Genomic DNA, 57,671 nt, shown 5'->3' with positions numbered 1-57,671 from the left:
GATACCGTTAATGCCATAACGCCAATTCTTCTTAGAAGTGTTCTTATCATAAGAATTACCAACCCTTTCTTCCCCTTCTTAAATCATACGTTATCAGGTGACTCTGATGTATTAAAAAAGCCTAAATATTTGGTAAATACCGCCATTCTAAAGCCTCTTCTTGAGATAAGCTATGATCTCGAGGACATTTAAATATTGGTGTGTATAGCTGCGGGCTGCTCTATTTAAGGGCTGCCCGTTTCTTATTGCTATTATGCGGCTCATCCCGAAAAAGAGCGAAGGAAAAACGGAAAGTAGGGAGTATAAAATATTTCATTTGCCTATAATTATATAGCATACTATATAATAACTTCACGTTTTTTGTATAAAATGTCTTTATAGGAGACATTTTGGATGAAAGACGCTAGTACACAAATTGGAAAAAAGCTTAAGGAGCTTCGCAAAGCCCACGGCTATACACAGACTTACATAGCATCAAACATTGATGTCAAGCAGCCTACTTATCAGCAATATGAAAGTGGCAAGCGCATTCCCAGCACTCCAATAGTCTACAAGTTAGCCAATTTCTATGGGCTTACTACAGACGAGCTGTTGAAGCTGTGTATTCCTTTGGATAATGATATCTATTATGATGCGCCCGAAAAGACTGAGCGAACTCTCGAAGAAGCAGAGCTTTCTTCCTATGGCTCATCAAAGAAGTTCGATAAGTTCAGCTCCGATGAGATTCAGATGCTCTTCTATTTTTCCAAGCTAAGTAAAGAAGCCCGCAGAGAGATTATCGACTTTGCAAAGTTCAAGGCTTCACAGGAACGCAAATAGAAATATTGCATTATACTATTCTTATATAGGCATTTGTTATATTTATATATTATTAACGCCCTTTTAGATTATTTTCTAATATAGAGAAGACGTTGCTGAGTAGTTTATTACTTCCATCAGCAGCGTCTTTTCCTTTTTATTGCGATATAGGCAGTTGCAACTTCTGTCTGTTTACATAATTCCTTGCAAAGGCCACATTTTTCCCCTTGGGAAAAGTTCCAAGACGCCGGCAGATACGGTTTTTATCAAGGTATTCGCCAATAAATACGCACTGGTTGGAATCCATGGGTGAATCCGCGATGGTGTAAAGCCCGTCTGCCAGGTCAAAGCGAAGCATCTCATTGCCAACAGGTATCGTTCCCTTGGCGCGGACCACATGTCCGAATTCTCCTCTAAGGCAGTCCTCTAAAAGGGATATGAGCTGTGCGGGATTCTCCATCACTGCACTATCTATCGTGATCTGAGAAAACCTGCTCGTATCATCCCCTGTCTCTGTTACTTCGATGCCCTCTGATGAAAGCGACATAAGCCCCTTCCACCACTCATCACTTTGCAGGGTGTAATGGCCATCTAAGATATCTGCCTCCGGGTTTATCTTCTTTATCGCAGCTTTTGTCTCCTCCAGAACTTCGGGTGACTCGCTTTCGCATTTTGAAAATACCACCGTTTTGGCATTTGCTATCTGATCCTTGTACAGAGTTTCAAACTCGCTCATGTTCTGCCTGTAGCTCCTTGGAGCAATGACCACGATAGGGTCAAGCAGTGTTACGTTCCCAACAAGTATAGGCTTTAAGTTATTTATGATGTTGCCAAGTTTCCCGACTCCGGTGGGCTCAATGACCAGGTACTCGGGAGATAGTCCTGAAAAAACCGTTAGAACAGAGTTAACAAAGCTGTCCTTCATGGTGCAGCATACGCATCCTTCCATGAATTCCAGAACCTCCAGCTTCTTCTCCCCTGTATCTGTGCTCCTTAATTCACCTGCATCTATGCTGTTATCGCCATATTCATTTTCAAGGATAACAGGATTCGTGCCTGTACGGCGGATGAGTTCTTTTATAAAAGTAGTTTTGCCGGCACCTAAAAAACCGGACACTATAAGAATATTCATATAACCTCAACAGAAGGAGCGGCACAGGGCCGCTCCCACCTTAATTTTTTATGGCTGATTATCAAGAATAACAACCGGCTTAATAAGATCAGCAGGCTTATCCTTCATGAGCTGCAGAGCCTCCGGAATGTGCTCCCAGCCGTGGAATACGTGAGTTGAAAGCTTGCTTACATCAAGTTTTCCTGATGAAACAAGTGCACCGAGCTTCTCCATACGGAGACGTCCGCCGGGCATCAGACCACCGTTGATCTGCTTGTGCCCCATACCAACACCCCACTCAACACGAGGAATAGTAACAAAGTCACCGCTTCCAAGGTAGTTAACGTTACCGATCTTTCCGCCGGGCTTAAGAGACTTGATAGCAGACTCAAAGGTCTTAACAGTACCGCCTGCAACAACAACGCGGTCAACACCCTTGCCGTCTGTGAGCTCCATAACCTGATCCTCGATGCTGCCGTTCTTGTAGCTGATGAAATCATCTGCACCATAGTACTTAGCGATCTCTACGCACTTAGGACGTGTACCAACTGCCAGGATACGGGATGCACCGCGCATGTGAACACCTGCAACTGACATAAGACCAACAGGTCCGATACCGATAACGAGAACAGTATCACCGAACTGAACGTCAGCAAGCTCTACGCCGTGGAATCCTGTGGGAACCATATCGGACAGCATACAAGCATCCTCAAGGCTCATTCCCTCAGGCATGTGTGCCAGATTACCATCTGCATCGTTTACATGGAAAAATTCAGAATCAAGACCATCCTTGAAGTTAGAGAACTTCCAGCCGGCGAGCATGCCGTTTGAATGCATGGAGTAACCACCCTGAGCTTCAAGTGAGTTCCAGTCAGGAGTAATAGCCGGAACAAGTACCTTGTCACCGGGCTTGAAGTCCTTAACCATTGAACCAACTTCAACAACCTCTGCACATCCCTCATGTCCCAGAATCATGTTGTGGCGATCCCCTACAGCGCCTTCCCATACTGTATGAACATCTGATGTACAGATAGCGATTGCCAGTGGCTTACAGATAGCGTCCATAGGTCCGCAGACCGGGCGCTCTTTCTCAATCCAACCGACTTCGCCGATTTTCAGCATCGCAAAACCTTTCATACCTTCTTCTCCTATTGTTTTATTTACATACCCATACGGGTTTGTATTCAGCAATATGATCCCCTAAAACATGTATCTATCATAACATACGAAGCACTATTGCGCCCAGCAAAATATGGAAAGCGGCCAGGACCGTATCGTCCTGACCGCTTGAAATCATACATGTTTAAATATTTAGTTTTCAGGCAAGGTGTGAACCTTTTTGCCATAGACTCTCTTAAAGAAGAAGCCTGACAGGATGAAAGATGCGATCTCCGCAATAGGGAAGGCCCACCATACCATATTTACATTACCTGTCTGTGCAAGAAGCCATGCTGCAGGAATAAGAACTACTAGCTGACGTCCAACGGAAACAACCAGTGAGTAAATACTCTCTGAAAATGCCTGGAACACTGATCCCATCGCAATACATATACCTGCAATCGGGAAGCTGAGGCTTATGATCCTGAGCGCAGGCTTACCGACGTTTATCATTTCAAGGGATGCGTTGAACAACCCAAGGAGTCTGTCAGGAATAAGCTGGAATGTAATTGTTCCGATGATCATTATTGTTGCAGCAAGTGCCATTGAGAATCTGAGCGCTTCGCGGATCCTCTTTTTCTTTTTAGCTCCAAAGTTGTAAGCAAGAACGGGAATAAGTCCGTTGTTCAGTCCGAATACCGGCATGAAGAAAAAGCTCTGAAGCTTGAAGTAAACACCAAATACAGCAGTTGCTGTGGTTGAGAAGGTGATAAGTATAATGTTCATTGCGTAGGTCATAAGTGAACCTATGGACATCATAAGAATTGAAGGAACACCTACATAGTAGATTTCTTTTACAATATCTGCTCTTGGCTTGAATATCAGTGAAGTCCTGAGGTGAATATCAGGGTTAAGACTCTTGTTGCAGTAAAGACCTATCAGTGAACCAACCACCTGTCCGAAAACAGTAGCAAGGGCTGCACCTGCAACTCCGAGCCTGGGAAGTCCAAACATACCAAAGATAAGAATGGGGTCCATTACGATGTTGATGATGGCTCCTGACATCTGGGAATACATACTGTACAGTGTTCTTCCCGTAGACTGGAGCATTCTCTCAAAGGTCATCTGGCAGAACAGTCCGATTGAGCAGCAGCAGATGATTGAAACGTATGACATACCGTATTCAAGTATCTTGGCATCATCTGTCTGAGACATCAAAAAGGGCTTTGCCACAAAGATTCCTATAAAGAGGAATATAATATAATTGATCAGGGTCAGCATCAGTGTTGTGTTAGCTGCTCTGTCCGCTCTGTCAAAATTCTTCTCACCAAGGGATCTTGAAAGCAGCGCGTTCATTCCGACGCCGGTACCTGAACCAAGAGCAATCATAAGGTTCTGAAGCGGAAACGCAAGGGTAACTGCAGTAAGTGCGCTCTCATCTATCTGCGCAACGAAAATACTATCAACTACATTGTAAAGAGCCTGTACCAGCATCGATGCCATCATGGGAAGTGACATTGATACGATCAGTTGCTTTACGGGCATTACACCCATCTTGTTTTCAGTGTATTTGGACATATATAACCTCGTAAATACTTATATTTTCAAGTGAAGCAAATGGGTTCTCATGAAAAAAGAATGCCCAAAGACATTCTTTTTTATCTGCTTCATCGCATACCAAGTAATACTACTATAAACAAGCCAAATTAACAACCGCTTAATTCTGCGTAGTCGTAGTCGCATCGTCCGAATTAAGATTGTTCGGATCATAGGTACTCTTTATGCCGGCAGCCTTATTGAAAATAGTTGCAAGTGTTCTTCCATCATTTATATGAAGCTCATGGCGATACCAGCCACCTGAAACCTTCACAAACAGGAATCCGTCGCATCTTACACTTGTTCTCTTGGTGCGTCTTACTGATTTATCAAGGAAATTAGCAAGCTCGCTGCCATTATAAATATAAGCCGCAGGGATGTACCAGCCGTTATACTTTCTGATGAATGTATACTTACCGTAGGTAACCGTGGTGTTACCTTCTTCATCCTGTCCGACCGTTATATTCATCTGGTCTTCCTTAATGCCTGTATTGGTCTTTGCAGCCGCTGCAGGTATGGAAACCAGCGATATAACCAGCGCAAAAACAATTAACGCTGCACTCAGTTTTTTAAGTACTCTCCTCATAACACTTACCCCACATAGCATTTCGTGACATTCTGTTACCCTCTTACAATTACTCCCGCAGCATTTTTTCCAATAAGCTGTAAAAGCTTCTCCCTGGCTTCATCTCTGTTTTCAGCCTCAACTTCAACTCCGAAAGCAAACTTCTTGACCTGTGCCATTCGGTCATCGTGCTCCTGAAACTGCTGCTGCATTGCTGCCAGCGAATAGTGCTGTCTCAGCTCCACTATGTCCTTTGCAACGAAGTCGGTGTATTCGGCTTTTTCGTCCTCACTCTGCGAATATTTAGCGATTATCCGCATCGTGGCACCAAGATTGAGATAGTCAGTGGCTATATAATCCTCAAGACTTTTCCAGTGAAGACCTTCCTTGTCCGGCAGTTGTGACAATCTGCTATCGATGTAGTCATCAAAGGAAATATCCTGACTTTCAAGCCAGTCCATGGCGTACATTTTCCAAATGCTCTCACGTTTATCAAATACGGCCTGATCGTGCAGGATCTGCATCTTCTTAAAAAGATCCTCAACTACAGGAACAATGTCTTCCTCGCTGGATCTTTTAATATTAAATGCACGTCCCGAAAACTGCGAGCCATCTTTCACATTCTCAAGTGAAAGAGCAAAGGAATTCTCGTCAATAAGTGACATGTTTACCGCGAGATCACCTAATCTGGCAACACAAATATTGCGGTCTTTAAGTATTGTGTCCCGCTGCTTGCAAAAAGCATGTATCATAAATTCAGGCTTAATATAGGTAAACATGGTCTACATCTTCTTCCACCTTTCACATACACTCACTCATCCTGATTATAGCCTTTTTTCTTCCACAAAAAAGGGATTTTATAAAAAGTTTATTAACTTATCAGAACGAGTTAATATTAGGTCTCTCATTTAATTGTTATATAATGGCAGATTTTCAAATTCTTCAAAAACAACCGGTCTTGAGTAGTAATATCCCTGATAAAGGTCAACCGGATATTTGAAAAGTCTGTGCTCTGTATCGGCGCTCTCTACTCCCGTCGCACAGATGCTCATATTCATGTTGGCCGCAAAGCCTGTTATTGCCTCTGCCATGTACCTGCTAAGAGGGTTCTTTCCTATATTCTCAGTTATCTCGGGTCCCAGCTTTATTATATTGATCGGAAGCCTTGTGGCGAGATCCAGTGTGGTAAAGTCCACAACATCAAGGGCTATCCTTATTCCGCAGGACTTAAGGAATATTACCTGGCTCTTAAGGTAGTCAAAGTTTATATCCCTTGATACGTTGGAAAGCTCGATACAAAGCGCTGTTCCTGGGAACCTGTTTATCCTTAGGAGCTCAAGTATCGTAGTTCTGAACTCACTTCGTTCAAGCTGCACATAGGCAAGGTTGATACTCAGGTAAAAGTTCGGATGCTTTTTTAGTATCTTAAGGCCATCCTTCATGGCTTTATCAAGAATCCAGTTTCCAAGTCGGTAGAAGGTGCTGTCCTGCTCGAGCCAGGGCACAAACTCGCTGGGTGAGACATCGCCATAAGGGTCCATTTTCCAGCGAAGGAGCACCTCTGCTCCGCAGAGCTTACCGTCGTTTTTAGATATTATGGGCTGGTAGTTTAAATAAAAGCCTCTGTAATGGTTAATAACGCTCTCTCTTACAGCTCCCACCAGCTCAATGGTACTCTTGTTAAACTCAAGCTCGTTATTATGGAAAATGATAAGATTTCCGTGCTTCTCCGTCTTGGAGTGGGCCAGCGCATATTTTGCACTGGTGTAGACCGCATGAACGTCGATACCCACTTCATCAACTACAATCACGCCGCCTCCAAGCTCCGCAGATACCCTGTTGGGGCCTATCTGCATATTCTGGCGGACGAACTTTCTCATCTGCTGATAGAGGGCTGTCACCTCATCCAGGTCCATCTGCACGGTACAAAGACCTAAAATAGTGCCCTCTCCGCGATATACATGTCCCTTTTCACCGCCCTCGTTCTGGAGCCATTCAGCCATCAGCTTCAGCATCCTGTTTCCGAACATGTAGCCATAGAGCCTGTTTATATCACCAAAATCGATGACGTTAACAAGGAGAAGAATGTACTTTTCCCTCTCACTCTCCAGCTTGTGCATGTAGTTGAACATCTCGTAGTGGTTGGCCAGGCCTGTTATGGGATCCGTGTTGTCCACGATACCCTTATTGATAAGGGAACAGGCATAAAAAGCAGCTTTTCCAGAGTAATCCTTAATGACAACGCCCCTGCAGGAGCAGGCCACATATTCGCCGTTCTTATTCTTGGCGCGGTACTCGAAGGTGGGATTAACGCGTTTTCCCTCAAACGCGGTCTTAAGATGCTCTCTGTAGGTCGCTCTGTCCTCTGGATGAACGTGAACCTCCCAGACCTTATCCGCTCTGTAGACGTATTCTCCCGGAAGGCCAAAGTAGGATACGGCGTTATCCGACCACTTGGCCATATCATTTTCAATATCGTATACATAGACATATCTGCTCTTCGATGTTACGGCAAACGTGTCATAGATTTTCGCAATATTATCGTATGCCCCCTGATTCTTTACCATAGCTCCTCCAAACTCTATATAGTTAACCTGACTTCTAATCGTCCCCCAAAAAACTATATTATGATACAATGGTACTAATATTATTGTATCACAATGAATATAATGTGCGAGTGCACATAGAAAAATGGGGTAAATTACTAATGGCAAAAATCGCAAATCCTACACAGAACGAAGCTTCTCTTACAGCAAAGGGTACTCTTCAGTACAAGGAATACGGAAGACTCCTGTTATTCGGTATCCCGTGGCCCTTCAAGCGCTACGAGATCTATGAAAATGAGATGACAATCATCTCAGGATTCCTGAGTGTCAAAGAGGATGACTGCTTCATGTATAAGATATCTGACGTTGAGCTCTCACGCTCACTTTTACAGAGAATGGCAGGTCTTTCAACAATCACTCTCTTCACCTCAGATGTAACTGATAAGACAATCGTCATGAAAAACATCAAGCACGGAAGAGAAATAAAGGATTTCATCAATCAGGAATCTGAGCGAGCACGTCTTCGCCGCAGAACCGTGAATATGCAGAACATCGGATTTAACGATGATCTGGAAGACGACGGAAATCTTGAGTAAAACAATCCCCGGGATATATGTATTTGGTGATTACCTCCAAATATACATATTCCGGGGATATTTTTTAATTCAGGTATGTTTTATAAATATCAACCTGGTCGTATATGCAGCGCCATGAGCTCCATGCGTTTGCAGATACGCAGATATAATGTCCACCACTGTTTGAGATGGAATAGCTTGCTGCACAGCATCCGGACTGATTAACGAATCCGGTCTTGGCACACAGTACTGTTCCATTTGTCTCCTTATCCTCTATTCTTCTGAGGAACCAGTTGGAGATTGTTATTCCTTCGGGATGCTCGGCAGTAGCACTTGTGGTGTACTTGTGCGCTGAAAGCACCTCTCTTGCAAGGTCATTCTCAACTGCTGCCTTCAGGATCATAGCCATGTCAGTAAGTGTGCAGTAATGATCCTCATCATAGATTCCCACACAGTTTGTGAAATGAGCTGTATCGGAAAGGCCAAGCTCCTCGAGCTTCTGATTCATGAGGTCCACGAACGCTTCGTGTGAGCCTGCAACGTAGGTTGCAAGGGCTATTCCTGCATCTGCACCTGAGGGAAGGATTGTTCCGTACATGAGGTCCCTAACGGTTACTGTCTCACCAACCTCAAAGCCTACAATACTGCATTCATTTGAAAATGAATAATCTGTTATGTCTCTTGTTATGGTGAAGGTGTCATCAAGATTCTCAACATGCTCTGCAGCAACAAGAACTGTAAGGATCTTGGTCATTGATGCAGGTGAGATTCTCACATCTGCAGCCTTTTTCGCAACTACCTCAGCCTTATCCACATCAATGAGTATTGCATTTTCACTTATAACATCTTCACTTACGATCTCTGCAGTAGAGCTTGTGCTCTCTACAGTGTATCCCATGGCGAAGCTCTGAACCTCGGGAGAACGGGTATCTACCTCAACCTCCGGCTCGGGCTCCGGTTCCGGCTCAGGCTCTTGTACCTGTACTTCTTCTACAGGTGCTACCTCCTCAGTGGTCGATGCTTCAGCCACGCTGCTTTCTGTATCATTCTTTTTATGCAAGATCAAAAATATCACTGCAATAACAGTTACCAATACAAGCGCTGCGCAAACACCAATGATGATTGGCAGCCTGGACCTTCTCCTTCTTGGTCTGCTGTGCTTTATATAGTAACTGCTATCAAGTTTTCTGTAACGATTATTACCCAATACCTCTTACCTTGTAGAAAGGAATATCTCTTCCCTTTCCGCATCCGCATCATCCGGATACGCCTTCCTGTATTTTTCCATTAAAGTTTTAGCCTGAGCAAAATTGCCTGCGTGCTCGTAGGCAGTTATCTCATTTAAGAGAAGTGCTCTGCTGTAGTCACTGTTTCCAAGGGCAAGTCCTGCCTCGAAGGAATTAACAGCGCCGTCATAGTCCCCCATATTTAACTGACACAGACCAAGCTGATTGTAAATATCCGGATGGTCTGCATCCTCTGCCAGGAATGTCTTGTAAACACTAATGGCATAATTGTAATCTCCCTGCTTTTCTCCGGTCTGTCCTAAGAGCAGAACAACAGGGGCTTTCTCAGCATCTCTGTCATTTCTTGCAAGCTCAAGATAGCTCTGTGCGTCCGCATTATTGCCAAGATAATATGATATCTGCCCCTTTTCATAATTGGTCATGTTAGGATCAGTGTTATTGAGGCAGGCCTCAAGAATCTCTTTTCCCTCGTCCTCAAATCCACAGGCTGATAATGCCTTGTAGATCATTATTCTCAGGTCATAATCCCTTGCTGAAAGAGCCATTGCCTTATTAAAATCGGCTGTGGCTCCATCATGATCAGAGCCATAGAGCTTGGTCAGACCACGCATATAATAAGCGTCCTTGTCCTTTTTTCTAAGGGCAAGAATCGCATCGTATACTTCCTCAGCCTCATCATATTTTTCAAGCTTCATATATGTGTCAGCCAGATAGTAGTTGGTGTCAAAATCCATGTCTCCGGGAATTCCGCTAGTCGCAGCCAGAGACTTAAGGAAATCATCCACAGCCTCGTCGTACTGACCGAGATTCCTGTTGAGGATTCCCCTTGCTCTGTAGAGGAGTCTGTCGCTCTCTCCTGCCTTTTCGGCAGCTTCGAAGCAGGTCTGTGCCTCCTCATATTCATGACTATCAATATGTGCAAGTCCCAGGTCAACGTTTTTATGACCGGACATACTTCCACAACCACTACCTACCAGCAGTGTTCCCAACATCACTATCAAAGCGGCTGATTTTTTCCTATATACCGCCATTTTTCATCCCTCAATCAGATATTTTTATTTTAAATATGCTATAATCTCAACTTCGCAAAGAACGTCCTTGGGAAGCTTCTTTACTGCCACGCAGCTGCGAGCAGGCTTGCTTGTGAAGTACTTCTCATATACACCATTGAATTCTGCGAAATCTGACATCTCAGCAAGGAAGCATGTAGTCTTAACTACGTGATCAAAATCTGTCTCTGCAGCCTTGAGAATCTCGCCTATATTGCGGCAAACCAGGTCTGCCTGTTCCTTGATATCGCTACCCTCGATGTTACCTGTTGCGGGATTGATCGGGATCTGTCCTGAAGCATAAAGAAAATCCCCTGCTTTGATTGCCTGTGAGTAAGGTCCTATTGCTGCAGGAGCCTTGTCTGTTGATACATACTGCATTTTTTCATTCCTCCTTAATATTTATTGCTTATCAGAATCGAACGCGGCTGTAACATAGAATCCGCGGTCGTTTTCTTCAACCTTGAGTACCACACCCTTGCGCTCGCTCATCCTCTCTCTGAAGGGAAAGTTCGCTGACATCGCAAGTGACGGATCTATCGTATAGTACACGTTACTGGGAAGCTCACCCTCAGTAACTGTGATCTCATCGCCCTCCTTAAGAAGTCCCGGGCGCTCCATTTTAAAAACCATTTCTCTGACCATAATCAACCCTTCCTTACTCCGGATTCTCCGGATTTTCAGCAGCTCTGCTGTCAATTTCCTGCTGCAAAAGCTGTTGTGTCTGCTCAAGATCCTTCTCCTTTACAAAGGCATGGTTCTTCAAATAATCATACCATAAGGAGTAGGACTTCGCCTTCAAATGAACATTATCAAATGATAAATCATGTCCCAGAGCTCCGTTCTCATCATCTGTTGCTTCATTCATATCAACATAGAAGACATGCTCTCCGTCTGCCAGAGTCTGAAGCATCGCATTTCTGTCATTTATCGTGGAGTTCTTGAACACTCTGTCATTGCTGCTCTTGGAATGCGTAACATGCATAATTCCCTGAATTATAATGATAGCATCCGGCTGAAGCTCTCTGATACGGTTTACAACCTCACCGTAGCTGTTAGTAAAGCTCTCTGCCGTACCGCTTCCAAGCTCGTTAAGTCCAAGCATTATATAAATCTTGGCAAACTGCTTTCTTGTAAGGGCTTCCTCGATTGTAACCTTCTCCTTCGGAAGCTGATCCTCAGGAACCTCTACGCCCTCCTCAGTCCTTATCGGAACAACCACGAATTCCTTCTTGTTAAATCCATAAATTGTCAAGGACACCTTTGCATAGAAGGTCGCATGCCCCTTAAGCTCCTCACAGTACTCTGATAATCCCACGGTTCTGGAATCACCTATGAAAAGAGCATCATCAAAGTATGTATCCGGAACGGCTGTCATAACATAGTTATCATTTTCAGGCTCAGGTTCAGCTGCAACGCCGTCACTTACTGCTTCTTCGAAGGTCTCTGCAGAATCTCCTCCGGACACCTCAGCGTTACCATCGGATACTTCTCCAAAGGCATCACCTGAAGATACCTCGTCGGAATTGCCATCAGATACTTCCTCATTTGGCTGAGTAGCATCAGGCTGCTCTACATTTTCAGGTTCTCCTGCAGGCTCATTTTCAGGTGTTATTACTTCATTTTCACCCTCGGAAATATCCGTAGCTTCTTCTCCGGCTCCGAATATATTTTTGCGCAAAAGTTCTATAAGATAAGGCTGCCCACCCTCCATTACATGGCGGAGAGTCAGCGACATAATCGGTGCATCCAAAGAGTCATATTCAATTTCTTCATACGCGCTCTTTTGCCCAAGTGCGGAATCCACAGTAAGAAGCAGCGCTACTACAAGAATACCCATGGACAAAATATGCTGAAAAAATGTTTTCATACTCTGCCTTTATAAAAGATTAAAAGTTAACATACATAAACGGATTTCCAGCCTTGGTTGATACTATGGCTGCACATATCCAGAACAGTATGAGCATCAGTACTCTTACCGGCCAGTCCTTTCTGTGTCTTGCAAAATAGGAATATACTCCGGGTAAAAGGAGTATCAGTCCGGCTAAAAGAAATCCCCAATAGGTTGATAACAGTTTGCCAAAGTCTCCGGGATTAACCGCGATTCCGGCTCCTGCCACGGGGAAAAGTCTTCCCATATAGTTAAACAGATCCTCTCTGCCGGGAAGTGCAAAAATAACCCATGTGACAGGTATACATACAAGGACATGGATTCTTCCAATGATACTAAGAAGCTTGGGATTGGATGACCACACAAACTTCTCCATGATTATCATAAAGAGCAAAACACCGGCCCACACGATGAAATTCAGAGTCACACCGTGCCATAAGCCTGTAAGTGCCCATACGATACAAAGATTTCTGATGGTCTTCCCTTTTCCTTCACGACTTCCTCCCATGGGGAAATAAACATAGTCGCGGAACCATGAGCCAAGGGTCATGTGCCATCTACGATAGAATTCTCCAACTGTCTTGGATGAATAGGGATGATCGAAGTTCTTCACAAAAGGAAATCCCAGCATCACGCCTACTCCGGCTGCCATAAGTGAATATCCCCAGAAATCAAAATAAAGGTTAAGGGAATAACAAATAACTCCTGCCCATGCAAGAGGTGTTGAGATACTCTCATAGCCGATTGTTCCGATCTCATTCCACATAGCCGCAAGGTAATCAGCAATAAGGGCCTTCATGGCAAAGCCCAGAGTGAAGAACACAAGTCCCTCCTCAAGTCTGTTGAGGTAAATCTGTAATCTGTCCTTAAAAATAAGAAATCTGTCTTCTATTCCGGAGAGGATTTTGTTCTTTTCAAAATCCGAATAACGCATTATAGGGCCTGACATTAACTGCGGAAACATTGAAAAATAAGCTGCCACGGCAACTACTCCCGGGCATTTTGCAATTTTTCCTTTGTAGAGGTCAGCCTGATAGCTCACCATTTTAAATGTAAAGAAGCTGATTCCAAGCGGAAGGCCCGGGACTTTCCCATAGCCTGAAAGGAACTTGAAGGATAGAAGCAGAGCCACATCAGCTAATACGATAAAAATGAGAGCCGGTTTACTGTGTGCCTGACATCTATATGAAAGAACGAGATTAACCACAACTGCAACTACAAAAATGCCCATGCTTTTCGGGTCCCCGAAAGCATAAAATGCAAGGCTGCCCGCAAAAAGGATCAAAGGGCGCAGCCTTGATGGCAATACATAATATGCAATAAGGAATATCGGAAGAAATCTAAATATAAAAGATAAATCCGAAAAATTTGTCATATTTGGGTTAATTTGAGGCATTATTAATCTCTGCTAATTTTGTCTCGGCTGAGCTTGCGCTAATAGTATCCGAGAAATTATTCACAACCTGGTCGTAAATAACCTTGGCGTTGTCAGTGTCACCGCTTTCGTAGTAGGCATTCCCTAAATTATAGAGTGCGTCAACATTGGTGTTATCATACTGAAATGCCTTGGACAATGCTCTTATCGCAACATCATATTCCTGGCTGCGATAAGCATCAAATCCGGTTGCGTAGCTTCTCTTGGAGAGCTCGCTACCTACAAGCGTCATAAATGAATTGTAAAGCTCTGTAAACTGTGCGGATGCCTCTCCCTCCATGTTATTGAGGTCGATGGGATCCATTTTTTCCTGCACTGCATCTATATCTTCAGAATTATTAAGATAGATTGAAACAGCGGCCATAAGATCATTGGCTGCTGAGCCTGAGCTGTCACTCTCCTGGTATGAACTCATCTCTTCTCTGAGAGTCTCAAGTTCTGTATTGAGTGAAGCTATCTGCTGCTCATATTCACCCATCTTGGCAGATTTGGAGTCTGACTCCTCGCTTATGGAAGCAATCTGCTCTCTGAAACTTGCATTCATTGACTGAATTCTGGCAGGTAATATCAGATAATAAGCGGCGGCAATTCCGAGGGCAACTCCAAGAACTATGCCCCATATTGAGCCGCTTCTTGTAAACATATTTGTTCTCACAGGCTGAATGATTGTCTCATTTCCGCTTGTGTATCTAACTACATCGTTCTGCTTCTTAACCTTCTCATCGCTGGACTTAACATCCTGGGGAAGCATCATTGCTTCAGCTTCCTTAAGATATCTCTGAGCCATTACATTACCCGTGTCAAGCTTAAGGCTCTTCTGGGCTTCTGTCTTAGCCTTGGCATAATTACCATTATTAAGGTATAAAAGCGCAAGCAAAAGATGAGCTCTGATAAATCCGGGGTTCATTGATAAAACCTTCTTAAGCTGAATCACAGCCATATCAAGTCTGTCCTGATGGCAGTGATTAAGTGCGATGTTGAACTTTTTGATTGTCTGATTGAAGGTCTCAAGACGTGAAGGATCGTTTCTGACTAAGTCCATATAGTCATCTGCTGCATTCTCCTCAGGCTTAAGGTTCTTACTGATAACCCATTCACTCAGTGCAGCAACTACTTCTCCACATTCATAATAGACCAGTCCTAAAAGGTTTCTGGCCTGAATATTGCTTTTATTAAGTTTCAAACTCTGGTGCAGTGATTCTATAGCTCCCGAAAGGTCTCTGACCTCAGCGCGCTCCAACCCTTCATTGTAATAACGGTTGGAAAGCGAAATGATTCGTTTATATACCTTAACCGCAGCACCACAATTCGGACAGTATTCGCGCTCAGTGAGCTCTGCCCCACATTGATAACATTTCATAATTTGAAGTTCGCCCTCTCTATTTTACCTAATCGGTTTGGAATTTTGGACTATCACTAATTTACTGGCGTGGACGAGTCTGGCGGCCCATCTCCTCAGCCTTAGCATCCTTGAACAAGCCAACGAGTACATCAGCCATATCATCCAGATCCTGATTGTAGATAATTTCCTCAGCGTCCTCTATCTCGAGGCTGGGACGAAACTTCTTAAGTTCATTTTCAAAATTGATCATTGTAAAGCTCCAAAAAACTCATAAGAAACTACGATTTATCAGTTACCGGGCATTATCCCCAGTGATTCTCTAACCTGCCCAACCAGGTACAGCGAACCGGCTGCAAATACTACATCTCCGGCTCCTCTGTCAGTGATGATATCCATAAGTGCATCTCTGACGCTTGTGTAATATGAGAATCTGATATCAGGTTTATCCTTAAAATGTCTCATTTCTGTCTCAAAGGCTGCACGCAGCTGAGACTCTGATACTGATCTTCCTGTCTCAAGGACAGAAACACAAATTCTGTTGAACAGTCTGCTCTCGAGAATCTGTCTGATCATAAGATGATACTGCTTATCCGCAACTGCTCCGAACAGAAGGATTCTGTTCTTATCACAGGGAACATTCCCGGCACAGTCAAGAAAGGCTTCCATACCATCCACATTATGCGCACCGTCAACATAAATTCCCGGAAGAATAAGCTCCATTCTTCCGCCCCATTTAGCCTTTCTAAGGCCAAAGCTTATGTCGTCGTCGGTTATATTGACTCCCATATCTCTGAGAGCCCTTGCGCACATTATCGCAATAGCGGCATTTTCTGTCTGAAATTTTGCGACAGACTGCAAACGCAGACCGCAGTATTTATCATACTGAGATTCATAGGAAAAATCAATGCAAATATTCCCTGCATCGTCCGGAGCAGTATTTATCTCAGTGACAAATTCAGGTTCAACTCTGTATACCTTCGCTGAAAGCTCTTCAGCTCTTTTTTCTATGACATCCGTACTAATGCCACGCCTGTTGTAAACAACAACAGGTGTGTTTTCACGGATGATTCCAGCCTTTTCACCTGCAATCTCGGAAATCGTATTCCCTAAATACTGCATGTGATCAAGGCCAATCTCTGTTATTACATCAAGTACCGGCTCATGAACGCTGTTAGTGGCGTCAAGTCTTCCACCGAGGCCAGTCTCGAGGACAAGGTAATCCACAGGATACTTTCCATAGAGAAGCATAGCCATAAAAAACAGGAATTCAAAATATGTAGGGAAATAATTATCTACTTCATAATCCCTGATTTTTCTTATAAGGTCCCCAAAACTCTCGCAGAACATGGAATCATCGATTGGAATTCCATTAATGCAGAATCTTTCAGTCACCTTCACCAGATGCGGTGAGGTGAACATTCCAACCTTGAAGCCTGCCTGTCTCAATATCTCGGAGAGGTAATTACATACCGATCCCTTGCCGTTTGTTCCGGCCACATGAATAATATGCATCTTTCTGTCAGGGCTTCCAAGATATTCAAGGAATTTGCGTGTATCCTCGACGGAATGCTTCTCTGTAAAAGCAGGAATCTGATCTACAAAGCGATCACATTCATAGAAGCCAAGTCTCTCACCTCTGTCCAGACGCTCAAGCATGTCGGATGCATATTTTGTAAAATCTTCACTCATAGCTCTATCGTCACTTTTTCAGCTGCGCAAGTCTTTCTGCAACCTGTGCATAGGTCTGCTCGTACTTCTTCTGCTTCTCTTTTTCTTCCTCAATCTTCTCAGCCGGAGCCTTTGAAAGGAAACGCTCATTTGAAAGCATGCTCTGTGATCTCTTGAGCTCGCCCTCGAGACGCTTCTTCTCCTTTTCAAGTCTCTCAATCTCAGCTGAAATATCAACGAGATCTGAGAAAGGAATATATATAGTAGCTTCTGCAAGAACTACAGATACTGCATCGTCTGCAATGCCGGACTTATCATTCTGGCAAACAGACTCAGAAGCACTGGCAAGTGTCTCAAAGAACAGCTTACCTGTGCGGAAAATATCAAGTACTTCTTCCTTATCTGAAACGACATAAACAAGAGCCTTGCGGGAAGGAGCAACGTTCATCTGTGTACGGATGTTACGGATTCCTCTTACTCCTTCCTTGATGGTCTCGATTGCCTTCTCATCAGCGGCATAATTCCACTCATCCTTGTACTCAGGCCATGTGGAGATCATGATGGACTCCTCTTCGTCCTGAAGTGTGCAGAATATTTCCTCTGTAACAAAAGGCATGTACGGATGAAGGAGCTTAAGTGCATTAATAAGTACAGTCTGAAGTGTCCAAAGAACTGCCTTATGAGAGGTCTCGTCGTCTGAGTTATAAAGACGGGGCTTAACCATCTCGATGTACCAGTCACAGAACTCATCCCAGATGAAGTCATAAACCTTCTGAACTGCGATACCGAGCTCGTATTTATCCATGTTCTCGGTTACTTCACGTATAGTGTTATTAAGTCTTGAAAGAATCCACTTATCAACAGGCTCAAGTCCTGCAGGAGCAGGCTGGTTGATTGCGCTCTTCTCGTTTTCACCCATGTTCATCATGATGAAACGTGAAGCATTCCATACCTTATTGGCAAAGTTACGGCTGTTCTCTACTCTCTCGTTGTAGAAACGCATATCATTTCCAGGTGCGTTACCTGTGATAAGAGTAAGTCTGAGTGCATCTGCACCATAATTCTCAATGATATCAAGAGGATCAATACCGTTTCCAAGAGATTTACTCATCTTTCTTCCCTGAGAATCTCTTACCAGTCCATGGAAAAGAACTGTGTGGAAAGGATATGTTCCCATCTGCTCATAGCTTGAGAAGATCATTCTGATTACCCAGAAGAAGATAATGTCATATCCGGTTACAAGTACGTCTGTAGGGAAGAAGTACTTGAGCTCCCTGGTGTCATGAGGCCATCCAAGTGTCTCGAAGGGCCAGAGTGCTGATGAGAACCAAGTATCCAGTGTATCAGGATCCTGTGTGAAGTGAGTCTCACCACACTTAGGACATACTGTAGGAGCTTCCTTGGAAACAACTACCTCTCCGCACTTATCACAGTAATAAGCAGGAATTCTGTGTCCCCACCAAAGCTGTCTGGAAATACACCAGTCACGGATATTATCTGTCCAGTTAAAGTAGGTCTTCTCCATTCTCGGAGGAATCAGCTTGATCTCGCCTTCCTTTACTGCCTTAACAGCAGGCTTGATAAGCTCATCCATTTTTACAAACCACTGAGCCTTGATCATAGGCTCAACTGTTGTATGGCAACGGTCATGAGTACCTACATTATGAGAATAATCTTCTATCTCAACAAGAAGACCCATCTCATCAAGCTCTTTAACGATGGCTTCTCTTGCTTCGTAGCGATCCATACCTTCGAACTTGCCACCGTTGGCATTGATGGTAGCGTCGTCGTTAAGGATGTTGATTTCTTCAAGATTGTGTCTCTTACCAACCTCAAAGTCATTCGGGTCATGGCCGGGAGTGATCTTAACTACACCGGTACCGAATTCCATATCCACATAATTGTCTTCAACGATAGGAAGCTCTCTATTTACTATAGGAAGAAGAACCTTCTTACCCTTGAAGCTCTTATATCTGTCATCATCGGGATTAACTGCAACAGCTGTATCACCAAGCATTGTCTCAGGACGTGTTGTAGCAAACTCAATGAATTCTGTCTTACTTACTGTTCCGTCTTCATCGATCAGAGGATATTTAATATGCCAAAGATGACCAGCCTGCTCCTCGTACTCAACCTCTGCATCAGAAATAGAAGTCTTACATACAGGACACCAGTTTACAATTCTGTTTCCTTTATATATGTAGCCTTTTTCGTGCATCTTACAGAAGACCTCTGTAACTGCTTCGTTACAGCCGTCATCCATTGTGAAGCGCTCTCTGTCCCAATCACATGAAGATCCCATCTTTTTAAGCTGGGAAATGATTGTTCCACCGTATTCCTTTTTCCACTCCCAGGCACGCTCTAAGAATTTCTCTCTTCCGAGATCTCTCTTATCTATACCCTCTGCCTTAAGAGTGTCGATGATCTTAACCTCAGTAGCGATTGAAGCATGGTCTGTACCGGGCTGCCAAAGTGCATTGTAGCCCTGCATTCTCTTGTAACGGATAAGAATATCCTGCATTGTGTTATCAAGAGCATGTCCCATGTGAAGCTTACCGGTAATATTCGGAGGGGGAATTACAATAGTGAATGGTTTCTTTGTCTCATCCACTTCAGCATGAAAATACTTATTATCTTCCCATTTCTTATAAAGTCGATCCTCAATTCCTTTGGGATCATATGTCTTTGCTAATTCTTTTCTCATAAACAATATCCTCATTTATAATTACATATATTAACCTATGATATTTCAAACCCTGTGTTCTTGTCAATCTAATGAGCCTTTTAATGAAGGTTTTGCAGACAGTTACTGGAATAAAAATAATTGTCTGACACACGTGTCATATATCCGTGTAGTTAACATAGTTTTATTGACCGTGATAGTATCGTTTTGAAATTTCGATTATCTGTGGATTAATATCGTAAACCTTCAGATATTGCCTTTTTATGCGCATTTCGAAAGTACCGTTTTCGGAATATCCCCAATTTCCACAGAGTTATCCACATGTACACATGTGTCATTTTCCTTGTTAGACCACCTTGAATTGTCTAGATATCGCTATTATTTTTCCAATAATTCGAATTGTTTAAAAAAGTGTTAGGTTAACATAATGTATAGTATGTGTATTATTATGTTAACTATATCCGATTTTCATGTGTAAAACACCGTTTTTATTATGATAGTTTTCACTTATCCACAATCATCAATCCGCTTCCAGAGCGCGTTTACGTCATTTTTGACTCTACCGGTCGATGTTCTTATAATTCCCTTCCATTCTCGTGGAAAGAGTTCGTAATATGATTTCTGAAGGAAGCGTTCATCCAATAGTGCAACTATTCCAAAATCTTTCTCACTTCTTATAACACGACCTGCTGCCTGCAGGACTTTATTCATTCCCGGATACCTGTAGGCGTAGTCAAAGCCATCCTCTCCGTTCAGTTCGAAGAAATCCTTTATTATTTCCCTTTCATTGCACACAAGAGGGATACCTGTTCCTACTATAATGACTCCAATAAGACTGTCATTCTTTAAGTCGATACCCTCGCTGAATATTCCGCCCATCACACAAAAGCCAAGAACACTTTTAGAGGGTTCGATATCAATATCCATGTTGATGACACTTGCAAGGTCTATATCATTACCTGCAGTAAATCTGCCAAGGAACTCCTCTCTCTCGTCCTCGGACATGGACTCATTCTGAACAAGTATCTCTGTGGTGCTCTCATCATAGAATTCCTGCTCATATATATAACCGACTTCATCCATGAAGGCCCTGGAGGGGAAGAAAATAAGATAATTTCCGCTCCTTGCTCTCACAATAGCGTCTATATATGTGGCGATCCGGCGGTATTCGTCCTCTCCGCGTCTTGTGTACTTACTGGTAACATCCGAAGCAACCAGTCTTCCACATCTTTTGCTGTCAAATACAGAATGAGCGTATATCTCATAGTCCTCAGCTTTACCGCCAAGAAGTCTCTTGTAGTACTGAATAGGTAGTAATGTGGCTGAAAACAGGATTGTTGACTTGGCCCTCTCCATACAATTGGCAAGATTATCAGAAGGATCTGCACAGAGAAGCTTTATTCTAAAGCCATTCTCCGCATCATTTTCTGCAAATATCACATATTTATCGTTAATAAGTTCATATATATTCGAAAATCTAGTTATCTCAAAGTAAAAATCCAGAATATCGTCGCGGTACATTCCCTCAGCGTGCTCCTCAAGCCACTTGGAAATAACCGACTGAAGCAGGTTCAGCCTCTGCATTATAGGGCTGATATCATCAAGAACCTCTGCTTCACCCTCTTCTCCCATGAGCTTTTCCATCTCATCTGCAAGACTTCTCACTATCCCTGCAATTCTGGGATGGGCACTGGATATGATCGACTCAAAGCCAAGAAGCATCTCCAGTACCAGCTCTGCGCTGTACATATCGCGTCCTCTGTCTAAGAGGTTATGCGCCTCATCTATAAGGAATATATTGTCTCCGGTGCTTCCGCCTGCAAAGAATCTTTTCAGATATATAAAGGGATCAAAAACATAGTTATAATCACAGATTACAGCATCTGCAAAAAGACTCATATCAAGAGACAGCTCAAAGGGGCATACTCTGTGCTTCTCCGCATAGCTTATGATCGCATCCCTGTCAAAGCTGTCCGAATTCATAAGAAGGTCGTACATGCAGTCGTTTATCCTGTCCATGTGCCCTTCCGCATAAGGGCAGGCCACGGGATTGCAGTCAGCCTTATCAAGAAAACAGATTTTGTCTTTAGCGGTCAATGTAACTGTTTTGAACTTAAGACCCTGCTCTTTTCTCAGGATTTCAAAAGTATCCTCTGCCACGGTTCTGGTTATGGTCTTGGCAGTAAGATAAAAAATCCTTTCCGCCTTTTCTTCACCGATTGCCTTTATAGCAGGAAAAATCGTACTTATAGTCTTACCTGTGCCGGTGGGAGCCTCCATAAAAAGCTTCTTTCCATGATAAATAGTCCTATAGACGCCTGCTGCCAGCTCCTTTTGACCCTCACGGTACGGAAATGGAAAGTTCATGGCATGGATGGAGCTCATACGAATGTCATCCCAGGTGGCAAGGTACTCCGCCCAGCGATGATACATTCCCAAAAGATCATCAAACCACTTGCATATCTCCTCCCTGGTAAAGTCCTCCTCAAAGGTCTTTATCTCCTCAGAATCGATATTGCAGTAGGTTATCCTGACGCTTACCTTTTCAAGATCCTTCTGCCTTGTGATTATGGCAGCATAACACCTGGCCTGGGCCAGATGAACCTGGTCAGCCTCCTTGATGTTCTTGAGCTCACGATATGTACCCTTGATCTCATCTATAAGAAGAGGCTTGTCCTTCCTCTCCATAACACCATCAGCTCTACCGTCTATGGTCAATATGTAGTTTTCAGATGTATATGTGAAACTAAGCGGGACCTCCGCCTGATATTCTGCCCCCATCCTCTTCTGGATCTTGCGGTGTATTCTGCCGCCCTCCAGCATAGCGGTATCCGGAGCATGATGTATTCTGTTATCTATATTGCCTGATCTGAGTAAAAACTCAACCAGAGTTCTGACTGAAATTTTAATATTCTTCATAAATATCCCAAATATGTCATCATACTAAGGAAGTTCTGTGCTCGCTTTGCTCGCCAGAACTAGCATACTCACTAGATTCAACTTCGTTTCATCAAGTGATTATGCTAAAAAAATACTCCCCAAGATAGTATATCATGGGGAGCCCGTATATCAGATAATTATTATTTTAATTATTAGCAAGCAACTGCATGTTCACTGAGATATGTTTCGAAGTCCTGGTTGAAGCCACGATATCTTACTGTAAGCGGGCAATCGAAGTTAAGTCCAAACACACCAAGAATTGACTTAGCATCAACAGTGAAACGATTGTAAGACACATCTACATCAAAATCACATTTAGTTGCAGCGTTAACAAAATCCTTTACCTGATTCGGTGTTAATTTGATAATTTTCTTAATTTCCATAGCTTTTAAATCTCCTTACCTGACTGATTATATCCCAAAATCCTGAAAAAATATTGTAGGTTTTCTTATGAATTTCTTAAGATTTTCTTAAAACGATTAAGTCCGCATGATTTCGGGCTTCGAAATGAAAATTAATTCCAAATTAACTATGAAAAAATTAATATTTTTTTTTCAATGTTTCTACAATAAATGTGATTAATATCATTTTTTTCTTGCATGATGGATGAAAACGCGCTTTAATACTTTACATAAATGAATTGTTCAGAGAGGAGCATGGTAATGGAAAATCTAATTATTCCTAAGGATTATACGTCAGCATTAAACCTCCACGACACACAGGTCGGCATCAAAACAGTTAAAGACTTTTTTCAGAATACACTTTCTGAGAATTTAAATCTTCTTCGTGTTACTGCCCCTTTATTTGTGGCACCCGAGTCAGGTCTTAATGACAATCTTAATGGTGTTGAGCGTCCCGTTGCCTTTGATATCAGGGAAGAGGACGAGCGAGAGGCAGAAATTGTACACTCTCTTGCTAAGTGGAAACGTTACGCTCTTAAAAAATATGGTTTCAAGGTTGGAGAAGGTCTCTACACAGATATGAACGCCATAAGAAGGGATGAGATTCCGGATAATATCCACTCCGTGTTCGTAGATCAATGGGACTGGGAGAAAGCTATCAGCAAGGAAGACCGCAATTTCGACTTCCTTAAGGAAACAGTCCGCACTATATATAAGGTTCTTAGAAAAACCGAGAAATATATGTCAATCCAGTACGATTATATTGAGGAAATTCTTCCCCACGACATATTCTTCATCACCTCTCAGGAGCTTGAGGATATGTATCCCGGAAAAGACGCCAAGGAGCGTGAATACCTCATCACTAAGGAAAAGGGTGCAGTTTTCATCATGCAGATCGGTGATCTTCTGGCATCAGGCGAGAAGCATGACGGAAGAGCTCCGGACTACGATGACTGGGCACTCAACGGTGATATCCTTGTTTACTACCCTGTTCTTGATATAGCTCTCGAGCTTTCATCAATGGGTATCCGTGTAGATGAGAATTCCTTAAAGACACAGCTTGAGAAAGCAGGATGTACTGAGCGTGCTAAGCTTCCTTTCCAGAAGGCAATCCTTGAAAAGAAGCTTCCCTATACAATAGGTGGCGGTATCGGTCAGTCAAGACTTTGCCTTTTCTTCCTTAGAAAGGCTCACATCGGTGAAGTACAGTGTTCTCTTTGGGCTGAGGATTACACCGATTATGCAAGAGAGCATGGAATTCCGCTTCTATAATATAGTAAGCTTTAGTGATTGATTCTGAGTATTTGTGAGCATTTAAGATTGTATGAAATCTTATTGACAAACTTGGAAAAATATCATTAAATGAAGTCGTCTAAGAAAAATAAATATTTTTATAATAATTTGCTAGGGGAGCTTTGCTGAGATGATGGATTTCCATCGACCCTCATTACTTGAACCGGTTAATACCGGCGTAAGGAAGCATTTATCTATTATCGTAATACGATTTTTGATGAATACCAGACCTCCTCGTAGCAAAAATGCGAGGAGGTTTTGTTATGTCATTTTTTTTAACTCAGGTAGAAGATACTTATGAGCTGACTTCCGGGGGATATGGTCTGCTGGTTGTTCTTCTTATTCTCTCACTGGTTGCAGCATGCTTTTTCACAGGAAAAGATCAGAAAAACCATTTTTCAGTAAAGATGCTCGTGTTTGCTTCAATGGGCGTCACTCTGGCGATGGTTACTTCTATGATAAAGATATTTAAAATGCCTATGGGTGGTTCCATAACCCTTTTTTCAATGTTCTTCATTACATTTGTCGGATACCTGTATGGCACAAGAGCCGGCCTGACCTCAGCACTTGCTTATGGTCTTTTGCAGCTCATAATAGAGCCTTATATAATCAGTATTCCTCAGCTTGTATGTGACTATTTCCTGGCCTTCGGAGCGCTTGGCCTCTCCGGACTTTTCCACAATAAAAAGTACGGAATGATAAGCGGCTATGTTGTAGGTATCTTAGGACGCCTTTTCTTCTCAGTGCTTTCAGGCGTTATCTTCTTCGGTCAGTATGCTGCTGATTATGGAATGCAGCCCTTCACATACTCACTTGCTTATAACGGCCTTTATATTGGCTCAGAGGGTATCCTTACAATCGCACTTTTAAGTGTACCTGCTGTAAGACATGCCCTTAAGAGAATTAAGCACATGGCAAATGAGAGTGATGTAAGAGACCGCTTCTCAAAGGCAGCTTAAAGTTTATATAATATAAGAAACCGGATAGCGTTAAATCAGCGCTATCCGGTTTCTTATTTAAAGAGATATTGTTTCACCCAGGGTGAAGGAGTAGATGATTCTCTCCTTTACCGTTTTATGTGTTATGGACTCAAGAGCTTTTTGATAGTAATCAAGCTGAACCGAATATCTGTCCACCAGTTCTCTTCCCTCTCTTACCTTATCAGTCTTGTAATCCAGAAGGACAAGTCCGTCATCCTCTTCAAACCAGACGTCGATGATACCCTGAATAAGAACTCTCTCAGACTCAGGGAATTCTGCGTCAATCTTATTTGCTTCTATTCCAAGCATGAATGGAGATTCTCTGTGAAGCTTTCCTGCATCGTGGGCAGCCTTCATGCGCTTTCCCGTATCACTGTTATAAAAGGCAAGGATATCGGCATTATTAACGCTCTCAGATGATCCTGAGGGCATTTTCCCTATATCCTCCATCACCTTCATCCAGGAATCAAGATCAGAAGCCCTATCATCAGGAGTATTTGCATAAGCTCCTTTTGCTTTTATTCCATCAGACATATCATCATCATACAAAAGCTCCATCACTCTGTGGTAAATAGTACCTCTGGCTGCACCCTCTGCCTTTTTCTCCTTATCATCTATGAATGAGGGAATTATCTCCTCTACCTCATACATATGGGCGGAAGGCTCCTCCTTCTGTTCAAGTCTTGCTCTCTTAAGCTCTGTAACAGTGGTCTTAACGAAAAGTCTGTCCAAAGACGGATGTGAGTATTTATCATCAAAGCGTTTTGAAAACAGCTCTGTATACTCCTTCTCATCATCTGTGATATTTGCCGTGAGATGATCAAGGCGGACTCTTGCTGTGACTTCCTTGCCAATCTCCTCTGCTTCAAGCTCATTCTCTGTCATTATCCTGAAATCAAAGGCTACGTCTCCTGCCTCAACCTTCTGAGCTCCAACTCCTACTAAAGAGCAGAGCTTTTCAAAATCAGGATGTCTTGCAAGTGCCATAAGAACAAGGTCCTGATAGGATTTAGCAGCGCTTCTAAGAAAATACGGTAAAAGATATGGCTGTTCACCCTCTTCTGCAGCTCTGTCTCTGTAAAACAGATAATTTTGCAAGGTTCCTGCAAATGGACTCTCAGAAGGATTACCGACCATGTCTATATTGGCCTGACCTGTCATTATGAGCTTATCCTTTGCTCTGGTCATGGCAACGTAGAGAATACGCATCTCCTCGCCAAGGACATCCATCTTCAATTTATCAGCCATAACACGCTTTCTAAGAGTGCTATACTTTACGCGATTTTCAAGGTCAATGGCATTAGCTCCAATACCCATGTCAACATCTAGGACTACAGCCTCATTTGCATCCATAGTATTAAAGGATTTGGACATTCCTGACAGGAAAACCACAGGGAACTCCAGTCCTTTACTCTTATGAATACTCATAATGCGCACTACATCTGCGTTTTCATCAAGAGTATTCGCTTCTCCATAGTCCACCTCGAACTTCTCAAGCTCCTCAATATACTTAACAAAGTGGAATACTCCGCTGAAGCTGGTCTGCTCATAGGCTGTTGCCTTCTGAGACAGGATATTGAGATTCGCAAGGCGCTTTGCTCCGCCGGGAAGTGCTGCGCAGTACTCGCCATAATGAGTCTCGCTAAGTATATCTCGGATAAGCTCATTAACAGGCATATACTCAGCCTTTGTCCTGTATTCATCTATAAGAGCTATGAATTTCTCAATCTTCTCTATATCAGGTGTGACTTTTGTTCTATTACCTTTGTGTCCAGACTGCGCTTCTTCACTTGTGGCAGCATTATCTTCATTATCAGAATCTGCTTCACAGGGCGTGATACATCTAAGGAGAATATCGTAAAAGCTGTCACTGTCAAACTTACTCTTCTCTATATCCCTGTCATAGGCCTTAATAAGCGCAAGATCCTCGTCGGTAAATCCTCCGATAACAGAATGCATCACACTTACAAGGGGCACATCCTGCCTGGGGTTATTAAGGATTCGCAAAAAATTCAGTACAGTAACAACCTCTGTGGCGGAGAAATATCCGGTTCTCGACTCAACATAGGCAGGAATACCTCTGCTTTCCAGAGTCTTCTTAAAGATGTCATCCCAGCCCTTATTGGTCCTAAGAAGAATAACAATGTCGCCATATCTGGCCTTGCGAAGACTTCCATCCTCTCCCGTAACGATTCCGTTCTCCATGATCTCATGGATTCTGGCAGCCACCATCTTAGCCTCTGTCTTACGGGCATCCTCAGATGATGCCTTACCAACATCAGCAAACATATACTCAGTTGAAAAAGCTCTCTCATCCTCAGCAGGTGTAAACTCTCGAATAGTCCTGAGTCTGGCATCCTCGTTATAGCTTACTCCGCCAAGTTCATCACCCATTATCTGGTCAAAAATGTAATTAACACTATCAAGCACATCACTTCTACTTCGGAAGTTGTTATGAAGTGATATCTTTCTTGCAGGTGTTCCCTCTTCCCAGGCGTAGTCCCTCATTTTCTCCATGAAAATCTCGGGCCTTGCGAGACGGAATTTATAAATACTCTGCTTAACATCCCCCACCATGAATCGGTTATATCTGCCTACAGATTCCCCCGAAATTGCTGATAACAGCTCCTCCTGAATTCCGTTGGAATCCTGGTACTCATCTATCATTACCTCTTCATAATAGTCACGATACTGCTCTGCGCCGCCGTTCTTTATAATCTTAAGTGCAAGGTGCTCCATGTCAGGGAAATCAATGATTCCCTTTTCTCTCTTCTTGGCATCAAACTTCTCCTTGAAGCTGATTACCAGCTCAGAGAGCGTCTGCACAGGCTTCCTTGCAAGCTCCATGCGCTTGCAGATAGTTGCCTTGTCTTCGGAGAAGTATTTCTTATTAAGCTCTTCAATAACGCCTTTCGCCTTTTTCCTGTAATTTTGTGCACGTGTTTTCTTATCAGCATTTACTGATGAATCCTTTACAGGTGGTAATCTCTTTTCGAAGCAATATCCTAAAGTAGCCGCTCTTACATCATCATAACAAGAGAAGCTTGTGTTAATGATTTTCTCCAACCGATCAATTTCTAAATCTATTACCTTTGCATAATCATATGGTCCATCTGGTTGCTCAGATATTATTTTCGCCATATTAAGGTATGTCGCAGCCTCTCCAAGATCACTTTTAAATATTTTTATTGCAGCCTCTACAAACTTAGCTTTGTCGAACTCCTCTTCATCTATGACATAGTCCTCTGCCCTCTCCTTAAGCCAGTCATCAGGTGATGCCATACTGATCGCATAGCGATACAATTTGAGAATAAATTCCTCAACCTTTTTATCGGTGCTACCTGTGGCAAAGTACTCCATGCAGTTCAAAAAGTCAGGATCTCCCTCTGTATACTTCTCCTCCAGAAGTTCAGCAAGGACATCACCCTGCAGGAGCTTTATCTCACCTTCATCAGCTACTCTGTAGGAAGGGTCCAGGTCTATATCATTGAAATTATTCCTGATAATATACTGGCAAAATGAGTCAATAGTAGTAATCTGCGCTCCATGAACAAGGGTCTCCTGTCTCTGAAGATGAGCATTGGTTGGATCCTCCACCAGCTTATCCTGAATCGCTTTAAGGATTTTCTCCTTCATCTGCGCAGCTGCTGCCCTTGTGAAGGTAACCACCAGAAGCTTGTCTATGTCTATAGGATTCTCTCCTGTGATCCTCTGTATGATGCGCTCTACGAGCACTGTTGTCTTACCGGAGCCCGCTGCTGCGGAAACCAGTACGTTTGAATTTCTTGCATCTATGACTGATTGCTGTTCTTTAGTAAATCCCATTTTTACCCTCGTTTATTTTTCAGTACGGATACGCTCCATTACTTCATCATCCTTGAGATTCGGTAGTTGCCTGCAGGTATAACCAGGCATTGACTGGTCAAATCCGCAAACAGATTTAAATTTACAGAATGTGCAGGCTTCCTTACTTCCCATAGTGTAAGGATTAACCTCGATATTTCCATCAAGAATACTTTTGCCGTTCTTTTTAATAAGCTTTGTCACATACTGTGAAACCTCTTCAAAATCTTCAGCAGATATAGTATCGTTGCCCGTCTTGCTAAAGCTTCCGTCTTTGTTGAACTTAACAGGAATAACATCTGAAGCACTTCCCGCTTCGCGGTCAAGAAGATCTACAACACTTCTGTCCTCACGAATAAGCCCCTTTGCCTTAAGCTGCTTCCTCACCATGGCATTTATATCATCCCCGGTGGCTTCCTCTTTAAATTTATCTCCATCCAGCACCGGATCAGCCAGATGATAATACAAAATCGCTGCAGGAATAACCTCTTTTCCCTTACTGGTAGCCTCTGCCATTCCTCTGGCAACATTCATATACATTACAAGCTGAAGCTGCAAGCCATAGTAGAGCGAGCAAAGCTCAATATCCTTACTTCCGGATTTAAAATCGATTATCTTGATATATACATGATCTGCATCCTCATAGGTATCAATACGGTCGATTTTACCGGTAAGCTTCATCTTCTGAAGGATTCTGCCCTTCTCATCCTCAGAGAGGCTGATATTTATCGCATCGATATCTCCGACTTCATCAAAGGAGGTTTCAACACTCTTAGGTACGAAGGAGCCCTTGCTCAGCTGATACTGAAGTGTATCAACAGTCCTGTACAGGATTCGCTTGATTCTCTCCATCAGGTATTCGTTTCGCTTAGTGCTCTCAAGGATATTACCGTTGTAACCATCAACAAATTCCAGCAGGGATTCCTCCATAATCTTCTCTCCCTGCTCCTTTGAAAAGTTCTCCCAGGTAAGTCCGTTCTCATCAAGCTTCCTTGTAAAAATATCCAAAGCTCCATGGAAAACATTACCCATATCTGAATTATCAAAATCAAACTCTTCACGCTCATAGAGCCTTAATCCATACTGCAGGAAATGGGCGTAAGCGCACTGGGCATATTTCTCCAGACGGCTCACGGAATTAGAAAGGAAGTTGCCATAAAGTGCTGATGCAACCGCCTCAGACAGCGGCTTATGAATATATCCGCTTCCTGCTGCATCGATCATTCTGACAAGTCTGTCCTTGTGATCCGCCAGAGCGTGGAACAAGCCTGAAAATGCCCTCTCACCCTCTTCATCCATATATCCAAGGGCATACTCCTGCATATGAGCAGCCACATAATCTATACCGTTCTGCGGAGTCTGAATTATATCTCCGCCTGCGCTGCCGTCATATCTTTCTACAGTAACCCCGGGGAAAAGCGACCTGATCTTCCCTATGAGGTAGGCAGGCCTTACGCTCTTTCCATCAGGATCAAGATGCGCAAATGTCAGATACAGCCTGTCTGAGGGCTTTGTAAGGTTCATATAAAGATACAGTCGCTGAATGTACATCTGCTGCCTTGGTGTCGGCGCAAGCTCAATTCCATTAAGAGTATCAGCAAGATACTGCCTCTCTATATCCGAGATAATTCCTCCGCTACCTGCACCCTTGGGAATAAGATCATCATTTACCCCAAGGAAAAACAATGTCTTAACTTCCTTAAGTCTTGTTCTCTCTATATCTCCCACAACTATTCTGTCAACGCTCTGTGGAATGGTTCCGATCTCAAAGTCAGAAAAGCCCACATCAAGAATCTCCGCATATTCCTTCCACGTAATCTTCTCTGATCCCATAAGAGCAGTCACCTGGTCAAGAAGCGCTACTACCTTGCGGTATATTGTGGCATATTCCTTAGCCCTGACTTCATCACCCTGCTCATGAAAGGCCCTCTCAAAATCAGCCATCTTATTCTGAGCATCAAGCTTAATCAGAAACTCATAAAGTGCTGTAGAGTAATCAAGAACAGTCTTCCCCTCTGCATCAAAAAGTGGCGAGAGTGTGCTTACTGCCCTCTCTCTGAGTTCATTTATAACGCTAAGATACTGCTCTTTTTCTGCCTTTAAAGTCTCATCCTCAATATCCTTAGCGCTTTGTACCTTAAACTTCTTAAGGAGCTGCTTGGGCAGTCCTGTAAATTCGTTCTCCCATCCCTTCTTACCACGGATACCAAGTGCTCTTACATAATTCTCAAGCATATCCGTCTCACCGGCAGAAAACGGCGACAGACCGCACCTAAGGAAATGGAAAACAGCCTCGTAGCTATAGCTTTTAGTAACAGTAAGAAGTGCACTCCTGATAGCCTCCACAAGGGGATTGAGCTTAACATTTCCGGTCTCATCCAGATAAACAGGGATATTATACTTTTCTGCTTCCTCTGAGATCACCGCCCCATATCTGTCCATGCTTCCGCAGACTATGGCAAAATCCCTGTAACTCAATTTATCATTCTCACGAAGCAGCTTTCTTATGGTAGCCAGAGTCATCTGTACTTCCTGATTGGTAGTGTCCGCCTCAAGAATCTTTATATGCTCGCAGCGAGGCGCCTCAGCAGACTCTCCGGCTGCCACACCGTAATGCTCATTGTTATATCTGAACAGATTTTTCTCCAAAAATGACAGCTCCGGATTATTGGCATGACGTCCGTTATCGCCACTTTTCAAGAAGATATCCTCTGAATGTTCATTCCTGTACTCTGCCCATCTCTCAAAGTCAGGCACCTCTACCAGCCCTGAGTTCTTCACATTTTCATATTCAAGGCGCAAAAGGTCATGAACAGTCTTTTTTGTCAGTAAAAACAGATTCTGCTCTTCGTTTTTATCATATAAATATGGATTCTCCTTCTCTCCAATAGAAAAGGAAAAGATAACCTCTGAGGACAACCTTAAAATCTCAGAGATAACCCTGTACTGAATAGGCGTAAAGCCAGTAAATCCATCAAAGGCAATTACGCTGTCCCTTATAAGCTTAGATGAAGGAAGGGCTCTGCAAAGGACGTCAAGAAGCTCCTCCTGGGCAATATAATTCCCCTTAATATAATTTTTGAATTCCGAATATAAAAGCTGAAGATCCAACAGCTTGGACTTAAGAGCCCCCTTGTTCTCGCAGACCTTCATGATATCATCCAGCATCTGGGGCTCTATGCCATACTGCATGAACTCTGAGATTGTAGACTTAACCTCATCTATGTAGCCCATCTTATTCATACTGCCGCCAATTACAGGGAGTTTATCCTTATACTCCTCCGCAACATGGCGCAGCACCAGGCTCTTACCCATATCGTCAAGCACCTTCTCATGGCTCTCGCCCACCTCCTCAAAAATGCGGTGTGAAAGGCGCGAAAAGCTGACGACATCAATATTCATGATGCCGTGATCCGGGTGCTGTTTTACTATATCCATCTGTGTCTGCATGGTGAACTGATCAGGCACAACTATAAGGAAATTCCTCTTAGGTTCCTTAGTACTTCTCCCTATTATGTTTTTCCTTAGCTGATAGCTTTTACCAGATCCGGATGCACCAAATATAAAACGCAGCATAGCTTCTCCTTTTCATGAAATCGCGGATTTATCAGTATTTTCTTCCTTCCGCGACCTCACTTCCAAGTATACTATTTTAGGTGTCCAAAATCTAGGACACCTAATTTGATATACTCGCCTTTAGAAAAAATCACCCATACCACTTAGTGATATGGGCGAAATTTTTAATTTTGCGGAGGATAATTCATGACCGCCTTCTTTTCAAAATGATTATAAATAGCGCTTATAGCAAAGCACAGAATACCGCTTATGAGATAACTCATAGCCTTCATAAGTGTGCTGTCAAAGCTTATATCAAAGATAATGAATTTTACAACAAATAATAATGTTGTCATCAGGCCTAAAATTCTAAGCTCTTTTGTAAGCAGACTGTTTTTAAAGCCAATTACAATGCACAATACTGCAAACGCGATCATACCCATGCTGACAACAGGGCTTGGAGCTTCGAAGGTACATAATGAATAAAGAAGTAATACTCCTAGTTTTATTCCGGTATAAAGGCACCTGTTCCTACTTATCTTTTCTTTGACCGGGAAGTTGATACATGCAAGCACAAAAGTGATCACCATGTAGAAAGCTTTTAATATTTTGCTGTCTACCACTCCCATGAATCCGGCACCTGTGAGAATAAGAATAAGATTAAATACGTCCAGTACAACGTGCAGGTCTCTTCCATTATTTTTTTCATTGGTTCTGTAGAACCCTGTTAATATCATAATAAGGTTAAGAACAGCGATTACTCCGTAAGTCACAAGACGTACTATATCTTCTTTTCCTGAAAAAATCATAATGTCTGTGGCAAGATATCCCATCCTGCATATTGCTCCGATAAGGCAGCTATAGCTTACAAGCTTGAAGGCCACCGAATCATTGAATACTATGCCCTCAACGATAAGTGAAGAAAGTCCGATAATAGCGGCCACAAATGCAAAGAACAGACCTGTATTATTGCTCATTCCAATGAAAATGCAGATACCCACAAGAGCCCAGCCATGTATCTTGAAAAATGTATCCTTTTTCAGAAGTCCATAAACAATGACAAGTGAATATACAAGCATCAAAATTCCGGATTCATAAATAACATGATAATTGTCCACAAGAATGATGGCTGCTCCAAGGAAAAAGAATCCTGCGATAACAGCATTCAGAACAGACTCACTTCTCGCCAGGTTATTGCTTCTCCAGTAAATGTTGATAGCCTCAAATGCGATTGCGGGAATAAGCACCACGCCAAAGTCAATGAAGGCAGGCAAATGAAGACTTGAATTAAGCATCATGAATGAGACAAAAAACGCCAGGGAATTGACCACTGCAAAATAAAAATGGTTTTTGCGATAGCTGAACAGGTCGCAGAAGGTAAAGAACAAAAATCCCGCGAAAGCCCATACTACAGTCACCGCAGATACTATATAGCATTCAACCGTACGACTGAAGGCGTTTGTAATAAGGATCTGGAAAAGAAGAAGTGAAATAATGTTTATTACGCTCTGCACTTCTCTCTGACGCTGATTTTTCCAGTACATGATCTGATAAACCGAGCTTATGATAACCACATAGATGAGCATGGGAAGAACAAGCGCCTTGTCCTTAAGCCCGGCTGTAAACATGATTGATACAAGATAGCCCAGATTACCGATTGAGAAGAAAAGCCAGTCGTTCTTGCTTTCCTTCAGGAAGATCATGAAAATCGCCCAGATGGCAAGAAGTACATACATCACAATGGAATTAATAGCCTTAAAATGTATACCCGTCACCAGTATGGACAGATAAATACAGGCACAGCCGCAGCCAAGAAGAGCCTTGAAAAACGTGTTTGAAGGCTTCTTTTTGCTAAGTAAAAAACCTGTCCCTGTCAGCGCAGTGCTGGCAATAAACATAAGCGCAATCTTTATACCATCTGTAAGGAAAGGTAAAAGTAGCTTTGCAAAGGTAATAAGCGCAATGAAAACAAGAAGGCTCGCCAGCGCTCCCATGAGGATTTTACCTATCCATGATTCAGTACCTATGTTGCTTGCAGGTCTTTGCTGCTGACCGTACTGAGGGGCATAGTTGCCGTAGGTATTTGGCGTTGCAGTGTTCCCATAGGTGTTGTAGGTTCTATGCGTGGGAATGGGATTCACCACCGGTGCCTGCTGGTTCTTGGCAGGATTGCTATAACTGTAGGTTGCAGCAGGAATTGGCTGCACATTATTATAGGTTGGTGTGGGTGTGGGCATTGCCTGAACCGGCTGCTGATTTGCCTGAACAGTTTCCGTAGCCTGTACAGTATCAGTTTGTGACTGTGAAACCTGATTTGCAGACATGCTACTAATTCGCATCTCTGCACTTTTAAGACCATCCTCAAGATCTGCGACCCTGAGCTTTAGTTCCTCGATCTCCCTCTCTAACTCTTGTACTTTTTCCATACTTTCCATATTTCCCCAAAAGCTCCTCTAATTTGATGTAATTACTGTGCTAGCTGTAGAAGTAACACAATAGTAATTTTATCAATTTAGCGGTTCATGAACAACATTAGCATTATGAAATATTCCATAAAAAAGTGTGTATGCTCCCAAATCCAAGGAGCGCATCTTATGGCGTTCCTGAGCCTTTATCGAGCTTTACGTCCATCCTCATTAATACAGCCGAACAGGTTACCCTGCGGATAGCACGTACCGGTATGTGTTCAGTCAATTCGCGAAGAAATTATTAAACAGATTGCACTGGAGTAATGGTGTTTAAATGAGGACTACGTCTGCCCATGGATAATGCCCCAAATTGATTACCTCATGAAAAAGGGCTGTTACGTCTGAGCACGAATACTTATTATATTGACTGCACCCCTACCTTAAACCTATTCACACAGGGTAATCAGTCTTGAAGCTAATTAGTAAATAGACTCAACACCTCCTATCAAGCTAATCACTCAGGGTAATCAGTATATAAACTTGTTCGCGGATAGACTGAACACCTACCGTTACACTATCCCCGCAGGGTAACCTATAAGAATGGATTCAGTCATATTGACTGAAAATTGTGCCAGGCCAAGATCCATTTTGTAATTTACCCGGTCTGGCCACCCCAAAACTATTGCAAAATACAAAAATATTCGTATAATCTCTATATAAAGACAAAGGCGTCTACTTCGTAAGCAGGCGCCTTTTCTTTATATCAAGGGGAGGGGGATGTCATTTGAGACCAGTTATCGGTTTAATACCACTTTTTGATGATGAAAAAGACAGCTATTGGATGCTTCCCGGGTACATGAAGGTCATAGAAAAATGTATGGGACTTCCTATCATGCTGCCACTTACAACTGAAAAAGCAGAGCTTGATGAGGCTTATGCTCTGTGCGACGGAATCCTTTTCACAGGAGGACATGACGTATCACCCTCTGTTTATAACGAGGACAAAAAGAGCACCTGCGGAGCAACCTGCGAATCCAGAGACATTATGGAGGAATATCTTCTAAAAAAATGTATAGAAGACAATAAACCTCTCTTCGGAATATGTCGCGGAATCCAGTTTTTAAACGCAGCTCTTGGAGGCACGCTCTATCAGGATCTTCCTACAGAGTACGACTCACAGGTCGAGCATCACATGTCACCGCCCTACGACAGAGCAGCTCACAAGGTAGAAGTCCTGGAAAACACTGTTCTCTCAGACATTCTTGGAGCAGGAATCCATGAGGTCAATAGCTATCATCATCAGGCTGTAAAGGAGCTTTCACCAAAGGTTGAAGGGCTTGCCATCTCAGAGGATGGACTTATTGAGGCAATCGCTGTGAAGAATCACAGATTTGCAATAGGCGTGCAATGGCACCCGGAGTTTTCCTTTGAAAATAACGAGGAAAGCGTGAAGTTAGTTAAAGCATTCGTTGATGAATGTCAAAAAGGAAGGAGTAACAAGATATGAAAAAGAAAATGTTAGCAATGGTAATGAGCCTTATGATGGTCGCTGCTACAGGTTGTGGCGGAAGCGGCGCAGCAGACACAACTGCACCTGCAGATAATGCGGCATCTACAGAAGCACCTGCAGATAATGCAGCATCTACAGAAGCACCTGCAGAAGAGGCTACAGAGGAAGCTGCAGCAACCGATGCTTCAGGAAAAGTATGGAAAATTGCTACAGATACAGCATTCAAGCCCTTCGAGTACACAGATGACAGCGGCAACTTTGTAGGTATCGACATGGATATCCTCGATGCAATCGCTAAGGATCAGGGCTTCCAGTATGAGATGCAGGTTCTTGGTTGGGACGCTTCTATCGCAGCATGCCAGGCAGGTCAGGCTGACGGTATGATCGCAGGCGCATCAATCACTGAAGAGAGAAAGTCATCAGGTTGGATCTTCTCAGATGGTTACTATGATGCAAACCAGAGCATGGCTGTAGAGGCATCTTCTGATATCACAGGCTTCGATGGCCTTAGCGGCCAGTCAGTAGCTGTTAAGACAGGTTCCATGAGCGCAACCTACGCAGAGAGCCTTGCAAATCAGTACGGCTTCACAGTTACATATTTCGAGGATTCACCCACAATGTACCAGGCAGTTGTAGGCGGCCAGGTTGCAGCAGTTTTCGATGATACACCGATCATGGCTGCTAACATCAAGGATACAGGCATCTCCATGAAAATTGTTGATGGCACAGGTAATGAGCCCGCAGCATACGGCTTCGCAATTTTCAATGCTGACAATCAGGAGCTTGTAGACATGTTCAACAAGGGCCTTGCAAACATCAAGGCAAACGGCACTTACGATGAAATTCTTAAGAAGTATCTCGGAGAATAAGAATGATTAAAATTATTTCAGTATACGGTGGTATGTTACTGGTAGCGCTTGGCAGAACTCTTCTGCTGGCGCTACTTGGTCTGTTTTTTGCCTGCATCATCGGTATGATCTTCGGTATCATGGGCGTTGTTAAAAATCGCGCCTGCAACATCATATCTCAGATATTTGTAGATGTTATCCGCGGCGTTCCGATGATTGTTCTGGCATTCTTTGTATATTTTGGCGTACCCTATTTCTTCAACACTGTTATCGGCGGCTTTTCAGTCAGCCTCACCGCTCTTCAGGCAGGTACTATCTGTCTTGCCCTTAACTGCGGTGCTTACATGGCAGAGATTGTCCGCGCAGGAATCCAGTCAGTTGATAAAGGTCAGATGGAGGCAGCACGCTCTCTCGGTCTTACCTATGGAATGGCCATGAGAAAGGTTGTTTTACCCCAGGCTATCCGCACAATGATTCCTACCTTCATCAACCAGTTCATCATAACCCTTAAGGACACATCAATTCTGTCCGTTATCGGTTTCCCGGAGCTGGTAAACACAGCAAAAAATGTCCAGGCAAACACCTTTATGTCCTTCCAGACATGGGCTATAGTCGGAATCATGTATTTAATAGTAATAACTATCCTTTCACGCAGTGCTAAGAGGGTTGAAAGGAGGCTCAGCGTTGGCAGATAATAACGAAATCAAAATAAAAGTTTCAAACCTGAAAAAATCCTTTGGAAGTCTTGATGTTTTAAAGGATATTTCCACAGAGGTCACTAAGGGTGAGGTGGTTTGTGTAATCGGTCCTTCAGGTTCCGGTAAGTCCACTTTCCTCAGATGTCTTAACAAGCTTGAGACCGTAACAGGCGGCACGATCATAATCGATGGAAACGACATCACATCCAAGCAGATAAACATCAATCATGTCCGCGAAAACATCGGCATGGTTTTCCAGCATTTCAATCTCTTCAATAACCTGAACATTCTGGATAACCTTACACTGGCTCCCGTTCAGCTGAAAAAATGCTCAAAGGAAGAGGCTGTAAAAAGAGCAAAGAACATGCTTAAAAAGGTAGGCCTTGAGGATAAGGTAGAGAGCTTCCCCAGCCAGCTTTCAGGTGGTCAGAAGCAGCGTGTAGCTATCGCAAGAGCGCTCTGCATGGAGCCCGACATCATGCTCTTTGACGAGCCCACCTCCGCTCTCGATCCCGAGATGGTAGGCGAGGTTTTACAGGTAATGAAGGATCTTGCTGCGGACGGCATGACCATGGTAATTGTCACCCACGAGATGGGCTTTGCCAGAGAGGTTGCCGACAGGGTTATTTTCATGGATGGTGGCTATATCATCGAAGAAGGTACACCTACAGAGGTTCTGCTCAATCCCAAGGAAGAGCGAACCATTGATTTCCTGAATAAGGTATTATAAGGACGGGGTTATGAAAAATATAATTACAATAAGCCGACAGTTTGGTGCCGGCGGAAGCACTATCGGTCAGGCTGTTGCCGACAGACTTGGATTTTATTACTGTGATAAGGACATGATCATAAACGCTGCTCTTGAAAGCGGTTCCCTCTCTCCGGAGGAGGTTCGCTATTATGATGAGCGTGTTCCGAGAGAGTTCGGCTTTGGACAGAGTCTTTTTGACTTCTACAACAAGCCTCTGGACGAACGACTTTTCAATGCTCAGAGGGAAGCCATTAAAAAAGTTGCCGAAAAGGGCAACTGTGTAATTGTAGGCAGAAATGCCAACATTATTCTGAAGGAATTCGACAGAACACTGCATGTATTCATTTCAGCAACTGAACGTGCAAGGCTTCAGCGCATGTGTGAAAAAATGCCTGATCTGTCCGAGGAAAAGGTATTAGAGCATCTCAAATCAGTTGATAAAGCCAGAAAAAAATACTGTAAATATTATACCAATACTGAATTCGGAAATGCCGCATACTATGATTTGTGCGTAAAAAGCTCATCTCTTGGAATCGATAAGTGTGTTGACCTTATCTGCGACGCAGCTAATAACTGAAAACCAAATAATAAATCAGGGTTGTTCACTATGATGTAATCTGGTGAACAGCCCTGTCCTGTGAGATTCTATTAAAGTTACTTTTGCCCCGTAATCAAATCTTCAATCTTCTTTAAATCTATTCCCATAACTTCCACTCTACATAATTCCCCCTGGCGTCCGCCAGGGGGAGCATATCATCCTTCGCCTATAAGTACTTTTTTTCCTTCAAAGACAAAACCATATTTTAAAATATGGCCTGGTAAAATCCCTCTGTCTATCAGCACCTGATCATACTTTTTTTCTTCTATCTGTGAAAGAGCAGATGCTAATGTATCCTCTAAATTTTCCTCTTTTTCATCGTCAAAAACCTTAAACTCAATTATCACCGCTTTTCCATTTTTATCTCTTGGCTCCATCATAACATCATATCTGCCATAGCCACTCTCACGATTAGATGTCAGGACGTATCCTACAGTATATTCAGCCATAAGACCGAGCACAAAACCATGATAAAATCTCTCAGGTGCCTTTTCTGAAGGTCTTGTGCCCACATCAAATGAACTGAAAGTCATTATGGCAATCTCATTCATATAAATATTGAGCATCTTAACATCACCCGAAAGAAGTGCTTCTATAAACTGACCTTCTTTTATTGAAGTATTTGCAAACCAATCTGACATTAGTGACCTCAACATAGACTTCACCTCAAGATTGGTAAGCGTGAGTTCGTAGGTCGCATCTATAGCCAGTTCAGCCACAGCACTATTGTCATATCCAATTACCTTCAAATATCCACTGGCAAGAAGCAAACTCCAAATAGCATTATTGCCTGTATCCAGTCTGTCATACACTATCTGTTCATCTATTGAACTCTTGATGCTTCCACCATTATAGAGAGTTTCCATATCCTGTTTTAGCTTGATACTACCTTCTCTAATGAGTTTGGACACCAACGAATTGGAGCTGGAATTAGCCCAATACGCACCCACTTTTCCACTTTTGAGAAAGTTAATTATAGACCAGGGATTATATATATCCTGTTGTTTTCCAAAAATAAATCCATCATACCAGGTTATTTTGGTATGAGCGATTGCTTTATCAATAGCTTTTATTTCTTATTCTGTAACTGTTACTGTTACCTTCTTAGCAAGACCATTCTGAGCATATGCGTAAACTTCACAGGTTCCTGCCTTTACTCCGGAGATGTTTCCTTTGCTATCAACTGTTGCAATCTCCCGATTTGTCGATCTGAAGCGAACCTTAGGAGCATGACCCGTTGAAAGCTTCTTTTTGCTACTATTTGCATACTTAACCTTCGCTGTTACTTTTGTACTCTGTCCCTTAGCAACAGATACACTATTCTTGGAAAGACTAATAACTTTGGCATTTGTATAGGTCTTATTATCTTTCCCTGCAAAGTGAGCATTTACTGTTTTGCCAATCTTCTTACCATTACTGTCATATGCCACAAGATAGAGTTTGAAGTTCTTGGTAAAGTCTATCTTCTTATCCTTTAGTTTCTTAATTGTAACCTTTGTTCCTGAAGTTGACTTAACTGCTTTAGAAGGAAAATCGCTTCCACAATAAGTTGCAAATACGTCAACCTTACTTACACCTTCTGTCTTATCCCAGCTTACCTTTATTCCCTTGTCACTCTGTTTGATTTTAATTCCTGTATAAAAACCGGAAACGGTAGTTGTTTCATTGTCTTTAGATTCATCTTTTTTATCTTTTGCTACTGCATCAGGAACTGTTATGCTGGCATCGGCTGTAGGAGTCCCGGAAACTGTCACCACCGTGTCACTGGTTCTCTTTGCTGTAATTCCATTATTTGTAATATCAGCAAATTCTACAAAATGATAGCCATCCTTTGCAGTGTAGGTCACATCTTCCATAGGTCCATCCAGACCTGTTTGCTCTGTTGCTCCGCTTATGGTTGAATTGGCTCCGCCTGATAGATTAACTGAATAGCCACTGAATGTTGTTATTGTAAGCTTGACACAAGGTTTACTTGTACCTCCATATGTTTCATAAAGAACTGAGTATTTCCCTTTAGTTATACTTGTGTCTTTTGCGTAATTTCCAGAACCTCCTTCGCCTTTATTCTCTCCATCAAGAATAACCATTACAGCTCCACTTCCTCCTCCATTCCACTGAGTTCCAAAATTCAATGTAGCATTATTTTCTATCTCAATAATTGTAGTTTCGTTTACGTTAAATATATTTCTCTGCTCCAATTTATCACTTTTAATAGTCCACTTCTTATCTGCATCACTATACTCTAAATGCTCATTATTAGAGTCTTTATATACAACATCTTTTGTTAGACCAGTTGAATCTAAATCCTTTCCAAAAAATACAGGCTTCCCATTAATTGCAACATTAACAATAAAATATTTGTCTTCATAACCCGCCTGTACTGCCTGCATAGGAAGCATTCCAATCGAAATGACAAACGCCAGCATCAGTGCCATTAATCCCCGTAGACGCCCCCGAATCTTTTTTCCTACTCCTTCCCTTGGATTACTTTTCTTCATCTTTCTTCCTTTCTCCGGATGTATAGGCATCCGATTCCTCATAAGATTTACTTTTCTTTTACTATTTCAAATGCCGCACTCCATTTTCATATATAAATAATAAAAACACGGCAATAGTAACCATTAAGGCACGATAGGTAATAAAAAAATGAATATACGAATGATTGGACAATACCAGGAACCTCACAAAAGGAACCAGCGCAGTCATTCCAAGTGGCACATATTTTCCCCAGTTGATTTTTTCATGAAGAAGATACACTAACACTATCCCTGTTAATAGTATTAAAATTGTAGGTATATAGGCACTTATAGATACCATCTTCCCCATCTTAACCGGATAAAGACACGCCAGATTATGCCATATAGCACCTGACAATCTTGAAAATGGATCAACCACAGGCGCTATCGATAGGTTACTCTCCCTGACTTCACCTCCAAGCCTTAAGAATCCTTCAGCCATTGATGAAGCTACTACCTCCTTCCCCTCTACTATGAGAAGACAGATAATCTTAAGAAAGAACATTCCAAGAAAGCCGCAAACCCAGTAAATGCCTCCCTGTAATACAAGTGCGCATCCCTTTTTTATTTCTATGCCACTGCTCCCTGCTTTTCCTTTACCTATACTTTTTGTCCCGTCATATTGCTTTTCTGAACCTGCATAAAATGCAATCAGGATGATCATTGGAAGTGTGAATGCAAGAGTCTCTGTAGTTAAAAAATCAGCAAAGCATGTGATAACACCTATCATCCCGAAAGCAGGCAATACCTCTGTAAAAACAGGCGATGTATCCGCATATAAATGATCTCTGTCTTTTTTTACCTCAGACTTTGTATCAATAGTTCTCAAGCCTTTTCTAATTAGTATCAGCACCCCAAGTTCGGCTACTGATGCAACCAGAAAGGCATTGGAGTATTCAAGTGATGTGAATAGCATATGGGGCTCTATCAAAATTAGTGCCATGATGCTGCATATTGCCAGTGGTCTTTTCCCACATCTAAACAATATGAATGCCACTATTAACTGAATGAGTACACATAATGCTCCATATATGATGCGTATTGTGAGTATTGGCATAAATACCAGAAGCGGTCTGAGTAAAACCATAGAACCATGCCAGTATCTTCCATACTCTCTGTTTGCAGTAGTTTCTCCTCTTGTAACTTTAAGGTAGCCTTCGTAGGCCTCTTCATATTCTCCCTGCGCGTATGCTGCCCGTATTACTGATTTGAAGGGATGTCCATTATCAATGCAGTAAATGATGTCACAAAGCACTGTGTCAGAATAATTATCCTGAATTGAATTCACATATTCCCCAATAAGTGTCGGAAACGGATCTCGCGTGGAAAAATATAATGCACTCTCTTCAGATTGCTTCTGTATCATGCTCTGCGGTATACAGGCAGTTATCATCAGAAGCAAAACGCAGCATATCATCGTAATAATTATTAAAATCAATGCTTTTACAGTATTATTAGCATTCCCCCACAATGTCTTCATTTCATACAGTCCTCCAAAACGCAAAAACCGCCAGAGTAAAAGATTTCTCTCTTACCCTAACGGTTTATATACATCACAAATAATCCCTTTTTATAAAGAGACCAACAATTAGTTTGTGCTGTGCTGTGCTGTGCTGTGCTGTGCTGTGCTGTGCTGTGCTGTGCTGTGCTGTGCTGTGCTGTGCTGTCAGGATTATATGTTTATTTCTCATTTAAATCAACCCCTTACATAACACTTTAATTACATACATACTGAAACTTTATTTCAATGCAGTTGTGTTGCATAATCATGACTTTATTCTACACTACGCATCTTTCCTTGACACGTTTAATCGTCAATATTTAATAGATATTTTAGAATATTTATGCACGTTTTGGGGATTATTATATGTAAGAATTAATTTTCTTGTATTCTCTATTTATGCTAACTTAATAGAGCATTAATTCAGATACACCGAATGGATTTAAAGCTGATTCTTAAAAGGCTGAAACTTGGGAAGAATTCAAGACTCTTGCAGAGGGAAACCCTGCTATCGAGGAGGTGGGTAACTTGATCCTTGAACTCAATACAGACAATCAGGCAAAGGAAATCCTTGAAGGTCAGCGCCGCTACAGGGAGATGCTGGCATCACAATACGCAGCCGCCATGGGAATTCCATGGCAGTTTTCACTATCACCAATTTTCAAACCGTTCTTCTATTTATATTGTCCCCCTTTTTTCAGTTTAATCATGAAAAAACCTCTTTTTTTGAATACCCTGAAACCAAGTATTGAACGGTTCAGGATATTTTTTCTTTTATAAGAGCATGTTTAAATAACCGTTAAGTCTACAATTGTTATTTTGCACGAACAGGTTGAACTAAAGATAACCTGTACCTGAGAGTATTCAGTCTGTTTCTGAGGAATTATTTCTATAGGTTACCCTGTGGGAATATGATAAATAGTTGAGTTCAGTCTATTCGCGAACAAATATGAAATAGATTGAAGGACCATTGCAACGACCAATGCTACATTACGTCAGGATGGCACAAAACCATAATTCTGGCGTAAGGCATTATGAAACAACCATAGATTCGTTACGTCCGGATCATCCAAATATAATTATAGGTATAAAGCATCGCGAAACCATCTTGCATCCATTCAACCTATAATCTGACTTGCTCGCGAGTTGACGTAACACCCTGCTATAATGTATTCCCGCAGAGCAACCTATATAGGCAATTTCCCAAGAACAGGCTTAACACCTGATTAGAATGGACGTAAAACAGACCTAAAACAGGGACAAACAGCACAAAATTAATATTTATTCAAAAACACAATTGCATTTTTCAACATTTTAGTTTACAGTAATGGTGTCGCGCGACTGGCGGATAAGTGGGAAACCACAGGGGAGTGCGATGTTATTTTGAATTGTCGACCGCCTGGGCAGCCGTGTGACATGGTTTGTTCAGGCGGTCTTTTTATATTAATCACATAATTCGGAGGTTTTTATGGTAAATCTTGCAAAAGAGCTCAGTTCAAATGAATATCCGGGACGCGGAATCGTAATCGGCACAAGCGCTGATGGAAAGTATGCAGTAACAGCTTACTTCATCATGGGAAGAAGTGAGAACAGCAGAAACCGCGTATTCGTCGAGGAAGGTGAAGGCATCCGCACAGAAGCTTTCGATCCCGCTAAGCTTGAGGATCCCAGCCTTATCATCTACGCTCCCGTTCGCGTAAGAGGCGAATACACAATCGTTACAAACGGTGACCAGACCGATACTATCTACGAGCTTATGGAGGCAGGACAGTCCTTCGAGGAGTCTCTCAGAACAAGAGAGTTCGAGCCCGATGCTCCCAACTACACACCTCGTATTTCAGGACTTATGCACATCGATGACGGAAAATATGACATCTCAATGTCAATCCTTAAGAGCGATCACAACGATCCTTCATCATGCCTCAGATTTACCTATACATACGAGAAGCCTGCAGCAGGCAAGGGCTACTTCATCCACACATACATGGGTGACGGCAATCCCCTTCCCAGCTACGAAGGCGAGCCTACAGAGGTTGAAATTTCAGGCGACATCGATGAGTTCACCAACATGATCTGGGAGAATCTCAACGCTGATAACAAGGTATCACTTTTCACAAGATACATCGATATCGCAACCGGCAAGTACGAAACAAGAATCATCAACAAGAATAAGTAATATCAGGAGGAATCACTATGAAAGAATTAGCACTTAAATATGGCTGTAACCCTAATCAGAAACCTTCAAGAGTATTCATGGAGGATGGAAGTGATCTTCCTATCGAGGTATTAAACGGCAAGCCCGGCTACATCAACCTTCTTGATGCATTCAACGGCTGGCAGCTTGTATCAGAGCTCAAGGCAGCAACAGGAATGCCCGCAGCTACATCCTTCAAGCACGTATCACCTGCAGGTGCTGCTATCGGTCTTCCGCTCACAGAGATTGAGAAAAAGATCTACTGGGTTGATGATCTTGGTGATCTCTCTCCCATGGCTTCTGCTTATGCAAGAGCAAGAGGCGCTGACAGAATGTCATCCTTTGGTGATTTCATCTCACTTTCAGATACATGTGACGAGGATACAGCAAGACTTATAAAGAGAGAGGTTTCAGACGGAATCATCGCTCCTGACTACACAGAGAAGGCACTTGAGATCCTTAAGGCTAAGAAGAACGGCAACTACGCTGTAATCAAGATCGATCCTTCCTACAAGCCTGCTGCCCTTGAGAAGAAGCAGGTATTTGGCATCACATTTGAGCAGGGTCACAACGATATCGTGATCGATGATGCAATGCTTCAGAACATCGTTACAAACAATAAGGACCTTCCCGACGCAGCAAAGAAGGACCTTCTTATCTCACTTATTACACTTAAGTACACACAGTCAAACTCAGTCTGCTATGTAAAGGGTGGCCAGGCAATCGGTATCGGCGCAGGCCAGCAGTCAAGAATCCACTGCACAAGACTTGCAGGCTCCAAGGCTGACAACTGGTTCCTCAGACAGGCTCCCCAGGTACTTGAGCTTCCTTTCCTTGATAACATCCGTCGTGCAGACAGAGACAACGCTATCGACCTTTACATCGGCGTTGATTACATGGATGTTATCGCAGATGGCAAATGGCAGAACCTCTTCAAGGTTAAGCCCGCTGCATTCACAGATGCAGACAAGAGAGCATGGCTCGACAGAAATACAGATGTTGCCCTTGGTTCAGATGCATTCTTCCCCTTCGGCGACAACATCGAGAGAGCTGCAAAGAGCGGCGTAAAGTATGTTGCACAGCCCGGCGGATCTGTAAGAGACGACAACGTAATCCAGGCTGCCAACGACCACGATATGGTTATGGCATTCACAGGAATGAGATTCTTCCATCACTAATTTTCAACGAATAAAGACCGGCTTTCAGACGAAAGCCGGTCTTATATTTTATTTAGTCAAGTGTGCTGTAGAATGAATCAATATTTTCTTCAGGAAGAGTTACCGGATCCCATCCAAAGTCCTGATAAGCTTTGATATCAAGATTGTTGGCAGCTACATAGTTGGCAATGATCTGAGCTCTTGTCTCTTCTCTGAGCTTCTCGTCCTCGCCGTCCTTCATGAAGGCGTCGTAGTTATCACCAAATATCTTCTTTGCACTTTCAGTGAAATCCTCACCATCAGCACATACATCCATGGAGGTTACTTCATAACCTGCATCAGTGCTCTTTAAGTGAATGCATCCGGGATATGAACCGCCGGAGGTGTTCTCAAGAATATCACCTTTTAAGTCATAATTGAAAATCCAGAAGTTTCCGTATACCTTAATGTCGTCCTTATCGGATTCATCCTCTTTGATGATGATCGGACAGGGAATGCTTACCTGTGACTCAGGATAAGACTTTGAAAGCTCATCCACCATGTATTTATATAAAACGCTGTAGAAAAGCTCAGGGCCCGGATACTCATAAGCGGGAAGCGAATCTGTATTGGAAGCTGACTCAGAATCTGTCTCGGAAGCTGCTCCGCCTACAGGCTGAAATTCTATAACCTCTTCGCCCTCTGTCTCTGCAAAAAGCTCCTCAAATCTGGTCTTAGCTGTCTCAGCATCATAGTCCTCAAACTGGCTGTTGCAGGTCTTATAGAAGTAGCTTTCATTTCCGTCAGTGTCATACAATACATAGGCTTCCTCTGTCTCAACCATAGCCCCTGTATCTATGATGTACTTAGATATGAAATGGTTGCCTCCAACATAGAGATTTCCATCCTTTATTGCCAGAGGATACGCTGTTCCGCCTGCTGAAACTGTAGCAAGGTATGTAGGAACTTCATCCTTATATATGAAAATCTCAGCATCAATAGCTGCATTTTTTCCGGGCTCCCATTCGTAGGTTCCGGTGGATACCATAAGAACATCAGCATCTCCGATAGTAGCATTGGCATAGCCCTGACCATCCGCAAGCTTATCAACGATCTGTGTGAAGGTCTCACAACCCTCGATGTCTATAGTGGACTTCTGATCAGGTGCCACATAAACATCCTCAACCTTGAATTCAGCAGGATTATAAGCTCCGTCGCTTTCAGCAGGTGTATCTGCTTCTGCGGGTGCTTCTTCCTTTACCTCTTCTGTTGAAGCTTCCGCTGCAGGAGCTTCTTCAGTAGCTGCTTCCTGGGTCTGCTGCTCAGCAGGCTGAGTCTCTGTACTTTTAGCTGAATTGCCACATCCGCTAAGTGCTGTTGTCAGTGTCAGTCCTGCGAGTACCATTGCAATAAATTTCTTTTTCATAATACCTGGTTTCCTTTCTTCTTACTATATTAACTGCTCCATTTCATATTGGTAATTTGTAGTTTCTCGTAACTTTGTTTTCATTCTATAATCGCATGTCCAACAGATGTCCAACATGCTCCATAAAAAATTATCTATCCTCGTCACTGATAAGGCTCTCCAGCGTATCGAATACCACATCAGGCTCCACAGGCTTACTAAGGTGGGCATTTAACCCGGCCTGCAGACTTCGCTGTACATCCTCATCGAAGGCATTGGCGGTAAGTGCAATAATCGGAATCTTTTTAGCATCTGTTCTGTCCAGAGCTCTTATTGCAGAAGCGGCGGTAAGTCCGTCCATCTCCGGCATTCTCATATCCATCAAAATTGCATCATAGTACCACTCGGGATGGGATTCGAACATCTCCACAGCGATTTTTCCATTCTCTGCGTGATCCACCTCTATGCTCTTCATGGTCAGGACCTTCATCATGATCTTGGCATTTACCAGAATATCCTCTGCCAGAAGAATCCGCCTTCCCTCAAGGGATATCTTCTCCACCTTGGCACAGCTCTTAATACTCTTCTGACCAAGCGCGTCCTTAAATTGCTCTATCACAAGTGTTGCATTAAGAGGCTTTAATACAAAGCTGTCTACACCTGAGTTTTCAGCACCATCAAGCATTTCATCCCAATGCTGCCCTGTCAGAATGATGATTGCTGAATCATCACCGACAATCTCTCTGATTTTCCGGGTCGTCTCTATGCCGTCCATACCCGGCATTTGCCAATCTACGAGAAGAAGGTCATACCCTTCTCTTCTTGCATTCTTAACCCTTACCATCTCCACGGCTTCCTCGCCGGACTTTGCTACCTCAGCCTCTATTCCAAGCTTTTCCAGTTCAACGCGGGCATGCTCGCAGGCGATATCATCACTGTCAACTATGAGCACCGACAGTTCATGAGTATTTAATTCTCCCTCATCCTCCGTCGTATCCTTTCTGTCAGACTCCATAAGAGTGACGCTTACAGTAAACTCTGTTCCTTCCCCCTTCTTACTCTTAACATCTATCTTGCCGTTCATCATCTCTATGAGATTCTTCGTAATAGCCATTCCGAGGCCTGTACTTCCATACTTATTGGTACTGGAGGAATCCTCCTGGCTGAAGGCCTCAAAGAGCCTTGGAATGTATTCCTCGTCCATTCCTATGCCGTTATCCGTCATGGTAAAACGAAGGGTAGCCTTTCCATCAAAGCGGGCTGTGCGCTCAACAATAAGGCTGATGGTTCCACCACGCTCGGTGAATTTTACTGCGTTTCCAAGTATATTGATGATGACCTGCTTTAGCTTCATGTCATCACCTATGTAGAAATTATCTACCTCGCCCTTTATCTCGCTGTTATATACAAGGTCCTTATCGCTGCACTGACTTCCTATAATGGTATTGATCTGGCCAAGCAGCTTTTTAAATGAAAACTCCTCATGCTTAATGACCATACGTCCCGATTCGATCCTGGACATGTCGAGGATATCATTGATGATCTTTAAAAGATGGTTAGCCGAGGTTCCTATCTGCTCCAGACATTCCTTCGTTTTTTCAGAGATATCGGGATCGCTCAAGGCTATCCTGTCGAGACCGATGATGGCGTTCATGGGCGTTCTGATCTCATGGCTCATGCTGGACAAAAATGCGGTCTTCGCCTTACTTGCCTGCTCTGCAGCAGCAAGGGCATCGCTTAGTGCCTGGCTCTGATCCAGGGCCTTTCTCATCTCCACATCAACGTCAGTAAAGCCGACACCTATGGAGTGAACGATGTGATCATCTCTGTCCTCAGCCCTTCTTACGCCTGCAACCCTTAGCATCTCATAGGACTCTTTGCCATTCCTTACTACAAGATATCTATAAGCGATAATAGGCTCTGTTTCCAGACTCTTCCTTATTACATCAGGGTCGATAAAATCAAGGAAGCCCTGCCTGTACTTTTCAGCAACATATTCATGAGCATAGTTTTGGAAGGTCTCTGTGAAAACAAACTGCTCTCCCTCACTAAGACCGTCCTCTAAGTTCGAATGGGATCTGAAGCATATTCCCTCATCCCTGTCGAGGCTCACATAGTAAACGCTTCTATAATCCGATGCCAGAGCTGTTATCATGTTGTTGGCACGTCTCTGGGCATGGTCGAGGTAATCTCTTATGCTGCTGTGCACAGAGTGAATCTTCTCTCCCATCTCCTTCATATCGTACTCAATATCATCAGGATGCTCCTTTTCCTTCTCTCCGACCTTCTCCCCTGCGAGAGCGCTTTCAGCCTGGTCGAACAAGGCGCTATCCCCCTGAACCGAGGCCGCAATTTCCCTTGTGATATCATCAACGTCTTTTTCAAGATCCGTAATCTCACTGCTGATATCATGGATATGCTTTCTCACTCCGCCCATGGCAAGGGCCACCAAAACGGCACCCAGAATCACTGAGGAAATTACAAAGAACAATATGGTCCTTGCGAGCCTTGATATCTGCTCCTCATACCACTCAGCTGAGAAATCCACCGCAACTATAGTCGCAACTTCACCCTTGGAATTAAAGACAGGGCTGTAAGCGCTGTAGAACCTTCCCCACGAATCCTCATAGGGCTCCTCATCCACCGAAGGTGTGCCAAGACTTGCCTTATAAAGGGCATCCGTATAAACTATGTCATCGCCGAATATTCCCGGATCCTCCTCAGTGGGATCGATTGAAAAGGTAAATTGCTTATTGCCGGAATCATTTATGCAATATATATATTTAAGATCAATGCTGTCCTGAAAAGCCTTAAGTTTATTCTTCTCTGTCTCATAGGCCTCAGTACCCTCATCCTCAGCAGTAAGCTTATCCATAACATCTCCGTCAAGGATTGCTGCCGCGGTGTTGGCGATATCAAGCATTCTTCCGTTTATGATTGTTTTGATTGAATTTTGGGATTGTTTCATCAGAATAATTCCCATCAGCATATCGCCGATGAGAAGGATAGCGGACACGATAATGATAAGCTGTATAGTGAGAGTCATTCCCTTTTTCTTCATAAGATCATCTCCAAAACAGCACACAAGTCCAATACTACACCATCATAACTTTATGATAATTCGACTTTAGTCTATCATAATAACAATGATAATTCTATTAATAAGATATTAAAAATGGCTTAAATATGCGGTATGTGGATTTTCTTAGTGATATCTTTGGTGTTAGAATGGATTTGTAGAAGTATACAATTTTTTATGGAGTACACAATGTTTAGAATTCCGGTTATGGCTTCAATAGCCCTTATGTCAATCGTCTTTGACGCAATAATTGTCATAGCAGAGCTGATCTTCTTCCTGGTGCTGATAAGATTCCTGTTCTTCAGCGGAGACTTCAAACAGTTCAGCCTTTTCGCGAAGATAATCGAATTTATCTTCGTCATTTTTGTGCTCCTTGTTCTATTCGCTATCTTCCTGTCCGTGGGACGATTTGATTAAATGATTTCTGATGAATATAAAAATTGCAGGGGCTGTCATAGTCCCTGCAATTTTGTATATATGTAGCATCTTACTAAATATATCAGCAATAGGTGTAACGGATAGAACGCATAAAAGGCGTACTTGAATTTCTTACTGATTCTTCCCCTCTTGCCGTTATAGAAAAAGATAAGTATGAAGGCCGGAAGAGCCCAGGTCTCTGATCCCATGTTCATAAAAAACAGATATCCCGCAAGGCAGGCCATAAGCCTCATACGTCTGAAAACGAAAAAGACGGCGATCAGTGTCACGCCCCACCAGGTGTAATCCGAGCCAATCTTATAGGCAAGTAATGCTCCGCCCACAGCCGGAGCTGCATAGAGAAGTACGTAAAACGGATTATCGGCACTAAATCCAAAGGGTGATGACGGATCCTCTGAAAAAAGGTTATCCTCAACATACTTCATGACCCAGATGACAGCCAGTCCGATTAACAGAGTGAAGTACACGTTACATGACGTTAAGAGCCTCTCCTGATTCTGGGCATATAGCCAAAAGATATCTGTCGAGAAAACATCCTTTTTCACTTTTACCGCGATATCAAAAACCGGCTCAGATATAAGTCCAAAAAGCCCCAGATTTATCATGTACTTCGAAACGCTTCTGGTGTGCTCCATTCCCTCAACGATCAGGAAACAGTATATAGGAAAAGCCTGTCTTCCTATATGCCTTATCCAATGATAAAGCGCCGCAGAATGTTCAAAATCCATTCCGAAGGGATAGTATCCGTTTTGTATGAGATATAGAAGAATCCCGGCTCCGATGTGATCGATAAACATCGTGATTATCGCAAGGCATTTAAGTGTATCTGAATTTATGAATTTTAAATCTTCCAGTCTGTCCTGTATCTTTTCCAACGTATTCATGAAAAAAATTATATCACAAAAAATACTTTTAACTGAACAGAAAGTGTGCAATAATGCTATTGGAAAACGGTTTCCAAAAACAAAATTTTTTAAGACACAATGGGAGGACAGTTTTATGCCGGCATGGTTATCTGATGCAGTTTTTTATGAGATTTACCCACAATCCTTCAATGATACCAATGGGGATGGTATCGGTGATATCGAAGGTATAATTGAAAAGCTTGATTATGTAAAGGAACTTGGATGTAATGCCATTTGGCTTAATCCTATTTACGACTCTCCCTTCAAGGATGCGGGCTACGATGTTCGTGACTTCAAGAAGGTTGCAGAGAGATACGGAACAAACGACGATCTGGTGCGCCTATTTGATGAGGCTCATAAGAAGGACATCAAGATTCTTCTGGACCTTGTGCCCGGTCACACCTCAGAGGAGCATGAGTGGTTTAAGAAAAGCTGCGAAGCGGACAGAAACGAGTTTTCAGACCGCTATATCTGGACTGACAGCGCATTTTGCGGAATAGGCGGTCACCCCTATATCGGCGGAGAGGCTGAGCGTGAGGGCTGCTATATGCTGAACTTCTTCAAGTGCCAGCCTGCCCTGAACTATGGCGTTCTTAACAAGACTGAAAAATGGCAGCTAACACCTGACCACCCTTCATGTATAGAGACCAGAGAAGCTCTCAAGGATATCATGCGCTTCTGGCTTGATAAGGGCTGCGATGGCTTCCGTGTGGATATGGCTGACTCCCTTGTTAAGGAGGATGATGACGATAAAAGTGCCACCGGAGCGATCTGGACTGATATCAGAAAAATGATGGACAAGGAGTACCCTGATGCAGCGCTTATTTCAGAGTGGTGCAATCCCCAATGTGCCCTTAAGTACGGCTTCCACGCAGACTTCTATCTCGACCATCACGGAAACGGCTACAACGTGCTGGTAAGAGACTGCGAGACCGAGGGCGGTGACCACAGCTACTTTAAGAAGGATGGCGGCGATGATCCGGAGAGATTCCTTGCAGATTACCTTCCCAGATATGAGGGTTCCAGAAAATACGGCTATATCAGCTTTATTACCTGCAACCACGATACTCCCAGAGTTACCAAGGCTCTTGATATAAGCGAGATAAAGCTTGCTTACGCATTTTTCTTTACAATGCCAGGCGTACCCTTCCTCTATTACGGTGATGAGATCGGTATGAAGTACCTTGAGAATGTCAGAACCAAGGAAGGCGGCTATCAGAGAACAGGCTCCCGCTCTCCCATGCAGTGGGATAAGGATCAGAAAAACTTCGGTTTCTCAGACGCTGAAGCTGATAAGCTCTATATCCCTATGGATAGCGCTGCAGATGCTCCAAGTGTAACGGAAGCAAAAAATGATCCTGATTCAATCTATTACACAGTTAAGAGCCTTATAGACTTACGCCACACCTACGAAGACCTTCAGGCAGACGCCAGCTTTAAGAAGGTATACTCTAAAAAGGGTGAGAGAATCCTTGTATACAGACGAGGCGATCTCCTTCTTGCGGTTAATCCCGGTGCTTCTGAGGTTCATGTTAAGACCGGAGATTTTGAAGGAAATATCATGGATGTGATTGCAGGAGATATGATATACGGAATCGGAACTGCAGAGCTTACAAGTGGTGAACTTGTACTTGGAGCCCAGTCATTTGCAGTATTCAAATAAAGAACTCCTTTTCTAAGCTCATATAATGCTGTCATGTCAGGTTATGTTTTCAGGCAGACAGCAAAATCCCCGAGAATGTTGCATTTATCATGCGACAACCTCGGGGATTATCTTTTTAGAAACTCATTTATCTCTTACTCCAGGTTCTGGGTGAGAACAATATAAGCATGGGAAGAAGCTCAAGTCTTCCTGCAAGCATGTCAAACATCAGCACGAGCTTGGACAGATCTGAGTAGGCACCAAAGTTACCGGTGGGACCTACCATTCCAAGACCGGGTCCGATGTTATTGAGTGTTGCGGCAACGGCTGTGAAGTTAGTCTCATAATCAAACTCATCAATTGAGATAAGCAGGATTGAAGCGATAAAAATCACAACATACATACTAAGATATGCTGAAACCGACTTAACAACTGTCGAGTCGATGGAGTGATCATCCATGTAAACCTTCTTGACTGACTTGGGATGAACGATGTAAATCAGCTCATTTTTCATAGCCTTAAGAAGGATAAGGAGACGCGACAGCTTAAATCCACCGCCCGTGGAACCTGCGCAGGCTCCGGTGAGCATCAGGAATGCCAGCAGAGTCTTACATAGCTGCGGCCACTTGTCGAAATCCAGTGTAGCAAAACCGGTGGTGGTCATAACTGAAGCCACCGTGAAAAGTGAGTGATGGAAGGACTCAAAGGGTGTTTTTGTGATTCCATCTGCGTGGATCATCAGCGCGATCAGAGTAGCGGATGCAAACATAAGTCCCAGATATAACTTAACCTCATCATTTTTGAAGGCCTCCTTGGGTCTCATGGTTATGAGGTAGTAGTACACACTAAAGTTAATACCACACATTATCATGAAGATAGTAATGACTATCTGTGATGCTGTTGAAAAATCGTTGGCACCGTTATTGGTGATACCAAAGCCTCCTGTACCCACAGTTGCAAAGGTTGTGGTAAGCGACTCATACAGGTTAAGACCTGTGAGAAGCAGCAGAATCACCTGTGCTACTGTGATTCCGATGTAGATAAGGTAGAGGATCTTCGCAGTCTCTCTTACCTTGGGAACAAACTTACCAACTGAGGGGCCCGGGCTCTCTGCTCTCATAAGGTGCATGCTGTAGCCACCGGACATAGGCATGATCGCCAGAATGAATACCAGCACTCCCATTCCACCAATCCAGTGTGTGAAGGTGCGCCAAAACTGCACGCTGTAATACATCTCTACGCTGGAAAGGATTGTTGATCCTGTGGTAGTAAGTCCTGAGATAGTCTCAAAAAGAGCATCGATATAGTCGTCCGTAACTCCTGTCAAAACAAAGGGAAGAGCTCCCACAGCACTTATAAGTATCCATGTAAGTGCCGTCGCTACGAAGCCCTCTCTCGCATAGATTGCCACGTTTTTAGGCTTGAAGTAGGCGCCGATAGAACCGAATATCAGGCTTCCTGCTATTATCACCAAAAACATTTTGGCACAGAAAAATTCTTTATAAATGAGTGCCACTATAAGCGGCAACAGCATTAGTATTCCGGTAATCTGCAGTACTCTTGAAAGCAGAAAACGGATCATTTTATAGTTCATAACAACTCCCTGAAGAAATAAATATTTTTATGCAAGTATATCTGAGATATCAAGCAGCCCAAGATGGCTGGTGATGACAATAACTGTGTCACCGGCTTCAATAACACTCTGTCCTGTAGGAGAAATGATCTCTCCCTTGCGGTTTATAAGTGCTACCAGTATTCCCTTTTTAAGCTTAAGCTGTGACAACGGAATTCCTATAACAGACGCTTTCTCCGTGACTAAAAATTCGAGCGCCTCAACCTTTCCGTCGTTCATCTTATACAAAGCTTCAATGTTATTACTTCCCATGGAATTGCTGATGCCGCGTACATACTGAACTATACGCTGCGCGGTAATATTTTTGGGATAAATAATACTTCCTATCTGAAGTGAATCGATTATCTCACCGTAATTAACCCTGTGAACCTTGGTTATGAGCTTGGCCTTGGGGTTAACACTTTTCACATACATAGAGAGCATGATGTTCTCTTCATCCAGGTTAGTCATGGTTACGAATGACTCTGTTCCGACAATTCCCTCCTCCATAAGAGCGTCCTTGTCAGTACCATCGGCGTTTATGATAAGCGCCTGAGGCAGAAGGTCTGAGAGCATCTTGCAGCGCTCGAGATCCTTATCAAATATCTTAACATCGATTCCGAATGAGATCAGCTGCTGTGCCAGGTAATAAGATGTAGCACCGCCACCGATGATCATCGCGGAATGAACTCTTGCTGTAGGCATTCCGATTTTCCTGAAAAATTCGGCTATGCTCCTGGAAGCACCTACAATCGTAAGCTCATCGCCTGCCCTCAGAACGAAATCACCATTGGGGATGAAAACCTCATCTGCTCTGGAAACAACGGCAATAAGCACTTTACTCTTGATCTCAGACTGAATGGTCTTAAGTGACTTATCGCAGATTCTGGTGCCCTCGCCCACTGTCATGTGAACTATCTCGGCACGTCCTCTCGCAAAGGTCTCTATCTTAGTTGCTGCAGGGAATTTAAGAAGTCTTGCGGCTTCTGCTGCTGAGAGCTCCTCGGGATTAACAACAAGTGAAAGTCCAAGTTCCTCTTTGATAAAGCTAATCTCCCTCTTATAAATAGGGTTCTTAACTCTGGCAATAGTGTTACAATGACCTGCCTTTCTTGCTATAAGGCAGCACAGGAGGTTCAGCTCATCATTACCTGTAACCGCAATCATCAGATCAGCATACTCAATACCTGCGTCCTTCATTACAAGATAACTTGCTCCGTTACCAACAATTCCCATAACGTCAAAGTTGTTAACAACGCTCTGAATGACGTCACGCTTTTCCTCGATTACCGTGACATCATGTCCCTCTCCTGAAAGTTGCTCAGTAAGTGCTGCTCCAACATTTCCGCAGCCCACTATTATAATTTGCATAAATGCCTCCACAATATAATTAGTACAAAACATTATATCACTTTTCTTTATTTTTGTTGATGTTTGCATAATAAGGCATTAATGCTTTTTTAAGAGAAATTTATATGCGGGAGTTTGACAGTTAAATTATATCAGAAGTACTTACAGGCCACAGCTGGTCTGTATTTTTTTGTCAAATTTATATTCTTAATATATAGTAATATATAGCGATATGTGTTATAATAAGGGCTGGGGGATAATTATTATGAAGCTTACAATCTCAAAGTCCAAAAACTCAGAATCGTTTTATATTTCAAAATCCTATATCGATAATTCGGGCAAGAGCACAACTGCTACTGTTCGCAAACTCGGCACTCTATCAGAACTATTAAAGGATCATGGGCCTACTCGTGATGATGTTATTGCATGGTGTAAGAGTGAAGTTGCTGCTGAAACTCAAAAGT

Annotated in this window: 45 protein-coding genes, 1 pseudogene and 2 riboswitches (1 of these 48 running past the window's edge); of the genes and pseudogenes, 15 read left to right on the top strand and 31 right to left on the bottom strand. The window is 42.9% G+C overall.

Features of this window, described 5'->3' with window-relative positions; genetic code table 11:
- Positions 1-50 carry the 5' end (the start) of a hypothetical protein gene (locus tag G601_RS27090; RefSeq protein WP_255346194.1) on the bottom strand. Its footprint begins 79 nt before the window's first position, so the window shows 50 of its 129 coding nt (coding positions 1-50); the start codon lies at positions 48-50; its stop codon lies off the left edge, out of view.
- A gap of 343 nt (positions 51-393) precedes the next feature.
- On the opposite strand from G601_RS27090, the gene G601_RS0109130 reads away from it, so the two are divergent.
- Entirely contained in the window at positions 394-819 is a 426-nt protein-coding gene (locus G601_RS0109130) for a helix-turn-helix transcriptional regulator (RefSeq protein WP_026665150.1), read from the top strand.
- A gap of 136 nt (positions 820-955) precedes the next feature.
- Here the strand turns inward: G601_RS0109130 and G601_RS22655 are convergent, their stop codons facing one another.
- The 6 genes from G601_RS22655 to G601_RS0109100 all read right to left on the bottom strand — a co-directional run bounded on the left by G601_RS22655 (position 956) and on the right by G601_RS0109100 (position 7,735).
- The gene (locus G601_RS22655) at positions 956-1,930 is read right to left on the bottom strand and encodes a GTP-binding protein (protein WP_051205704.1); all 975 of its coding nucleotides are present in this window, start codon (positions 1,928-1,930) and stop codon (positions 956-958) included.
- A gap of 48 nt (positions 1,931-1,978) precedes the next feature.
- Complete coding sequence (locus G601_RS0109120) at positions 1,979-3,046, bottom strand: NAD(P)-dependent alcohol dehydrogenase (protein ID WP_026491934.1); 1,068 nt, start codon at positions 3,044-3,046, stop codon at positions 1,979-1,981.
- A gap of 174 nt (positions 3,047-3,220) precedes the next feature.
- Complete coding sequence (locus tag G601_RS0109115; RefSeq protein ID WP_026665149.1) at positions 3,221-4,585, bottom strand: MATE family efflux transporter; 1,365 nt, start codon at positions 4,583-4,585, stop codon at positions 3,221-3,223.
- A 139-nt stretch (positions 4,586-4,724) separates the two neighbouring features.
- The gene (locus G601_RS0109110; RefSeq protein ID WP_026665148.1) at positions 4,725-5,189 is read right to left on the bottom strand and encodes a hypothetical protein; all 465 of its coding nucleotides are present in this window, start codon (positions 5,187-5,189) and stop codon (positions 4,725-4,727) included.
- 35 nt (positions 5,190-5,224) lie between these two features.
- Positions 5,225-5,947, bottom strand: a complete 723-nt coding sequence (locus G601_RS0109105) for a hypothetical protein (protein ID WP_026491931.1) — start codon at positions 5,945-5,947, stop codon at positions 5,225-5,227.
- 129 nt (positions 5,948-6,076) lie between these two features.
- Entirely contained in the window at positions 6,077-7,735 is a 1,659-nt protein-coding gene (locus G601_RS0109100; RefSeq protein WP_026665147.1) for a sensor domain-containing phosphodiesterase, read from the bottom strand.
- 140 nt (positions 7,736-7,875) lie between these two features.
- Here G601_RS0109100 and G601_RS22650 point away from each other — a divergent pair, with 140 nt between their 5' ends.
- Positions 7,876-8,310: a PH domain-containing protein gene (locus G601_RS22650; RefSeq protein ID WP_035790571.1), complete on the top strand. Its 435-nt coding sequence runs from the start codon at positions 7,876-7,878 to the stop codon at positions 8,308-8,310.
- Between the two features lie 64 nt (positions 8,311-8,374).
- Here G601_RS22650 and G601_RS0109090 read toward each other — a convergent pair whose 3' ends face one another.
- The 12 genes from G601_RS0109090 to G601_RS0109035 all read right to left on the bottom strand — a co-directional run bounded on the left by G601_RS0109090 (position 8,375) and on the right by G601_RS0109035 (position 22,927).
- Complete coding sequence (locus G601_RS0109090; protein ID WP_051205703.1) at positions 8,375-9,496, bottom strand: D-alanyl-D-alanine carboxypeptidase family protein; 1,122 nt, start codon at positions 9,494-9,496, stop codon at positions 8,375-8,377.
- 6 nt (positions 9,497-9,502) lie between these two features.
- A complete protein-coding gene (locus G601_RS0109085) occupies positions 9,503-10,567 on the bottom strand; it encodes a tetratricopeptide repeat protein (RefSeq protein ID WP_026665145.1) in 1,065 nt (354 codons plus the stop codon).
- A gap of 24 nt (positions 10,568-10,591) precedes the next feature.
- On the bottom strand, positions 10,592-10,966 hold the full coding sequence (locus G601_RS0109080) for a RidA family protein (RefSeq protein ID WP_026491927.1): 375 nt from the start codon (positions 10,964-10,966) through the stop codon (positions 10,592-10,594).
- Between the two features lie 21 nt (positions 10,967-10,987).
- On the bottom strand, positions 10,988-11,230 hold the full coding sequence (locus tag G601_RS0109075; RefSeq protein ID WP_026665144.1) for a hypothetical protein: 243 nt from the start codon (positions 11,228-11,230) through the stop codon (positions 10,988-10,990).
- A 13-nt stretch (positions 11,231-11,243) separates the two neighbouring features.
- On the bottom strand, positions 11,244-12,455 hold the full coding sequence (locus tag G601_RS24940; RefSeq protein WP_051205702.1) for a GDSL-type esterase/lipase family protein: 1,212 nt from the start codon (positions 12,453-12,455) through the stop codon (positions 11,244-11,246).
- Between the two features lie 19 nt (positions 12,456-12,474).
- Positions 12,475-13,707 (bottom strand): MBOAT family O-acyltransferase, encoded by a 1,233-nt coding sequence (locus tag G601_RS0109065; RefSeq protein WP_242834399.1) that lies wholly within the window; start codon positions 13,705-13,707, stop codon positions 12,475-12,477.
- A 151-nt stretch (positions 13,708-13,858) separates the two neighbouring features.
- Positions 13,859-15,271: a tetratricopeptide repeat protein gene (locus G601_RS0109060; protein WP_026491924.1), complete on the bottom strand. Its 1,413-nt coding sequence runs from the start codon at positions 15,269-15,271 to the stop codon at positions 13,859-13,861.
- A 61-nt stretch (positions 15,272-15,332) separates the two neighbouring features.
- Positions 15,333-15,503 carry a hypothetical protein gene (locus tag G601_RS26450; RefSeq protein WP_035786222.1) on the bottom strand — a complete coding sequence of 57 codons (171 nt, stop codon included), beginning with the start codon at positions 15,501-15,503 and terminating at the stop codon, positions 15,333-15,335.
- A 38-nt stretch (positions 15,504-15,541) separates the two neighbouring features.
- Positions 15,542-16,942: a bifunctional folylpolyglutamate synthase/dihydrofolate synthase gene (locus G601_RS0109050; RefSeq protein ID WP_051205700.1), complete on the bottom strand. Its 1,401-nt coding sequence runs from the start codon at positions 16,940-16,942 to the stop codon at positions 15,542-15,544.
- 10 nt (positions 16,943-16,952) lie between these two features.
- On the bottom strand, positions 16,953-19,625 hold the full coding sequence (locus G601_RS0109045; protein WP_026665141.1) for a valine--tRNA ligase: 2,673 nt from the start codon (positions 19,623-19,625) through the stop codon (positions 16,953-16,955).
- Between the two features lie 486 nt (positions 19,626-20,111).
- Positions 20,112-22,523: an ATP-dependent DNA helicase gene (locus tag G601_RS0109040; RefSeq protein WP_026665140.1), complete on the bottom strand. Its 2,412-nt coding sequence runs from the start codon at positions 22,521-22,523 to the stop codon at positions 20,112-20,114.
- A gap of 173 nt (positions 22,524-22,696) precedes the next feature.
- Positions 22,697-22,927: an HPr family phosphocarrier protein gene (locus G601_RS0109035; protein ID WP_026491920.1), complete on the bottom strand. Its 231-nt coding sequence runs from the start codon at positions 22,925-22,927 to the stop codon at positions 22,697-22,699.
- Between the two features lie 279 nt (positions 22,928-23,206).
- Here G601_RS0109035 and asnA point away from each other — a divergent pair, with 279 nt between their 5' ends.
- Both asnA and G601_RS0109025 read left to right on the top strand, forming a co-directional pair.
- A complete protein-coding gene (gene asnA, locus G601_RS0109030; protein ID WP_026665139.1) occupies positions 23,207-24,217 on the top strand; it encodes an aspartate--ammonia ligase in 1,011 nt (336 codons plus the stop codon).
- A 124-nt stretch (positions 24,218-24,341) separates the two neighbouring features.
- Positions 24,342-24,440: riboswitch (TPP riboswitch) on the top strand.
- Positions 24,441-24,501: 61 nt separating this feature from the next.
- Complete coding sequence (locus G601_RS0109025; protein ID WP_026665138.1) at positions 24,502-25,197, top strand: energy-coupled thiamine transporter ThiT; 696 nt, start codon at positions 24,502-24,504, stop codon at positions 25,195-25,197.
- A 57-nt stretch (positions 25,198-25,254) separates the two neighbouring features.
- On the opposite strand, the gene addA is transcribed toward G601_RS0109025, so the two are convergent.
- From addA to G601_RS0109010, 3 genes are all read right to left on the bottom strand, one after another.
- Entirely contained in the window at positions 25,255-29,043 is a 3,789-nt protein-coding gene (gene addA / locus G601_RS0109020; RefSeq protein WP_026665137.1) for a helicase-exonuclease AddAB subunit AddA, read from the bottom strand.
- 12 nt (positions 29,044-29,055) lie between these two features.
- Positions 29,056-32,637: a PD-(D/E)XK nuclease family protein gene (locus G601_RS0109015; RefSeq protein ID WP_026665136.1), complete on the bottom strand. Its 3,582-nt coding sequence runs from the start codon at positions 32,635-32,637 to the stop codon at positions 29,056-29,058.
- Positions 32,638-32,801: 164 nt separating this feature from the next.
- The gene (locus tag G601_RS0109010) at positions 32,802-35,042 is read right to left on the bottom strand and encodes a hypothetical protein (RefSeq protein WP_155834495.1); all 2,241 of its coding nucleotides are present in this window, start codon (positions 35,040-35,042) and stop codon (positions 32,802-32,804) included.
- Positions 35,043-35,808: 766 nt separating this feature from the next.
- Here G601_RS0109010 and G601_RS0109005 point away from each other — a divergent pair.
- Genes G601_RS0109005 through G601_RS0108985 form a run of 5 tightly spaced genes read left to right on the top strand, consistent with a single transcriptional unit; the run spans position 35,809 to position 39,408 of the window.
- Positions 35,809-36,531: a gamma-glutamyl-gamma-aminobutyrate hydrolase family protein gene (locus G601_RS0109005; protein WP_026665134.1), complete on the top strand. Its 723-nt coding sequence runs from the start codon at positions 35,809-35,811 to the stop codon at positions 36,529-36,531.
- Positions 36,528-37,403 carry a transporter substrate-binding domain-containing protein gene (locus G601_RS0109000; RefSeq protein ID WP_026665133.1) on the top strand — a complete coding sequence of 292 codons (876 nt, stop codon included), beginning with the start codon at positions 36,528-36,530 and terminating at the stop codon, positions 37,401-37,403. The genes G601_RS0109005 and G601_RS0109000 overlap by 4 nt, the downstream gene beginning before the upstream one ends.
- 2 nt (positions 37,404-37,405) lie before the next feature.
- Complete coding sequence (locus G601_RS0108995; RefSeq protein WP_026665132.1) at positions 37,406-38,077, top strand: amino acid ABC transporter permease; 672 nt, start codon at positions 37,406-37,408, stop codon at positions 38,075-38,077.
- Positions 38,067-38,810 (top strand): amino acid ABC transporter ATP-binding protein, encoded by a 744-nt coding sequence (locus tag G601_RS0108990; RefSeq protein WP_026665131.1) that lies wholly within the window; start codon positions 38,067-38,069, stop codon positions 38,808-38,810. Before G601_RS0108995 ends, G601_RS0108990 begins: the two co-directional genes overlap by 11 nt.
- 10 nt (positions 38,811-38,820) lie before the next feature.
- Positions 38,821-39,408, top strand: a complete 588-nt coding sequence (locus tag G601_RS0108985) for an AAA family ATPase (RefSeq protein WP_026665130.1) — start codon at positions 38,821-38,823, stop codon at positions 39,406-39,408.
- A 176-nt stretch (positions 39,409-39,584) separates the two neighbouring features.
- Here the strand turns inward: G601_RS0108985 and G601_RS22635 are convergent, their stop codons facing one another.
- The 4 genes from G601_RS22635 to G601_RS26445 form a co-directional block, all read right to left on the bottom strand.
- The gene (locus tag G601_RS22635; protein WP_051205699.1) at positions 39,585-40,295 is read right to left on the bottom strand and encodes a PD-(D/E)XK nuclease domain-containing protein; all 711 of its coding nucleotides are present in this window, start codon (positions 40,293-40,295) and stop codon (positions 39,585-39,587) included.
- A 210-nt stretch (positions 40,296-40,505) separates the two neighbouring features.
- Positions 40,506-41,927, bottom strand: coding sequence for an Ig-like domain-containing protein (locus G601_RS0108975; protein WP_196808853.1), 1,422 nt, complete (start codon positions 41,925-41,927; stop codon positions 40,506-40,508).
- A 61-nt stretch (positions 41,928-41,988) separates the two neighbouring features.
- On the bottom strand, positions 41,989-43,425 hold the full coding sequence (locus G601_RS0108970) for a hypothetical protein (protein ID WP_026665128.1): 1,437 nt from the start codon (positions 43,423-43,425) through the stop codon (positions 41,989-41,991).
- A 73-nt stretch (positions 43,426-43,498) separates the two neighbouring features.
- Entirely contained in the window at positions 43,499-43,636 is a 138-nt protein-coding gene (locus G601_RS26445) for a methyltransferase (RefSeq protein WP_081673463.1), read from the bottom strand.
- 338 nt (positions 43,637-43,974) lie between these two features.
- Here G601_RS26445 and G601_RS0108960 point away from each other — a divergent pair, with 338 nt between their 5' ends.
- From G601_RS0108960 to G601_RS0108950, 3 genes are all read left to right on the top strand, one after another.
- Complete coding sequence (locus G601_RS0108960) at positions 43,975-44,226, top strand: hypothetical protein (protein WP_026665127.1); 252 nt, start codon at positions 43,975-43,977, stop codon at positions 44,224-44,226.
- Positions 44,227-44,773: 547 nt separating this feature from the next.
- Positions 44,774-44,858: riboswitch (ZMP/ZTP riboswitch) on the top strand.
- A 56-nt stretch (positions 44,859-44,914) separates the two neighbouring features.
- Positions 44,915-45,622, top strand: coding sequence for an IMP cyclohydrolase (locus G601_RS0108955; protein WP_026665126.1), 708 nt, complete (start codon positions 44,915-44,917; stop codon positions 45,620-45,622).
- 17 nt (positions 45,623-45,639) lie between these two features.
- Positions 45,640-46,818 carry a phosphoribosylaminoimidazolecarboxamide formyltransferase gene (locus G601_RS0108950; protein WP_026665125.1) on the top strand — a complete coding sequence of 393 codons (1,179 nt, stop codon included), beginning with the start codon at positions 45,640-45,642 and terminating at the stop codon, positions 46,816-46,818.
- Positions 46,819-46,870: 52 nt separating this feature from the next.
- On the opposite strand, the gene G601_RS0108945 is transcribed toward G601_RS0108950, so the two are convergent.
- Positions 46,871-48,202, bottom strand: a complete 1,332-nt coding sequence (locus G601_RS0108945) for a hypothetical protein (protein WP_026665124.1) — start codon at positions 48,200-48,202, stop codon at positions 46,871-46,873.
- Between the two features lie 130 nt (positions 48,203-48,332).
- A complete protein-coding gene (locus G601_RS22630; protein ID WP_051205698.1) occupies positions 48,333-51,242 on the bottom strand; it encodes a response regulator in 2,910 nt (969 codons plus the stop codon).
- 195 nt (positions 51,243-51,437) lie between these two features.
- On the opposite strand from G601_RS22630, the gene G601_RS0108935 reads away from it, so the two are divergent.
- Positions 51,438-51,677, top strand: coding sequence for a hypothetical protein (locus tag G601_RS0108935; RefSeq protein WP_207638037.1), 240 nt, complete (start codon positions 51,438-51,440; stop codon positions 51,675-51,677).
- 35 nt (positions 51,678-51,712) lie between these two features.
- On the opposite strand, the gene G601_RS0108930 is transcribed toward G601_RS0108935, so the two are convergent.
- The gene (locus G601_RS0108930; RefSeq protein WP_207638036.1) at positions 51,713-52,573 is read right to left on the bottom strand and encodes a TraX family protein; all 861 of its coding nucleotides are present in this window, start codon (positions 52,571-52,573) and stop codon (positions 51,713-51,715) included.
- A gap of 124 nt (positions 52,574-52,697) precedes the next feature.
- Between G601_RS0108930 and G601_RS0108925 the strand changes: the two genes are divergently transcribed.
- Positions 52,698-54,266: an alpha-amylase family glycosyl hydrolase gene (locus tag G601_RS0108925; protein WP_026665121.1), complete on the top strand. Its 1,569-nt coding sequence runs from the start codon at positions 52,698-52,700 to the stop codon at positions 54,264-54,266.
- A gap of 127 nt (positions 54,267-54,393) precedes the next feature.
- Here G601_RS0108925 and G601_RS0108920 read toward each other — a convergent pair whose 3' ends face one another.
- Positions 54,394-55,839: a TrkH family potassium uptake protein gene (locus tag G601_RS0108920; RefSeq protein WP_026665120.1), complete on the bottom strand. Its 1,446-nt coding sequence runs from the start codon at positions 55,837-55,839 to the stop codon at positions 54,394-54,396.
- 27 nt (positions 55,840-55,866) lie between these two features.
- The gene (trkA, locus tag G601_RS0108915) at positions 55,867-57,228 is read right to left on the bottom strand and encodes a Trk system potassium transporter TrkA (RefSeq protein ID WP_026493299.1); all 1,362 of its coding nucleotides are present in this window, start codon (positions 57,226-57,228) and stop codon (positions 55,867-55,869) included.
- Positions 57,229-57,472: 244 nt separating this feature from the next.
- Here trkA and G601_RS22625 point away from each other — a divergent pair.
- Positions 57,473-57,671, top strand: a pseudogene (locus G601_RS22625) (IS1634 family transposase); the annotation flags it as partial.

The sequence above is a fragment of the Butyrivibrio sp. FC2001 genome (assembly GCF_000424125.1).
In the GTDB taxonomy this organism is placed as follows: Bacteria; Bacillota; Clostridia; order Lachnospirales; family Lachnospiraceae; genus Butyrivibrio.
The sequence above is the reverse complement of the archived record's forward strand: the minus strand, read 5'-3'. Positions and strand labels throughout refer to the sequence as shown.

Coding starts and splice junctions, on each gene's coding strand:
- G601_RS0109130 (WP_026665150.1), top strand. CDS start 394: ATGAAAGACGCTAGTACACAAATTGGAAAAAAGCTTAAGGAGCTTCGC.
- G601_RS22655 (WP_051205704.1), bottom strand. CDS start 1,930: ATGAATATTCTTATAGTGTCCGGTTTTTTAGGTGCCGGCAAAACTACT.
- G601_RS0109120 (WP_026491934.1), bottom strand. CDS start 3,046: ATGAAAGGTTTTGCGATGCTGAAAATCGGCGAAGTCGGTTGGATTGAG.
- G601_RS0109115 (WP_026665149.1), bottom strand. CDS start 4,585: ATGTCCAAATACACTGAAAACAAGATGGGTGTAATGCCCGTAAAGCAA.
- G601_RS0109110 (WP_026665148.1), bottom strand. CDS start 5,189: ATGAGGAGAGTACTTAAAAAACTGAGTGCAGCGTTAATTGTTTTTGCG.
- G601_RS0109105 (WP_026491931.1), bottom strand. CDS start 5,947: ATGTTTACCTATATTAAGCCTGAATTTATGATACATGCTTTTTGCAAG.
- G601_RS0109100 (WP_026665147.1), bottom strand. CDS start 7,735: ATGGTAAAGAATCAGGGGGCATACGATAATATTGCGAAAATCTATGAC.
- G601_RS22650 (WP_035790571.1), top strand. CDS start 7,876: ATGGCAAAAATCGCAAATCCTACACAGAACGAAGCTTCTCTTACAGCA.
- G601_RS0109085 (WP_026665145.1), bottom strand. CDS start 10,567: ATGGCGGTATATAGGAAAAAATCAGCCGCTTTGATAGTGATGTTGGGA.
- G601_RS0109080 (WP_026491927.1), bottom strand. CDS start 10,966: ATGCAGTATGTATCAACAGACAAGGCTCCTGCAGCAATAGGACCTTAC.
- G601_RS0109075 (WP_026665144.1), bottom strand. CDS start 11,230: ATGGTCAGAGAAATGGTTTTTAAAATGGAGCGCCCGGGACTTCTTAAG.
- G601_RS24940 (WP_051205702.1), bottom strand. CDS start 12,455: ATGAAAACATTTTTTCAGCATATTTTGTCCATGGGTATTCTTGTAGTA.
- G601_RS0109065 (WP_242834399.1), bottom strand. CDS start 13,707: ATGGGCATTTTTGTAGTTGCAGTTGTGGTTAATCTCGTTCTTTCATAT.
- G601_RS0109060 (WP_026491924.1), bottom strand. CDS start 15,271: ATGAAATGTTATCAATGTGGGGCAGAGCTCACTGAGCGCGAATACTGT.
- G601_RS26450 (WP_035786222.1), bottom strand. CDS start 15,503: ATGATCAATTTTGAAAATGAACTTAAGAAGTTTCGTCCCAGCCTCGAG.
- G601_RS0109050 (WP_051205700.1), bottom strand. CDS start 16,942: ATGAGTGAAGATTTTACAAAATATGCATCCGACATGCTTGAGCGTCTG.
- G601_RS0109045 (WP_026665141.1), bottom strand. CDS start 19,625: ATGAGAAAAGAATTAGCAAAGACATATGATCCCAAAGGAATTGAGGAT.
- G601_RS0109040 (WP_026665140.1), bottom strand. CDS start 22,523: ATGAAGAATATTAAAATTTCAGTCAGAACTCTGGTTGAGTTTTTACTC.
- G601_RS0109035 (WP_026491920.1), bottom strand. CDS start 22,927: ATGGAAATTAAGAAAATTATCAAATTAACACCGAATCAGGTAAAGGAT.
- asnA (WP_026665139.1), top strand. CDS start 23,207: ATGGAAAATCTAATTATTCCTAAGGATTATACGTCAGCATTAAACCTC.
- G601_RS0109025 (WP_026665138.1), top strand. CDS start 24,502: ATGTCATTTTTTTTAACTCAGGTAGAAGATACTTATGAGCTGACTTCC.
- addA (WP_026665137.1), bottom strand. CDS start 29,043: ATGGGATTTACTAAAGAACAGCAATCAGTCATAGATGCAAGAAATTCA.
- G601_RS0109015 (WP_026665136.1), bottom strand. CDS start 32,637: ATGCTGCGTTTTATATTTGGTGCATCCGGATCTGGTAAAAGCTATCAG.
- G601_RS0109010 (WP_155834495.1), bottom strand. CDS start 35,042: ATGGAAAAAGTACAAGAGTTAGAGAGGGAGATCGAGGAACTAAAGCTC.
- G601_RS0109000 (WP_026665133.1), top strand. CDS start 36,528: ATGAAAAAGAAAATGTTAGCAATGGTAATGAGCCTTATGATGGTCGCT.
- G601_RS0108995 (WP_026665132.1), top strand. CDS start 37,406: ATGATTAAAATTATTTCAGTATACGGTGGTATGTTACTGGTAGCGCTT.
- G601_RS0108985 (WP_026665130.1), top strand. CDS start 38,821: ATGAAAAATATAATTACAATAAGCCGACAGTTTGGTGCCGGCGGAAGC.
- G601_RS22635 (WP_051205699.1), bottom strand. CDS start 40,295: ATGGAAACTCTCTATAATGGTGGAAGCATCAAGAGTTCAATAGATGAA.
- G601_RS0108975 (WP_196808853.1), bottom strand. CDS start 41,927: ATGAAGAAAAGTAATCCAAGGGAAGGAGTAGGAAAAAAGATTCGGGGG.
- G601_RS0108970 (WP_026665128.1), bottom strand. CDS start 43,425: ATGAAGACATTGTGGGGGAATGCTAATAATACTGTAAAAGCATTGATT.
- G601_RS26445 (WP_081673463.1), bottom strand. CDS start 43,636: ATGAGAAATAAACATATAATCCTGACAGCACAGCACAGCACAGCACAG.
- G601_RS0108955 (WP_026665126.1), top strand. CDS start 44,915: ATGGTAAATCTTGCAAAAGAGCTCAGTTCAAATGAATATCCGGGACGC.
- G601_RS0108950 (WP_026665125.1), top strand. CDS start 45,640: ATGAAAGAATTAGCACTTAAATATGGCTGTAACCCTAATCAGAAACCT.
- G601_RS0108945 (WP_026665124.1), bottom strand. CDS start 48,202: ATGAAAAAGAAATTTATTGCAATGGTACTCGCAGGACTGACACTGACA.
- G601_RS22630 (WP_051205698.1), bottom strand. CDS start 51,242: ATGAAGAAAAAGGGAATGACTCTCACTATACAGCTTATCATTATCGTG.
- G601_RS0108935 (WP_207638037.1), top strand. CDS start 51,438: ATGGAGTACACAATGTTTAGAATTCCGGTTATGGCTTCAATAGCCCTT.
- G601_RS0108925 (WP_026665121.1), top strand. CDS start 52,698: ATGCCGGCATGGTTATCTGATGCAGTTTTTTATGAGATTTACCCACAA.
- G601_RS0108920 (WP_026665120.1), bottom strand. CDS start 55,839: ATGAACTATAAAATGATCCGTTTTCTGCTTTCAAGAGTACTGCAGATT.
- trkA (WP_026493299.1), bottom strand. CDS start 57,228: ATGCAAATTATAATAGTGGGCTGCGGAAATGTTGGAGCAGCACTTACT.